Raw genomic sequence first — 56,955 nt, forward strand, 5'->3', positions numbered from 1 at the left:
TCGACGATGAAGTGGTGGCCGGTTCGGTCGAGATCGCCGATGGCGTGATCCGCGCCTTTGCCGAAAGCCAGAGCCGCCAGCCGGAAGCGATGGATGGCGAAGGCGGCTGGCTGCTGCCGGGGCTTATCGAACTGCATACCGATAACCTGGATAAATTCTTTACCCCACGGCCAAAGGTGGACTGGCCGGCGCATTCCGCCATGAGCAGCCACGATGCGCTGATGGTGGCGAGCGGCATCACCACCGTACTGGACGCCGTTGCCATTGGCGACGTCCGTGACGGCGGCGATCGGCTGGAAAATCTGGAAAAGATGATTAACGCCGTCGAAGAGACGCAAAAACGCGGCTTAAACCGCGCCGAACATCGCTTGCATTTGCGCTGCGAATTACCGCATCACACCACGCTTCCGCTGTTTGAAAAATTGGTAGGCCGCGAGCCGGTTTCGCTGGTATCCCTGATGGATCACTCCCCGGGTCAGCGTCAGTTCGCCAATATCGAGAAGTATCGTGAATATTACCAGGGCAAATACTCCCTCAGCGACGATGAGATGGCGCGCTACGAAGAAGAGCAGCTCCAGCTCGCCGCACAGTGGTCGCAGCCCAACCGTATGGCCATTGCTGCCCACTGCCGGGCGCGTAACATTGCGCTGGCGAGCCACGATGATGCCACTCACGAACATGTCGTCGAATCACATCAGCTTGGCAGCGTGATCGCCGAGTTTCCTACCACGTTTGCTGCCGCTGAGTCATCACGCCTGCACGGTATGAACGTACTGATGGGCGCACCAAACATCGTTCGCGGCGGCTCCCACTCCGGAAATGTGGCAGCAAGCTCGCTGGCGGCAGTTGGCCTGCTGGATATTCTCTCCTCCGATTACTACCCGGCGAGCCTGCTCGATGCGGCGTTCCGGGTCGCGGACGACGAACGCAACACCTTCACCCTGCCGCAGGCGATTCATCTTGTGACAAAAAACCCGGCGCGGGCGCTGAATCTGCACGACCGCGGCGTAATTGCCGAAGGTAAGCGCGCGGATCTGGTGCTGGCTCATCGCAAAGGCGAACATATTCATATCGACCATGTCTGGCGTCAGGGCCGGAGGGTATTCTGATGACGGGAAAGCTGGTGTGGTTAGTCGGGGCCTCCGGTTCCGGAAAAGACAGCCTGCTGGAGGCGCTGCGCGTCTTTGAACATCCGCGCATTCTGGTGGCTCATCGCTACATTACCCGCCCGTGGAACGCCGGGAGCGAGAACCATGTCGCCCTTAGCGAGCAGGAGTTCTTCACCCGTGCCGCGCAGCAGCTATTCGCCCTGAGCTGGCACGCCAACGGCTTTTACTACGGCGTCGGCGTAGAGGTGGACGTCTGGCTACACGCGGGTTTCGACGTGGTGGTCAACGGGTCACGGGCGCATTTGCCGCAGGCGAAAGCGCGTTATGGTGCCTCGCTACTGCCGGTGTGTCTGCAGGTGACGCCAGAGATCCTCCGCCAGCGCCTTGAAACGCGCGGCCGTGAGACACAGACGGAAATCACCCAGCGACTGGCACGCGCAGCACGTTACCAGCCCGAAGGTTGTCAGACGCTGAATAACGACGGAAGTCTGATACAGTCAGTAGATACTTTTCTGGCGCTGATCCGTCAGCCTGTGTTGTCAAAAGAGAGCCCTCATGCCTGTTTGTAAACTGCGTCCAGCCACCCCGGAAGATACCCCTGCCGTGTATCACCTGATAAGCGAGCTCAAACAGGTGCAGTACCCACGCGACGCCTTTGCGGCAGGATTTGCGGCGAATCTGCTCAACCCGACCCTGCACTATCAGGTGGCTGAAGTCGATAGTGAGGTGGTGGGCCTTATCGGCATGCAGCTACAGTTTCAGCTCCATCACAGCCACTGGATTGGCGAGATCCAGGAACTGGTGGTTTTGCCGAAGCAACGTGGTCTGAATATCGGCCAACGGCTGCTGCACTGGGCAGAAGCCGAGGCGCGAGCTCACGGCGCGGAAGGTATGGAGCTTTCCAGCGGCAAAGGACGTACCGAGGCGCATCGATTTTATCTGCGTGAAGGTTACCTGCAGAGCCATTATCGCTTTAAAAAGACCCTACAGGAGGGGTAATGAGCCTCACCATCCAGTTAACCGGCTCCGGCGGTGCGCAGCTGGTTCCGGCGTTCGGCTGCGACTGCGCGGCCTGCCACCGCGCCCGCAGGCATCCCCGTTTTCGCCGCCGCCCCTGCAGCGCGATGGTACGTTACAACGGCGCGGTGACCCTGCTCGACGCCGGTCTACCGGACATCATGGAGAGCTGGCCCGCGGGCAGTTTTCGGCAGTTTCTGCTCACGCATTATCATATGGATCACGTGCAGGGGCTGTTTCCCCTGCGCTGGGGCGTTGGCGCAAAAATTCCGGTGTATGGCCCGCCGGACGAACAGGGCTGTGATGACCTTTTCAAACACCCGGGGCTTCTCGATTTCAGCCATACCCTTGCGCCTTTCGTGATGTTCGAACTCCAGGGGCTTCGCGTAACGCCGCTACCGCTTAATCACTCAAAGCTCTGTTTTGGCTATTTGCTGGAGACCGCACGCAGCCGCGCGGCGTGGCTTGCCGATACCGCCGGACTTCCCGATAAAACGCTGACGTTTTTACGCAACAACGCGCCAGATATTATCATCATCGACTGTAGTCACCCGCCGAAGGCCGAAACACCGCGCAACCATAACGATCTCAACGCGGTACTGGCAATAAACGAGAGTCTGGGCTGCCCGCGAATGGTGCTGACGCACATCAGTCACCAGCTTGACGTCTGGATGATGCACAATCCGCTGCCTCCGGGGATCGAAGCGGGTTATGACGGCATGGAGATCGTGCTGGACTAGCGATCGTACTCGTCGTCGAGCCTGCGGCGATCGTCCTCAAGCTGCCGCCGATCCTGATCTAACTGACGCTGGCGTTCATCGAGCTGGCGGCGACGATCTTCGAGCTGCCGACTGCGATCGTCGTACTGTCGACTCCGATCGTCACGCTGCTGACGGCTGTTGTCATAGCGCCCGTCGTCGTCATTGTATGAACGGTCGCTCCCCGGGTTATAGGCATCGTTCACCGCCTGCTGAATATTGCTGATGGCATCATCAATGAGGTCCGCCTGAGCAAGCGAGCTTGTCAGTGACATGGTGCAGAAGAGTAAAGCGCAAGCGTAACGTTTCATAAAACCCATCTCATCAGGGAGCTGGCGTTACGGTAATCAAGGCGGAATTCGGCGGGTAGTGGACGAATCTCAAATATGCCGGGGGCGCCATTATCACTTTATCAATTGATATTATCATTGTGAGAACCTCCTTTCTCTGCCGTTCGACACGTCAAATCTGACGATGGTCTCCTTTTCGTCAGTCAATTATCCGCCAGGTCTGCGCAAGATCATGAAATGCCCACAATTTAACTATGGCATAGAAGATGCATAACTCAGTGGTGAGCAAGAATTGATTAACTGGAGCGAGACCGATGAAAAAAGTCGTCACGGTTTGCCCGTATTGCGCCTCAGGATGCAAAATCAACCTGGTGGTCGACAACGGCAAAATCGTCAAGGCTGAGGCTGCGCAAGGGAAAACCAACCAGGGGACGTTGTGCCTGAAAGGCTACTACGGTTGGGATTTCATCAACGATACGCAGATCCTCACCCCCCGTCTGAAAACCCCGATGATTCGCCGCGAGCGTGGCGGCAAACTGGAGTCCGTCTCCTGGAACGAAGCGCTGGATTATGTCGCCAGCCGCCTGAGCGCCATCAAAGAAAAATATGGCCCGGATTCGATTCAGACGACAGGCTCTTCACGCGGAACGGGTAACGAAACCAACTATGTGATGCAAAAATTTGCGCGCGCCGTTATTGGTACGAATAACGTCGACTGCTGCGCTCGCGTCTGACACGGCCCTTCGGTTGCAGGTCTGCACCAGTCGGTCGGTAATGGCGCCATGAGTAATGCCATCACAGAGATTGATAATACCGATCTCGTGTTTATCTTCGGGTACAACCCGGCAGATTCACACCCTATTGTGGCGAATCACGTGATTAACGCCAAACGCAATGGGGCGAAGATTATCGTCTGCGATCCACGCAAAATTGAAACTGCGCGCATCGCCGATATGCACATTGCGCTCAAAAACGGTTCGAACATCGCGCTGTTGAACGCTCTTGGGCATGTCATCATCGAGGAGAACCTGCACGATAAAGCCTTTATCGCCTCACGGGCGGAGGGTTTTGAAGAGTATCGCAAGATTGTCGAAGGCTATACGCCAGAATCCGTTGAAGCCATCACCGGCGTTAGCGCACAGGAAATTCGCCAGTGCGCGCGCATGTACGCTTCGGCGAAATCGGCTGCCATTCTGTGGGGCATGGGCGTTACCCAGTTCTACCAGGGTGTTGAAACCGTTCGTTCACTGACGAGCCTCGCTATCCTGACCGGTAATCTCGGCAAACCAAGCGTCGGGGTAAACCCGGTGCGTGGGCAGAACAACGTTCAGGGTGCCTGTGATATGGGCGCGTTGCCGGATACCTATCCAGGTTATCAGTACGTCAAAGAAGAAAAAAACCGCGAGAAATTCGCCAAAGCCTGGGGTGTGGAAAGCTTACCGGCCCACACCGGTTATCGCATCAGCGAGCTGCCGCACCGTGCGGCGCATGGCGAAGTGCGTGCAGCCTATATCATGGGCGAAGATCCGCTGCAGACGGATGCAGAGCTTTCTGCCGTGCGCAAAGGGTTTGAAGATCTCGAGCTGGTTATCGTCCAGGATATCTTTATGACGAAAACCGCAGCGGCGGCCGACGTTATTCTGCCATCCACCTCCTGGGGCGAGCATGAGGGCGTTTATACCGCAGCCGATCGCGGTTTCCAGCGCTTCTTCAAAGCCGTAGAGCCGCAGTGGGATCTGAAAACGGACTGGCAAATCATCAGTGAGATAGCCACCCGCATGGGTTACCCGATGCACTACAACAACACTCAGGAAATCTGGGATGAGTTGCGGCATCTGTGCCCGAGTTTCTACGGAGCGACGTACGAGAAAATGGGAGAGCTTGGCTACATCCAGTGGCCATGCACCGATGAGTCTGACACCGATCAGGGTACCAGCTACCTGTTTGAAGAGAAGTTTGATACCGATAACGGGCTCGCGAAATTCTTCACCTGCGACTGGGTGGCACCTATCGACAAGCTCACGGATGAGTATCCGATGGTGCTCTCTACGGTGCGTGAAGTTGGCCACTACTCTTGTCGTTCAATGACCGGGAACTGCGCGGCACTCGCAGCACTTGCCGATGAGCCTGGCTACGCTCAGATTAACACCGCTGATGCCGCCAGACTGGGTATTGCGGATGAGTCACTGGTGTGGGTGAACTCGCGTAAAGGTAGGGTGATTACCCGCGCGCAGGTTAGCGATCGTCCGAACAAAGGCGCGGTTTACATGACCTATCAGTGGTGGATTGGCGCATGTAACGAACTGGTAACGGAGAACCTGAGCCCAATTACCAAAACGCCGGAGTATAAGTATTGCGCCGTCCGCGTCGAGCCGATCGCCGATCAGCGCGCCGCCGAGCAATATGTGATTGATGAATATACTAAATTGAAATCCCGCCTGCGCGCCAGCGCGATGGGATAATATATTTATCATTGAAGTAAATAAAAGAGGTGGAATTATTCACCTCTTTTATATTTTAATTTCTGCGAACGCCATTCCATATTTCATGTAATTTATCATAAAATAAATTACATCTTCTCTTTGATAAAAATAAAGATACTATTTCTGCCGGGTGCTTAAGGCTTTCTGTCTTGAGCATTGGTGAGGGACAGAAAGTAATAAGCCTCGGGCAATGTTTCCATTAACCCGAGGCTACCCTCAACAGTATCCCTAGCAGGATGAGGGTAGCCTCTTACTTCACGTAACGCAAGGAGTAAAAGGCATGACGCCATTTAAATATTTGTTAGGTATTCTTTTAATTGTATGCCTGACGGTTCTGATATTCACCTTAATTAATCGTGGGAAGCTTTGCGAATTAAGAATAAGGAGTGGACATCAGGAGGTGGCGGCTAAATTAGCTTGTCAGAACGGCTAGCCCATCAGGCGGGGAAACCCGCCTGGCTTGCAGGGAGTCAGAGGTCTTAACGCGCCCATTTTATTTTTCTGCCGCCCCTTTATACTGCGCCACAGGTACATTGACGAAAACCAAAAATGAAATATTTCTCATTATTACTTCTTTTATTTACTTTACCGACTTACGCAGACAGCATTGGTAGCCAGTTCGAACAGCAGGCAGAAGCCGGAGACAGCCGCGCCCAGTATCTGCTGGCCGATACCTGGTTCAGCTCCGGCAACGAAGAAAAAGCCCATTACTGGGCTGAAAAAGCAGCACAAAACGGCAGCGCTGACGCCGTCGCCCTGCTCGCGCAGATGGCGCTGCGCAGCGATTACCGTGAAGCAAAGTCGCTGGCGGAACAGGCCAGCCGTGCGGGCAGTAAGGTCGGTGACGTCGTGCTCGCAAGGACGCTGGTCAACCATCAGGCCGGAACGCCGGATTACCCACGAGCCATTGCGTTACTGGAAAGTGTTGCCGAAGACGTGGAAAGCGATGCCGCGGTAGATGCCCAGATGCTGCTTGGTCTTATCTACGCCAACGGCGATACGATCCCGGAAGACGAGGAGAAAGCGACCTTCTATTTTAAACGCAGCTCTGCGCTTTCCAGAACGGGTTATGCCGAATACTGGGCGGGAATGATGTTCCTGCAGGGTGACAAAGGCTTTATCAGTCAGAACAAACAGAAGGCACTGCAGTGGCTGAACCTGAGCTGTATGGAGGGGTTTGATACCGGGTGCGAAGAGTTTGACAGACTCAGCAACGAGTAAGCACTCAGCAAAAATAAAGCCGGGTGTGTGTTAAGCACTCCCGGCTTCGGCGTTACGGATTCGCCTTCTTATCAAAATGACCTAATACTTCACGCTCATACGCCAGCGCTTTTTTACGGTCAAATTTGTGTTCCCACTTCGCGATAACCAGCACCGCCAGCGCATTACCGACCACGTTCAATGCGGTACGCGCCATGTCGAGGATACGGTCGACACCGGCGATAAATGCCAGGCCTTCCAGCGGAATACCCACGCTCCCAAGCGTCGCCAGCAGCACCACGAAGGAAACACCCGGTACGCCAGCAATCCCTTTAGAGGTCACCATCAGCGTTAGCACGAGGATAATTTCCTGGCCGAGCGACAGCTCAATACCGTACAGCTGAGCGATAAAGATTGCCGCAATACTCTGATACAGCGTCGAACCATCCAGGTTGAAGGAGTAACCGGTCGGCACCACGAAGCTGGTGATCGATGCCGGCGCACCATAGGCTTCCATCTTCTCAATAATACGCGGCAGCACGCTTTCGGAACTCGCCGTTGAGTAGGCCAGAATCAGCTCATCTTTCAGGATACGGATAAGGATCCAGATGCTGAGCCCGCACATTTTCGCTACCAGTCCCAGCACCACCAGCGCAAAGAACAGGATGGCGACATATACCAGGATAACCAGCTTAGCGAGCGGCCACAGCGAGGCAAAACCGAAGTTCGCCACCGTCACCGAAATCAGCGCAAACACCCCTACCGGCGCATAGCGCATCACCATGTGAGTCACTTTGAACATGGTTTCGGAGATAGAGCGGAATACGGTTACCAGCGGTTCACGATGGGTTGCAGGCAAGGATGACAGCCCAAGGCCAAACAGCACCGAGAAGAAGATGATCGGCAGCATTTCGCCTTTCGCCATCGACGAAACGATGTTGGTCGGCACCAGAGACAGGATAGTCCCCATCAGGCCATGCGCGTGGCTCTGAACTTCCGCCGTGGTGTTCTGATACTTCGAAATATCCGCCACCGCCAGCTGCGACATATCAATACCTGAGCCTGGCTGGAACACGTTCGCCAGCGTAATCCCCAGAATGATGGCAACGGTGGTGATGATTTCAAAATAGATGATGGTCTTGGCACCAATGCGCCCCAGCGATTTCGCATCACCGACGCCAGCAATACCGACCACCAGGGTCGAAATCACGATCGGCACGACAATCATTTTGATCAGGTGGATGAAGATATCCCCTGCCGGAGAGAGTAGATTAGCAATCAGCCATTCGCGGCTGTCGCTTTGATAATGCAGGTAGCTTCCGAGCAGGATCCCCAGAATCAGGGCCAGCAAAATTTGCCAGGCCAGGCTGACTTTCGTTTTTTCATGACTACAGACTTCCTCAATGAGAGACGTCATTCCAGGAAGGAATGGCATCTGCTGAAAGGGGTATGAATTGTGTTGCGTTTGTTAGTGAGTTTTTTTCACGCGCAGTATCAGTACCACTTGCATGGCATGCTGCGCAAGCCTTTCAGAATGGGGCTTTTATCTACTTTTACGCATAATATCGCTGGTTTTTACTATTTAGATTGCATAAGCATTTGTTATAAAAAACTTTTTAAACTCACTATTTCTATAAATTCAAATAAGTAATTATTTCACTTCAAAGATTCATTTGACGAATATTCATACAGTTCCAGTAATGCGTGATCTGTCGCCCAAATAGTAAACAAAGCTGTCAGCGCTCCTGCAGTTAACTTTTATTTGACATATCATTAACAAGTTAAAAGGAGAAAAAAAGCCATGAGCCAAATACACAAACACTCTATTCCCGCAAACATTGCGGAAAGCTGCCTGATTAACCCGGAACAGTACAAGGCGAAGTACCAGCAGTCAGTGACCGACCCGGATACCTTCTGGGGTGAACAGGGCAAGATCCTCGACTGGATGACCCCGTACACAAAGGTCAAGAACACCTCGTTTGCCCCCGGCAATGTCTCTATCAAATGGTATGAAGACGGTACGCTGAATCTGTCTGCCAACTGCCTCGACAGACATCTGGCCGAGCGCGGCGATCAAACCGCTATCATCTGGGAAGGCGATGACGCCTCCCAGAGCAAAAACATCACCTATCGCGAATTGCACCGCGATGTATGCCGTTTTGCCAACGTCCTGCTGGATCTGGGGGTGAAAAAAGGTGATGTTGTCGCTATCTACATGCCAATGGTGCCAGAAGCCGCGGTCGCTATGCTGGCCTGTGCCCGTATCGGCGCCATTCACTCGGTTATCTTTGGCGGATTCTCACCAGAAGCCGTTGCTGGCCGAATCATTGATTCCAGTTCACGTCTGGTTATCACCGCAGATGAAGGCGTGCGTGCCGGGCGCAACATCCCGCTGAAAAAGAACGTCGACGATGCGCTGAAAAACCCTAACGTGAAGAGCGTAGAGCACGTAGTGGTTCTGAAGCGTACCGGCGGCAAGATTGACTGGAAAGACGGTCGCGATCTGTGGTGGAGCGATCTCACGGCGAACGCCAGCGATAAACATGAACCGGTGGCAATGAACGCCGAAGATCCGCTGTTTATCCTCTACACCTCCGGCTCAACCGGCAAACCGAAAGGCGTGCTGCATACCACCGGCGGGTACCTGGTCTATGCGGCCAGCACGTTCAAATATGTGTTTGATTACCATCCAGGTGAAGTGTACTGGTGTACCGCCGACGTCGGCTGGGTCACCGGACACAGCTATCTGCTGTACGGGCCGCTGGCCTGCGGCGCTATTACCCTGATGTTTGAAGGCGTGCCAAACTGGCCGACCCCGGCGCGTATGTGTCAGGTGGTGGATAAGCATCAGGTCAACATTCTCTACACGGCCCCTACCGCCATTCGTGCCCTGATGGCCGAAGGCGATAAGGCCATTACCGGTACCAACCGCTCATCGCTGCGCATTCTGGGCTCCGTAGGGGAACCGATTAACCCGGAAGCGTGGGAGTGGTACTGGAAGAAAATCGGTAACGAAAAATGCCCGGTGATGGATACCTGGTGGCAGACCGAGACCGGTGGATTCATGATTACCCCGCTGCCGGGCGCTATCGAACTGAAAGCCGGTTCGGCCACCCGCCCGTTCTTCGGCGTGCAGCCTGCGCTGGTTGATAACGAAGGCCATCCGCTGGAAGGCGCTACCGAGGGTAACCTGGTGATCACCGACTCGTGGCCGGGTCAGGCGCGTACGCTGTTTGGCGATCATGAGCGCTTCGAGCAAACCTACTTCTCGACCTTCAAGAACATGTACTTCAGCGGCGACGGCGCGCGTCGTGATGAAGATGGCTACTACTGGATCACCGGACGCGTGGACGACGTGCTGAACGTGTCTGGTCACCGTCTGGGTACCGCCGAAATTGAATCTGCGCTGGTATCGCATCCGAAAATTGCCGAAGCCGCCGTGGTCGGTATTCCACACAACATCAAAGGTCAGGCAATTTACGCCTACGTGACGCTAAACCACGGCGAAGAACCGACTCCGGAGCTGTATACCGAAGTGCGAAACTGGGTGCGTAAAGAGATTGGCCCGCTGGCAACGCCGGACGTGCTACACTGGACCGATTCGCTGCCGAAAACCCGCTCCGGCAAAATCATGCGCCGTATTCTGCGCAAGATCGCCGCCGGTGATACCAGTAACCTCGGCGATACTTCAACGCTCGCCGATCCAGGTGTTGTGGAAAAACTGCTCGAAGAGAAGCAGTCCATCACCATGCCATCGTAACCCCCTCACCCTAACCCTCTCCCTCACGGGAGAGGGAAATAAAAACAAACCCACCCGACCTTACCTCTGGAGACTCTGTGATGAATGAAGAAATTTGTCAGCAGATAGAAAACAGTGCGCAATTCAGGGAGCTTGTGGAAAAAAGGCAACGGTTTGCCGCTATTTTGTCGCTCATCATGTTAGTGATTTACGTCGGCTTTATTCTGCTGATTGCTTTCGCCCCCGGATGGCTCGGCACTCCGCTACACGCAGGAACCAGCGTCACGCGCGGGATCCCTATCGGTATCGGGGTAATTATTATTTCGTTCCTCCTGACCGGTGTCTACGTCTGGCGGGCCAACGGCGAGTTCGACAGGCTTAATAAAGCGGTTCTGCGCGAGGTGAAAGCATCATGAAGAAAGTCCTGACGGCGCTTGCCGCCACGCTGCCTTTTGCGGCAAACGCTGCCGACGCCATTACCGGCGAGGTGCAGCGCCAGCCGACCAACTGGCAGGCGATTATCATGTTCCTGATCTTCGTCTTACTGACGCTTTACATCACTTACTGGGCTTCCCGCCGGGTGCGTTCACGCAGCGATTACTACACCGCTGGCGGCAACATTACCGGTTTCCAGAACGGGCTGGCGATTGCCGGTGACTTTATGTCTGCAGCCTCGTTCCTTGGGATCTCTGCGCTGGTTTACACCTCCGGCTACGACGGACTTATCTACTCCCTCGGTTTCCTCGTCGGCTGGCCAATCATCCTGTTCCTGATTGCCGAACGTCTGCGCAACCTCGGGCGCTTTACCTTTGCCGATGTCGCCTCTTCTCGCCTGAAACAGGGGCCAATTCGTGTGCTTGCCGCCTGCGGGTCACTGGTGGTGGTCGCGCTGTACCTGATTGCCCAGATGGTGGGTGCTGGTAAGCTGATTGAGCTGCTGTTTGGCCTCAACTACCACGTTGCCGTGGTCCTGGTTGGCGTGCTGATGGTGATGTATGTGCTGTTTGGCGGCATGCTTGCCACCACCTGGGTACAAATCATCAAAGCCGTCCTGCTGCTGTTTGGCGCAAGCTTCATGGCCTTTATGGTGATGAAACATGTCGGATTCAGCTTCAATAATCTGTTTGCTGAAGCGATGGCGGTGCACCCGAAAGGGGCAGCAATCATGAGCCCTGGCGGACTGGTGAAAGACCCTATCTCCGCGCTGTCACTCGGGCTTGGCCTGATGTTTGGTACCGCTGGCCTGCCGCATATTCTGATGCGCTTCTTCACCGTCAGCGACGCCCGTGAAGCGCGTAAGAGCGTATTCTACGCCACCGGCTTTATGGGGTACTTCTACATCCTGACCTTCATCATCGGCTTTGGCGCGATCATGCTGGTTGGCGCTAACCCGGCGTTTAAAGATGCGGCAGGCGCACTTATCGGCGGCAACAACATGGCGGCGGTTCACCTGGCGGATGCGGTCGGCGGCAACCTGTTCCTCGGCTTTATCTCTGCGGTAGCCTTTGCCACTATTCTGGCTGTGGTTGCCGGTTTAACCCTCGCGGGTGCCTCAGCGGTTTCTCATGATCTGTACGCCAACGTTTTCCGTAAAAACGCCACCGAACGTCAGGAGCTGAAGGTGTCAAAAATCACCGTGCTGATCCTGGGCGTGGTCGCGATTTTGTTGGGGATTTTGTTTGAGAAACAGAACATTGCCTTCATGGTAGGTCTGGCGTTCTCTATCGCCGCCAGCTGTAACTTCCCGATTATCCTGCTGTCGATGTACTGGTCGAAGCTGACCACCCGTGGGGCGATGATTGGCGGCTGGCTGGGGTTACTCACCGCCGTAGTGCTGATGATCCTTGGCCCGACCATCTGGGTGCAGATCCTTGGCCACGAGAAAGCGATTTTCCCTTATGAATATCCGGCGCTGTTCTCCATCGCCATTGCCTTTATCGGGATCTGGTTCTTCTCCACCACCGACAACTCGGCGGAAGGCGTTCGCGAACGCGAGCAGTTCCGCGCACAGTTTATTCGTTCACAAACCGGTATTGGTATCGCGCAGGGCCGCGCGCACTAGCCACATGACTCCCCGGCCAGACGGCCGGGGTTTCAGAACATCAGCAAGCCAACCAGGGGGGCTACCAGCACCGTCACCACGCCAGAAAGCATCATCACCAGACTTGCCACAACGCCTTCCTGTTGCCCAAGTTCATAAGAGCGTGCCGTCCCTGCCCCGTGTGAAGCAGCGCCAAATCCGGCCCCTTTCGCCATGCCCTCGCGAATCGACATACGCAGAAACAGCATGTCGCCAATCGCCATGCCGAATACCCCCGTGACCACCACGAACAGCGCCACCAGATCCGGCTGGCCGCCCAGCGGTTTTGCCGCCGCGAGCGCAAACGGTGTGGTGACCGAACGCACCGCCAGGCTACGCTGGATCTCTTCCGGCAACGTGAACAGGCGCGCCAGCCAGACAGAGCTGGTGACGGCAACCAGCGTGGCCGTCACTACGCCTGCAGAAAGCGACATCCAGTGGCGCTTAATCAGCGCCAGGTTATCGTACACCGGCACCGCGAAAGCAATCGTCGCGGGACCCAGCAGCCACAGCAGCCAATGGGCCTCGCCCATGTAGTTCTGGTATGAGATGTGGCCAAACACCAGTAACAGCACCAGCAGGATGGGCGTTAACACCAGCGGCATCAGCGGCAGTTTGCGAAAGCGGCGGTACAGTCGTTTATTGGCAAAGTAGAGCCCAAGGGTGATAACCAGGCACAGCACGCTCAGTTGAAAATTAGTCATGGCTCATCCTGCGCATCTCATAGCGGTATACTTTATCCACCACCCAGGCCGTCGCCGCCAGTACCAGACAGGTGCTTAATGCAATCACCAGGAAAATACGCCAGCCATCCACCATCAGCAATTGCGCATAATTGACCACCGCCACCACCGCCGGCACAAAAAACAGCAGCATTTCAGCCAATAGCCAGCGCGCCCCGGCCCTGACCCAGTTGAGCGGGATAACCCGGCAGGCAATCAGCGCCAGCAGCATGACCATCCCCACCAGGTTAGGCGGCAGAGGAAGATGCAGCCAGCTCACCACATACTCTGCGAAAACAAATAAACCGGCATACAGTACAACCTGTACCGGCACCTGGAGTTGTTGTAAAACCCGCGGCGCAATGCGTCCTGAGGCCACAGCCATGAAAGGAGTTCCTGCAAAAAATGAAGATGCTCAGTATAGAGAGCACGCGTCGATGACTGAAATGAATTAAAATCATTACAGGTATAGTTCCAGGGAATAGTCATGGACATAAGAACGCTACGCTATTTTGTCGAAGTGGTCCGTCAACAGAGTTTCACCCGCGCGGCGGAGAAGCTGTTCGTCACGCAACCCACCATCAGCAAGATGCTGAAAAATCTCGAAGATGAACTGAACTGCACATTGCTCATTCGCGATGGACGCAAACTATTGTTAACCGATACCGGACGGGTGGTTTTCGAACGGGGATTAGCTATTCTCGGCGAATTCCGCCAGCTGGAATCAGAGCTCAGCGATATTAATCACCTGCATAAGGGTCTGTTACGCCTCGGGATCCCACCGATGGTCGGGATGATGATGGCCGGGCCCATCAGCCTGTTTCGCCAACGTTATCCGGGCATTGAGCTGAAGGTCTCTGAATTCGGCGGCTTAACGGTCCAGCAGGCGGTGGTCAACGGTGAGCTCGATATCGCCGTCACCGCCCTGCCGGTAGACGAAGAGAGCGGGCTTTCAACGCTCCCGCTCTTCAACCATCCGTTGTGCGTGCTGGTACCGCGCACCGGTGACTGGATGAAGATTGATTCTGTTTCGCCGGAGCTGCTGGCCGCCCATCCGCTGCTTATCTACAACGAAGAGTTTTCTCTTAGCCGCCAGCTGATGCAAATGTTCAACCGCCATCACCTCAAGCCGCGTATTGCGGTGCGCAGCGGACAGTGGGATTTTCTGGCCGCCATGGTACAGGCAGGCGTTGGCGTCGCAATTCTGCCGCAGCCTATCTGTGAACGACTGGATAAAAACACGTTGCGCTGGATCCCGCTTGAGAGTGATTTGCGTTGGGAGCTGGGGTTAACCTGGCGGGAAGGCGTGTACCTGTCGCATAGCGCGCAGGCGTGGCTCACCTGCTGCAAGGGGTTCTGGACCCCGGCAGCCTGACTTCCCCTCTCCTGGGGGAGAGGGGAACATGCATTACTGATCTTCTATCAGCAGCGCTTCCAGCAGGTCGAGATCGTGCAGCAGTTTTTGCAGCGTCTCATTGCTAATCTGCCGGGTGGCACGCAGGTGATACAGCTCACCGCGCTCGGAACGCAGGGCCGCCAGGCGGAAGCGACGCTCAAGGCTCTCTTCCTGCATCGAAGTCTCAACGTCATTACGCCCGTCGGCGCGTCGGCGCAGGTTACCAATCACCCGCGAGCTCACCTCGGTGAGCAGCTGATTATCAATGTTTTCCTCGGTATCCGTTGCCAGGCGCTCTTCCATCTTCTGAATAGCGACAATCGCCACTTCCGCCGTCGCCGCCCGTGCCAGCCGCTCTTCCTTGTGCTGCTGGCTATGGTCAGCCGACTCAATGTGCTGTAGCAGAATAGGCAGCATCACCACCCCGACAAACAGCGAGAACAGGATCACGCCTGCGGCAAGGAAAATCAGTTCGTAACGCGCCGGGAAGACCTCGCCACTCGGCAGCAGCAGCGGGATGGAAAGCACACCGGCAAGCGTAATCGCCCCACGCACCCCGGCAAACGTTGCAATCAGCAGTTCACGGGTTGACCAGGAGCCAAACTCCATCGGCTTCTTCTTGAGGAAGCGCTGGCTGAAGCGCTGCATGGTCCACAGCCAGCCAAAGCGCACCAGCATCAGCGCGACATAGATGATGATGATATCGGCAAACAGCATCCAGGTTTCGACGTTAGGATCGGCCTCAGCAGCCACCAGCGAAGACTCCATAATGCCCGGCAACTGCAGGCCCAACAGCAGGAACACCATGCCGTTAAACACGAACTCCAGCATCGCCCAGGTGCTGTTCGCACGCAGACGCATCGCCAGCGGTGCCGTGCGCATCACCCCGGAACGAGTGATGGTCATCCCCGCAGCAACCGCGGCCAGAATGCCGGAGAAACCGATATGTTCGGCAATCAGGTAAGACGCAAACGGCAGCAGGAACAGCAGAACAATTTGAGTGGCAGGTTCATCTCCCCCCCAACGGCTGAGGAAGCGCAGCGAGCGCCCGTACAACCAGCTGACCACAAAGCCTGCGAAAATACCGCCTATCGCCACTTTGAAAAACTCGACCGTCGCACCGCCGATGGTGAACACCATGGTGCCCATCACTACGGCAACCGCAAATTTCAACGATACCAGGCCGGAAGCGTCGTTCATCAACGCTTCGCCCTGCAAAATACCCATGATTTTCTTCGGAATTCGCCCTTCTCCCACGATACCGGAAAGCGCCACGGCATCGGTTGGTGACAGCACCGCCGCCAGGGCGAACGCTGGTATGAGAGGAATACCCGGCACCGCCCAGTAGATAAGGAAGCCAATCCCGACCACCGTCACCAGCACCAGCGCCAGCGCGAGGCCGAGGATCTCTCGCCCGTGCTCAAGAAATTCGCGGGTCGGCGTTTTCCAGCCGTCGGCGAACAGCAGCGGTGGAATAAACAGTACCAGGAAGAGTTCAGGATCGAACTCGACGTGAAGTCCGAAGGTGGGCCACGCCAGCAGTGCCCCGATGGCAATCTGCATGAGAGGAAGTGGCAGCTGGAAGGGCAGAACGCGTGTTACTACCCCCGATAGTGAGACCACGAGGGTCATGATGAGTATTGTGAAGAAAATTTCCATGCTATCCCTGTTTGCGATGTTTTCTTATACCGAACCGGGAGGTCCATCTTTGATAATAAAACACGTTCGGCAACGTAAAGGAAACAGGATGTGCCCTAAAAACAAAAAGGGCGGCCGAAGCCACCCCTTGTCTGACAGCAAGCGCAATTAAATTGCCCAGCCGCCCGCGTAGAACACCACCAGCGCCAGCGCAATCACCACGGTGCCGATGTTCAGCTTACGCCATTCACCGGAAACCACGCGGCCAATCACCAGAGTCGCGAAGCCGATCATAATACCGGTAACGATGTTGCAGGTGAGGACGATAAACACGGCGGTAATCAGCCCGGACATGGCATCAACAAAATCGCCGAAGTCGATTTTCGCCACGTTGCTCAGCATCAGCAGACCAACGTACATCAGCGCCGGTGCGGTGGCGTATGCAGGCACCAGGTTAGAGAGCGGCGACAGGAACAGGATCAGCAGGAACAGCACGCCGACGGTAATCGCCGTCAGGCCGGTTTTACCGCCTGCCGCTGTCCCGGCGGCTGATTCGATATACACCGCTGCCGGTGCGGAACCGACCACCGCCGAGAAGACGCTGCTCAGGGAGTCAGTGGTCAGAGCCTTGCCACCGTTAATGATCTGGCCGTCTTTATCCAGCAGATTTGCCTGGCCGGCAACCGCGCGAATGGTACCGGTGGCATCAAACACCGCAGTCATCACCAGAGCCAGCACGCTCGGCAGCACGACCGGATTAAGTGCGCCCATAATGTCGAGAGTCCCAATCAGGGAATTCCCGTGCTCATCGCTCAGCGAAGGCATGGCAAAGAAGCCGGTGAAGTGCACGTTAGGGTCAAAAATCAGGCCGACAATCGAGATGCCGATGATGGTCAGCAGAATACCGCCTGGTACTTTGAGTTTTTCCAGACCGATAATCACCGCGAGGCCAATCAGCGACATCACCACCGGGAAGCTGGCGAAATGACCAAGCGCGACCGGCAGACCGTCCAGCGGGTTCTTGATAACCAGACCCACGCCGTTGGCAGCAATCAGCAGCAGGAACAGGCCGATACCAATCCCGGTGCCGTGCGCAATGCCCTGGGGGAGATTGCGCAGGATCCAGCTACGGATCCCGGTGGCGGAGATGATGGTGAACAGTACCCCCATCAGGAATACCGCACCCAGCGCCACAGGAATACTGATCTGTTGGCCCAGAACCAGGCTAAATGCCGTAAACGCAGTCAGAGAAATCGCGCAGCCAATCGCCAGCGGCAGGTTAGCCCACAGCCCCATTACTACGGAGCCAACGCCCGCGACCAGGCAGGTTGCCACAAACACAGCGGAAGGCGAAAAGCCTGCTTTACCCAGCATGCCGGGTACAACAACAACGGAATAGACCATTGCCAGGAAGGTCGTTAAACCAGCGACAATCTCCTGACGAACGGAGCTGCCACGGGCAGAAATATTAAACCAGGCGTCGAGTGAGCCGCCGGTACGCGCTGAAGGCGTAGACATAGAAAACATCCCCTGAGAATTTTTAGCATGGGTTTATCGACGTGGTGGAACATCCACTGCCTGCTAAACGTTATCTCCTTGTGCGACCATCCGGCAAAGGGGAGCCGGAAGGAAAGCAAACGTTTAACTCCGCGCCGACAAAACCGCGAGTCAAAAAAAAGCAAACGATTATCTGGCTTTTAGTTGGCCGTTTTCAACAGAAGTTTGCACCATTTTGCCAAATTTCGCCTTCAGTGATGAATAAATCGCCAGAGGATGCGCAAACGTTATCGTCAGTGCGCAAAATAACAACATTTTTGGTGCGTTCTGTTTTCTTTTTTTACCTGAGCGGATTACTCGCCAGGAATATCGAACGGTCCTCCCTGCTCAATAGCACGTTGCCAGGCGGGTCGAGTTTCCACACGCTTTTTCCACGCCGCGATGTTGGGCAACGTTTTGATGCCACCGCGCGAGAGCAGCGCAAAGAGCGGGAAGCTCATCTGGATATCGGCCATGCTCAGGTTCTCACCGGCGAACCATGGCCGCCCGGCGAGCTGGGATTCGATGTATCCGGCGTGGGTGGCTATCTGCTTATCAAGATAAGCCTTCTGGACACCCTGCCCGAGGACTTTCCCAAGCGAGCGCAGGCCAAAAGGCACCGGAGGTTTCCCGAGGCTGCTGAACACCAGCTTCATCAGAAGCAGCGGCATCAGCGATCCTTCGGCATAGTGCAGCCAGAAACGATACTGCAGCTTTTCAACCTCCTCCTGAGGGCGGAAGTGATTATCGCGATCGTAGCGCTCCTGCAAATACTCAAGAATGGCGCCAGATTCGGCGATGATATGCCCGTTATCTTCAAGTACCGGAGATTTCCCCAGAGGGTGCACCTTTTTGAGCGCGGGAGGCGCCAACATGTTGGGCTCGCGCTGGTAACGGATTATCTGGTAGGGCATCTGTAGCTCTTCCAGCGCCCAGAGCACGCGCTGCGACCGCGATTGGTTCAGGTGATGCACAATGAGCATCTTTTACTCCCATGACGATAGTTTGTTCAAATTAACTATAGAAAGAAGCGCTCATCGGCGTAAAAAATTCGGCGAAAAAATCACCTGTCACACTGGTGAAATCAGGGGGCCAGGGTAGACTTAAAGAGTCAGCACAACCCGGAACCTCCAACCCCTGATGAACCACTGAGGGGTGCTGATGTCGGGGGAAACCCTCCTGTGTACCAGCGGGATAGAGAGAAAGACAAAGACCGGAAAACAACTAAAGCGCCCTTGTGGCGCTTTAGTTTTTTATTCGTCTTCCAGAAAATGCGCCCCAGGGCCTTTTTCACCCAGTTTGTCCCCCGGGTTACGCAGCGGGCAGTCGGTGCGGGATAAACAACCACAGCCGATACAACCATCAAGCTGATCGCGCAGCGCCACCAGCGTGTGAATGCGGCTGTTTAGCTCTTCACGCCACTGGGAGGAGAGCGAGGCCCAGTCTTTGGGGCTGAGCTTATGTCCTTCCGGCAGCACGCCGAAGCCCTCACTGATGGTCGACAGCGGAATACCAATGCGCTGCGCAATCTTGATGATGGCCACATAGCGCAGCACGTCGCGCCGGTAACGCCGTTGGTTACCCGCATTACGTGTGCTTTTGATAAGTCCTTTGCTTTCATAAAAATGCAGTGCAGATACCGCAACACCGCTTCGTTTCGCCACTTCCCCTGGTGTCAGCAGCGTTTTCATGCGGGGAGATTTCTTTTCCATAAAGCGCTTTACCTCAAGTTAACTTGAGGAATTATACTCGCTCCCAGACAAAACGACGAATCGAGAATTGAGAAAAGAGGCCCTGTATGTCCCATCAGGAAATTATTCAAACGCTAGTCGAATGGATTGATGAACATATCGATCAACCACTTAACATTGATGTTGTCGCAAGAAAATCCGGCTATTCGAAATGGTATCTGCAGCGCATGTTCCGCACGGTAACGCATCAGACGCTGGGAGATTATATCCGCCAACGGCGGCTATTGATGGCGGCCGAAGCGCTGCGTACTACCCAGCGGCCAATTTTTGATATCGCCATGGATCTCGGGTATGTGTCGCAGCAGACCTTCTCCCGAGTGTTCCGCCGTGAGTTCGACAGAACGCCGAGCGATTACCGCCATCAGATTTCTGCCTGAGGTACCCGGCGGCTGACCTGGCAGTCTGCCTTATCCAGCCACTGCATAAACTCCTGGGGCGGCATCGCTTTCGCAAAATGCCATCCCTGACAGTACTGAACGCCGCGCTTGTGCAGCCAGTTCACCTGGTCCGCCGTTTCAACCCCTTCGGCAATCGTCTTGAGACGCAAACTCTGCGCCATCTCAATAATATGCTCAGCAATCAGGTGGCTGGTACTGTTGGTCGTGAGTGTATCAATAAAAGACTTGTCGATTTTCAGGATATCGACGTTCAGCGAGTACAGGTTATGCAGGTTGGAATAGCCTGTACCGAAGTCATCAATGGCAATTTCATAGCCCGCCTGGCGGAAGGCCTGAATCACTGGCGTGGTTTTAGGAACATCAATAAACCCACGTTCGGTCACTTCAATTTTAATTTGCCGTGCCTGTACGGAATAATGGCGTGCTTTCTCAGAGATTTGCGCAATCAACCGTGAAGAGTGAAAATCGGAAGCGGAGAGATTAATCGAAACATACAGCTCGGGATGCCGTGCCAGGAAATGGCCCATATCCGTAAACATTTCATTGACGACATAATCCGTTACCTGCTCAATAAGCCCCTCTTTCTCCGCCAACGGGATAAACTCACTTGGGCTCATCACCGGCCCATTATATCCAGGCCAACGCAGCAGAGACTCCGCCCCAACGCATCTGTGGTTTTTAATATCAATAATGGGTTGATAATGCAGGCGTAACTGCCGTTTATTTAATGCACGCTGCAGCTTCCGTCGCGGTGAATGATATTGCTGCCGACTGCGTGACCACACCAGTAAAATAAGCATGCTGCAAATCGCCCCCAGCGGAAGCGTTAGCGTTGCCTGATGATAAAGGTTTTGATAATAACGACCGGACTGGGTCGAAACGACAATGGCGATAGGGCGACGCTCGGACTGCACCACGGTATAAAAACGACCATCGCTCTGGAAAGAGATATTTTTATCAGAGATATGGGCTCTCAGTCTCGCCTGATCGGCCTTTGCGCTGACGGAGAAAAAAGCGTTAGTTTTGGTATCGAATACACCATAGGTTAACGATGCATCGTCAGAAATTACTTCACTGTAAGAGAGCGGATTAATCACCACGACATAATTATCCCGCTGCATGTAAGTCATCGCGTAGCCAGGAAAAAAAGGGGTGTCGCGATAATAATAAATAGAAACGTTGGGCTTACGCTTATAATTAGCCTCCGGCATGATATAGGGATGCTGAAGGTGCGTAGAGGTCGAACAGAAAAATCGGTTATCCTGGGCGTAGATGATATCTTCAACATAAAGCTGGCCACGGACGATGTTTAACAGGGCCTGCTGATGCCTGGGAGTGCACACTTCGCCGCGATATTTCTCCGCCGCATCACGTGCCTGATCCGCCTCCTGAATAACCACTTCGGTTTTATTGAGCGCCAGCAAACCGATAGAATGTAATTGCCCGGTGGTTTCTGAAGTGGCTCTCATTTGTGCAAACCAAAGCGCCAGCATCACGGGTAGCAGAACTACCATGATAACGCCAATGACGCTCAGTATCTTGTATTGCACATTCCGATTCATTTAGCCAAATATCCCTGTTTGCAGTGTGCCTGAGCATCTGACCTGTGGCTGTGATAACAGGTGATTAAGTTGCATGAATCATAAGACATTAGCAACCGACTTTTCGCGGCATAATCCTAATATTTAATGATGATGATATTATTTCACCATAAGCCAAACCTGAAGCGCAGGTTGCGTTTTTATTTAGTTATATAACAACAACAAATTTGCTGTAAAAACGCCAGTACATAATTCCTAAATGCAATCAGGTTAAGTCTGATTCTCTATTTCATCCGCCATCTGTTCAGTCCCCTCACGCCCTCCTGACGAAAAAAAAGCCGCATCATCTGGCGAATAAACCATCAATTGTGATACAGTTCACACATTAGAGTGTAACAAGAACACTGTTTCATTTCATTGAGGAAGGGCTCATGATCTCCATCACCACCGGCGTCACGCTTCTTCGTTGGCCGCTGGTCAGCGCGTTGCTGATGTTTTTTGCCAGTACGCTGAACATTCGACTGCGTAAATCTGACTACGTCGGGCTCGCGGTGATTTGTAGCGTGCTGGGCATCGCCTCAGCCTGTTGGTTCGCGACGGGGCTGCTCGGGATCACCCTTGTCGATTTAACGCTGGTCTGGAAAAACATTCAGGACGTGATGGTCGAAGTAATGAACCAGACACCGCCAGAATGGCCAATGATGCCGGTTTAAGGAAGCCTGCCGTTTCACTACGCGAGACCGACTGAATTTGACTAAAATGAAGTGATGCACCATTCGGAGCATCACTCCATGAACACTATCTTCTTACCCCGCTATCTTTTGGCCTGTTTTGCCAGTCTGCTGTTCATCAGCACCGTTTATGCCGCGCCGGCACAGGAAAAAACGGCCGATCCGCAGGACGAGAGCCCAACGCTTGCCATGAACGTAGACGACATGCTGCAACCCTGGAAAGGGGACCTGCCCGGCATGCTCGACAGACGCGTGATCCGCGTTCTGACGACCTACAGCAAGACCTTCTTTTTTATCGATAAAGGAACCCAGCGCGGTGCCACTCACGATATTTTCATGGAGTTTGAGCGCAATCTGAACGCCAGCCTTGCGAAGGAAAAAAAGCTTAAACAGCGCCATTTGAAAGTGCGCATTATTTTCGTTCCCGTTGCCCGCGATCAGCTATTTACCGCTCTGAATGAAGGAAAAGGTGATATTGCCGCCGCCAACCTGACCATCACCCCATCGCGTCTCACTCAGGTGACCTTCACCACGCCGCTGTACCCGAACGTCAAAGAATTACTGATCTCCGGCCCGGCTTCACCCAAAGTAGAAAATCTGGATGCGCTCTCCGGTAAAACCGTCTTTGTCCGCCGTTCATCGAGCTATTACGAAAGCCTGGTCGCGCTGAATGCACGTTTTGCCAAAGCCTCTCTCCCCCCCGTGAAGATCGAACTGGCCCCCGAAGCTCTGGAGGATGAAGATCTGATCGAGATGCTGAGTGCTGGGCTCATTCCGCTGATCATCGTCGATCAGCACAAAGCGGTTTTCTGGAAACAGGTGTTCCCAAAAATTCAAATACACGACAACATCGTGCTGCGTGATGATGCCGAGATTGCCTGGGCTGTGCGAAAAGATGATCCGCAGCTGCTCGCTCTCCTCAATCAGTTCGTTAAAGCGAACGGACAGGGCAGCAAACTGGGTAACACCATACTGCTGCGCTATTTAAAAAACGCGAAATACGTGAAAAACGCGGCAGCCGAAAGCGAACGGCGCAAAATGCTGGCCATGATTGATATCTTCCGCAAGTATGGCGATCGCTACAGCGTTGACTGGCTGTTGATGGCCGCCCAGGGGTACCAGGAATCGCGTCTTAACCAGTCGGTCCGCAGCCACGTTGGTGCTATTGGTGTAATGCAGGTCATGCCAAAAACGGGTAAAGAGCTGAAAGTAGGAGATATTCGCAATCTGGATCCGAACATTCATGCCGGGGTGAAATACATGCGCTGGATGATCGATCATTACTACGGCGACGAGCCAATGACGCCTATCGACAAAGCGCTGTTTTCGTTCGCTTCCTACAATGCCGGCCCAGCGCGTATTGCTCGCCTGCGGGTAGAGACCAAAAAACGCGGGTTTAACCCTAACGTCTGGTTTGGCAACGTGGAATACCTTGCCGCTGAAAAAATCGGTGCCGAGACGGTAACTTACGTCAGCAATATCTATAAATACTATATCGCCTACAAGCTCATCATGGAGGAACGGGAGAAAAAGCTGAAGGCAACGCAGGCTGCCTCCACGAGCGAGACCCAGGCTTCTACCAGCGAAAAAAAAGCCCCGTAATACGGGGCTTTCTCGTTTAACGCTGAGCAGAATGCGCTCAGGGTTAAGATCAGAACGGGATATCGTCGTCGAAATCCATCGGCGGTTCGTTAGATGGCGCCGGTGCAGACTGCTGCTGCGGGCGAGACTGCGCGCCGCCGCTGAACTGATTGCCACCCTGCGGCTGCTGAGGCTGACCCCAACCACCCTGCTGCTGACCGCCACCTGCTGGTGCGCCACCCTGCTGACGGCCACCAAGCATCTGCATGGTACCGCCAACGTTAACCACGATTTCGGTGGTGTATTTTTCCTGACCGGACTGATCGGTCCATTTGCGGGTACGCAGCTGGCCTTCGATATACACCTGGGAGCCTTTACGCAGGTATTCACCTGCCACTTCCGCCAGCTTGCCGAACAGCACTACACGGTGCCATTCGGTCTGCTCTTTCATTTCACCGGTCGCTTTATCACGCCAGGATTCGGAAGTAGCCAGCGTAATGTTGGCAACTGCGCCACCATTCGGCATGTAGCGTACTTCCGGGTCCTGGCCCAGATTACCGACGAGAATCACCTTGTTTACGCCTCTGCTGGCCATGATCGAGTCTCCTGATACGTTTCTTAATAGTGTAAACGCGCGATTGTACCATCACAAAGAGGCATTTTGATAGCTGCGAGGATGATTCCAGAAAACTCGCGCGCATAATCATTTTTGCACAGAATCGCGGAATTTGCATTCCAATACTGTATATTCATTCAGGTGAATTTGTGTCATAATTAGCCGTTTCTGACCGCCTGTTGTCCAGCAAAGCAAACAAGGCTCGCCGTGTATCTACCGGGAAAGGTGAATGGATAAGATCGAAGTTCGGGGCGCCCGCACCCATAATCTCAAGAACATCAACCTCGTGATCCCCCGCGACAAACTGATTGTCGTGACCGGGCTGTCGGGATCCGGAAAATCCTCGCTCGCTTTCGACACCCTGTATGCCGAAGGCCAGCGTCGCTATGTTGAATCTCTGTCCGCCTATGCGCGTCAGTTTTTGTCGTTGATGGAAAAGCCTGATGTCGATCATATCGAAGGGCTGTCCCCGGCAATTTCGATTGAACAGAAGTCGACCTCGCACAACCCGCGTTCTACCGTCGGTACTATCACTGAAATTCACGACTACCTGCGTCTGTTATATGCCCGCGTGGGTGAACCCCGCTGCCCGGATCACGACGTTCCGCTGGCGGCGCAGACGGTAAGCCAGATGGTCGATAACGTGCTGGCACTGCCGGAAGGCAAACGCCTGATGCTGCTGGCGCCGATCATTAAAGAACGTAAAGGCGAGCACACCAAAACGCTGGAAAACCTGGCAAGCCAGGGCTACATCCGCGCGCGTATCGACGGCGAAGTGTGCGATCTTTCAGATCCACCCAAGCTCGAACTGCAAAAGAAACACACCATTGAAGTGGTTGTCGACCGCTTTAAAGTCCGCGACGATCTTACGCAGCGTCTGGCTGAATCCTTTGAAACCGCGCTGGAGCTCTCTGGCGGTACCGCAGTCGTCGCCGATATGGACGATACCAAAGCCGAAGAGCTGCTGTTCTCCGCCAACTTTGCCTGTCCGATTTGCGGCTACAGCATGCGCGAGCTGGAACCACGCCTGTTCTCGTTCAACAACCCGGCAGGCGCTTGCCCGACCTGCGACGGCCTTGGCGTGCAGCAGTATTTCGATCCGGATCGCATCATTCAAAACCCGGAGCTGTCGCTGGCCGGTGGGGCCATTCGCGGCTGGGATCGCCGTAATTTCTATTACTTCCAGATGCTGAAATCCCTCGCCGATCATTACAAATTCGACGTCGAAGCCCCGTGGGCAAGCCTCGGTGCCAACGTACACAAAGTCGTGCTGTACGGCTCCGGCAAAGAATCAATCGAATTCAAATACATGAATGACCGCGGCGATACTTCCGTGCGTCGCCATCCGTTCGAAGGCGTGCTGCACAATATGGAGCGCCGCTATAAAGAGACGGAATCCAGCGCGGTACGCGAAGAACTGGCAAAATTTATCAGCAACCGCCCGTGCGCCACCTGTGACGGGACACGCCTGCGTCGTGAAGCGCGCCACGTGTTCGTCGAGAACACCCCGCTTCCGACCATTTCAGACATGAGCATCGGCCATGCGATGGACTTCTTCAACAACCTGAAGCTGTCCGGGCAGCGCGCGCAGATTGCCGAAAAAGTGCTGAAAGAGATCGGTGACCGCCTGAAGTTTCTGGTCAACGTTGGCCTGAACTACCTGACGCTTTCCCGCTCGGCGGAGACCCTCTCCGGCGGTGAAGCCCAGCGTATCCGCCTGGCAAGCCAGATTGGCGCAGGCCTGGTGGGCGTAATGTACGTGCTGGACGAACCGTCTATCGGTCTGCATCAGCGCGATAACGAGCGCCTACTCGGTACGCTTATCCATCTGCGTAACCTCGGCAACACGGTGATTGTGGTAGAGCACGACGAAGACGCCATCCGCGCCGCCGATCACGTGATTGATATCGGCCCGGGCGCCGGGGTTCACGGCGGGCAAGTGGTGGCTGAAGGTCCGCTGGAAGCCATCATGGCGGTACCAGAGTCTCTGACCGGCCAGTACATGAGCGGCAAACGTCAAATCGCGGTGCCGAAGCAGCGCGTTGCAGCTGACCCGGAAAAAGTGCTGAAACTCAGCGGCGCGCGCGGCAACAACCTGAAAGACGTCACGCTGACGTTGCCGGTGGGGCTTTTTACCTGCATCACCGGGGTCTCAGGCTCCGGCAAATCAACGCTGATTAACGACACCCTGTTCCCGATTGCGCAGACTCAGCTGAACGGCGCGACGCTGGCTGAACCAGCACCCTATCGTGATATTCAGGGCCTGGAGCATTTCGACAAGGTTATCGATATCGACCAGAGCCCGATCGGTCGTACTCCGCGTTCCAACCCGGCAACCTACACCGGCGTATTTACACCGGTCCGTGAACTGTTCGCCGGGGTGCCGGAAGCGCGCTCTCGCGGCTATACCCCTGGGCGTTTTAGCTTCAACGTTCGCGGCGGGCGCTGTGAAGCCTGCCAGGGCGACGGCGTGATTAAAGTTGAGATGCACTTCCTGCCGGATATCTACGTTCCTTGCGACCAGTGCAAAGGCAAACGCTATAACCGCGAAACGCTGGAGATTAAGTACAAAGGCAAAACTATCCACGAAGTGCTGGACATGACGATTGAAGAAGCCCGCGAGTTCTTCGATGCCGTTCCGGCGCTGGCGCGTAAGCTGCAAACCCTGATGGATGTTGGTCTGACCTACATTCGCCTTGGTCAGTCAGCGACCACGCTTTCCGGCGGTGAAGCCCAGCGCGTGAAGCTGGCGCGTGAGTTGTCGAAACGCGGTACCGGCCAGACGCTGTATATTCTCGACGAGCCGACCACCGGTCTGCACTTCGCCGATATCCAGCAACTGCTGGACGTACTGCACCAGCTCAGAGACCAGGGCAACACCATCGTGGTGATTGAGCACAACCTGGATGTGATTAAAACCGCAGACTGGATTGTCGACCTCGGTCCGGAAGGCGGCAGCGGCGGTGGGGAAATTCTTGTCTCCGGCACGCCGGAAACCGTTGCCGAATGCGAAGCATCGCATACGGCGCGCTTCCTGAAACCGCTTCTTAAGTAACGCCCCCTGCGCCTTGTTGATGTTCATCAAGGCGCATCTCTTTTCCTCTTTTTCGCACACTCTACTTTATTGACTTGCCTGAATCCGGGCAGCATGCTGAACTGAAAGCGTCTATCCTGCATAAGGTTCTGGTTATGTCAGCCGCTGTCCGTTTTTTAAGAATGGCGTTCCTCTTACCGATACTTCTCCTCACCGCCTGCTCGTTGACGGGAAACTACAACAGCGATGCCCATCGCCAGCTCGTGATGCTGCAGGCGCTGCATATGCAGTTTATTGATGACGCCACAGCGGATGATGAAAAGAGCATCCGGCAGGACAACCGCGACTACCGCCTGCAATATCGGGCTGCGACGCTATTTGCCGAGGATCTCGGGGACCCGTTACGGCTCAGCAATTTACGCTCGTTGAATACTATCTATCAGGCCCAATACCAACGACGGGAACAGCAGCAGCGTCCTTTCAACGCCGCGCAGGAAAAACTTTTCGGTCGCCAGGCGGCAAGCGCTTATCAACAGGCGATACGCGGTGAGTGCCTGCGCCCACGCTCGGTGTGCTATCAGGGGAACACGAATGTCGATATTCAGTGATCTACAGGCCGCCTTCTCCGCGCCCGCTTTTCGCCAGCAGGCAGGAGCGGACATTGGCAATGAGTGTCTGGCGCTGCTGAAGGAGGGTTTTGCCGATAACAACGCCTTCATCCGTGAAACCTGTGCTCAGCTCGCGGAAGCCTTTCGCGACAAAGCGCGCGGCGAGCTGGAGGCGGCCGATATGGAAGTGATGCTGATTGGTCTACAGGAGCAACTGAACATAGAGATAACCAACGCGCAAATAGCTCTCCGCACCCGTTTGCAAAATATCATCGAGCGGTTGCTTGATTTGTCGCTGTCGGTACTACTGAAAGCGCTGTAGTTATTCGCCAAGAATCGTTTTGCGGGTCTCTTCCGGGATCAGCGCCAGCGCCTGCTGCCAGGAGGCATCTACCAGATAGTAAATCTGTGAATCCGGAAGCGAGCCATCGAGGTAGACCGTGCTCCAGTGCGCTTTGTTGAGGTGTTTACTTGGACGCACATCGCTGTGCTGCTGGCGCAGCAGCTCAGCAAGCTCAGGGCTGGTTTTCAGCGAGGTGGCAGGACGACCTTCCACTTCCTTCACCATGGCAAAAAGAACGTCAGCTACTTTTATCTGCGTAGCCTTCCAGTCGCTGTGCACGCTCTGCTCAGCGCCCGGCTTGTTCATGCAATACTGTAGTAACTCCGAGATAGTCATCTGTGTACTCCCTGCCGCTTTCGGCAACTCGAGGGAAAGGGATATTTTCAGTGTGCAACAAGACGAGAAAAGGTAAAACCCGACACAGCAGAATTGCATAAAAAAACGGCAACCGAAAGGTTGCCGTTTAGCGATTTAGTACTCAGAGTTGACGATAACTTCTTCGCCGAACGCCCCCGCCATTGGCAATGGACGATACGTTGAGTTTGAGGCCCGCAGAATGCGGATACCACGAATGCCCACTTCACGTGCTGCGGTAATATCGTTATCCGAATCGCCGTAGAACATTTTCATGTTCTTCTCCTGCAGCCACTGGGTTTTCGTGTTCTGACCTTCTTTATCACCGGCGAAAATCACCGGGTTCATATTGACTGCCGGGATAAGAAAATCATCCTGCAGCGTTTTCGATACCGTTTCGGTTTTCGTCTGGCTGCGGCCAGTGACGAAATAAATGCTGTCGCCGCGCTTCACGTGCATGGTGATAAGCGCTTTTGCCACTTCTTTCGGAATGCTGAAAGCATCCCAACCGTTATTCATTTTTTCCCAGAACGCGGGATCTTTCAGATAAGCCTGCGAATCTGGCGAAAAGGTCTTCTGTCCGCGCCAGAACCCTGGGCTTGAGAACAACACGGTGTCATCAATGTCGAACCCTACCGCCATCGGCGGGCGTCCCAGCAGACTGTTTTCAATTTGCGCCACGGAAACCCAGTGAATCGGTGCCTGCTCGGCGAGGCGAGCAACGTTGGTACCCGGGTAGATAGGTGATGGCGTAGAGGCGCGTGCAACAACGGAGCTATTTAGCGTGAACAATAAGCAGGCGGCGCTGAGCGCCAATGTGATCTTGCGCATATTTTTCCCTAAACTATCAGATCGTTATTGTAATTAATTGCGTGGGTGATCAAAAAATCACCCTGACCATACTCCCGACAATGGATGAAGGAAAGGAATATCGCCTGGATTTATCATAGAAAAAGGTGATGATCACACTAATCACAACGGAGGGAAAATTATCACTCCCGGAGCGAGAGTGATAATTTGTTAGTGAGCACTTACATTACAGCGGCAAACGCCTGCGCCACGCGCTGTACGTTACGTGAGTTCAGCCCGGCCACGCACATCCGTCCGCTGGCTATCAGATAAACACCAAACTCTTCACGCAGACGATCGACCTGAGCTGCGCTCAGCCCGGTGTAGCTGAACATCCCACGCTGTTTCAACAGGTAATCGAAATTACGCCCCGGCATTGCCTCTTTCAGCACCTTCACCAGCTCCTGGCGCATCGCCAGAATACGCACCCGCATCTCCTCAACCTCACTCAGCCATGAGGCTTTCAGCTCCGGAGTGTTCAGCACGGCGGCGACCAGCTGCGCACCAAAGTTCGGCGGGCTGGAGTAGTTGCGACGCACGGTCGCTTTCAGCTGTCCCAGCACGCGGGAAGCGGCATCGGTGTCTTCACAAACCACCGACAGTCCGCCAACACGTTCGCCATACAGCGAGAAAATCTTCGAGAATGAGTTGCTGACCAGCAGCGGCAGCCCGGAGTCGGCAAAGGCGCGAATCGCATACGCGTCCTCTTCCATCCCGGCACCGAAGCCCTGATAAGCAATATCAAGGAATGGGATCAGGTTGCGTGCTTTGGCGACTTCAATCACCGCATCCCACTGGGCGTCGTTCAGATCAGCACCGGTCGGGTTATGGCAGCACGGGTGCAGCAGCACAATGCTCTGTTCCGGCAGCGTGCTGAGGGTCTCCAGCAGCGCGTTAAAGCGCACGCCGTTGCTCTCGGCGTCATACCACGGATAGGTGCGAACCTTGAATCCGGCGCCCTCAAAAATAGCCACATGGTTTTCCCACGTCGGGTCGCTGACCCATACGCCAGAATCCGGGAAGTAGCGTTTCAGGAAATCAGCACCAATTTTCAACGCTCCTGACCCCCCCAGCGTCTGCACGGTAGCAACACGCTTTTGGGTGATAACCGGGTGTTGTGCGCCAAACAGCAGCGGTGCAACGGCGCTACGGTAAGTATTCAGCCCTTCCATCGGCAGATAGAGCGAGGCGCCGTGCGGCTGCGCATTCAGCTGAGCTTCCGCTTTACCAACGGCCTGAAGCTGCGGGACTATCCCGTCTTCGTTGTAATACAGGCCAATGCTGAGATTGACTTTGTCGCTCCGGGGGTCTTCTTTGAAACGCTCCATTAAGGAGAGAATGGGGTCGCCAGCATAGGCGTCAACTTTCTGAAACACGCGATGGTTCTCCAGATTTACGAGTGCAGGTCTATTCACAATAAACCGGATACCGGAGAAGATCGAGGATATGTTTCCCTCCCCCAAAGGGAGAGGGAAAACGGCAGGAAGGTCAGTCGATGTATTTCATCGCAACCCTTGAAGTCAGGCGCGTGATAAGTTCGTAAGCACTCACTTTTGTTATCTCAGCAATCCGTTCAACCGGCAACGAATCGCCCCACATCACCACCGGGTCACCCGCTTTATCTTTTGCCTGCGGTCCCAGGTCGACGCACACCATGTCCATCGCCACACGGCCAACGATGGGCACTTCGCGGCCGTTTACCAGCACCGGTGTACCGGAAGGAGCGGCGCGCGGGTAGCCGTCGCCGTAGCCCATCGCCACGACCCCAAGGCGCGTATCGCGCTCACTAAGCCAGGTACCGCCGTAGCCCACAGGCTCACCGGCTTTGTGCTCACGCACGGCAATCAGGCTTGAGGTCAACGACATCACCGGCTGGAAGCCAAACTCCGGCCCCCAGGGCTTCTGCTCCAGCGGCGATACACCATAGAGAATAATCCCCGGACGTACCCAGTCGAAATGCGACTGCGGCCAGAGCAGGATCCCGCCGGAAGCGGCAATGGAGCGTTGTCCTGGTTTACCTGCGGTGAAAGTTTCGAACGTATCCAGCTGCTGCTCGGTTGCACCGCACTCCGGCTCGTCGGCACGGGCGAAATGGCTGACGATATTGACCGGCTGATTCACGTTCTTGCAGGCGCACAGACGCTGATAGAAGGCATCGGCCTCTTCCGGACGCACCCCGAGACGGTGCATACCGGTGTCGAGCTTCATCCAAACCGTCACCGGCTCAGGCAGCTCGGCCTGCTCGAGTGCTTCCAGCTGCTCCAGGTTATGCACCGCGGTATGCAGATGCTGACGAGAAATCATCGGCAGATCGTCGGGATTAAAGAACCCTTCCAGCAGTAAAATCGGTTGGGTAATGCCGCCTTCCCGCAGTCTCAGCGCCTCTTCGAGGCGAGCGACGCCGAAAGCGTCGGCATCAGGGAGCGTTCGCGCAGTCTCAAGAAGACCGTGGCCGTAAGCGTTCGCTTTCACGACTGCAACCAGCTTGCTGGCAGGCGCCAGTTCACGGAGTCGTTGCAGGTTGTGTCGCAGAGCGCGGCGGTTAATGACAACAGTTGCCGCTTGCATTTGAATTCCTTGGGAAATGTATTCTTTGATTACCTAATCAATCCGTTATTCATCATCGTACTGCGGGCCCGCGTAGTTATCAAAGCGGGACCACTGGCCGTTGAAGGTGAGGCGCACCGTACCGATCGGGCCGTTACGCTGCTTACCAATAATGATTTCGGCGATGCCTTTTAAGTCGCTGTTTTCGTGATAAACCTCATCACGATAGATGAACATGATGAGGTCAGCATCCTGTTCGATGGAGCCAGATTCACGCAGATCCGAGTTCACCGGGCGCTTGTCGGCGCGCTGTTCCAGGGAGCGGTTAAGCTGCGAGAGCGCCACCACCGGCACCTGCAACTCTTTTGCCAGCGCTTTTAATGAACGCGAAATTTCCGCGATTTCGAGGGTTCGGTTGTCCGACAGAGACGGTACCCGCATCAGCTGCAGGTAGTCGATCATGATGAGCCCTAATCCGCCGTGCTCACGGGCAATACGCCGCGCACGTGAACGGACTTCCGTCGGCGTCAGGCCGGAGGAGTCATCAATATAGATATTCCGTTTTTCCAGCAGAATGCCCATGGTGCCGGAGATGCGCGCCCAGTCTTCATCATCAAGCTGGCCGGTACGAATACGGGTCTGATCAACGCGGGAAAGCGAGGCCAGAGAACGCATCATAATCTGTTCGGATGGCATCTCGAGACTGAAGATAAGTACAGGCTTATCCTGCAACATTGCCGCGTTTTCAACGAGGTTCATCGCAAATGTCGTTTTACCCATCGACGGACGCGCCGCCACGATGATGAGATCCGATGGCTGCAGACCTGCGGTTTTTTTATTCAGGTCGTCATAACCGGTGTTCACCCCGGTGACGCCATCATGCGGCTGCTGGAAGAGCTTTTCGATACGCGCGACGGTGGCATCCAGCACGTCGGCGATATTTTTCGGACCTTCGTCTTTGTTGGCACGGCTTTCAGCGATTTTGAATACGCGGGATTCAGCAAGATCGAGCAGGTCTTCGCTGGTGCGGCCCTGTGGATCAAAACCGGCTTCGGCGATTTCATTCGCTACCGAGATCATCTCACGAACAACAGCACGTTCACGCACGATGTCAGCATAAGCGCTGATATTCGCTGCACTTGGTGTGTTTTTTGACAGTTCTGCAAGATAGGCGAAGCCGCCGACGCTATCAAGCTGCCCCTGGCGCTCCAGCGATTCCGCGAGCGTAATCAGGTCGATTGGGCTGCCCGTTTCCTGTAAACGCGCCATCTCCGTGAAGATATGGCGGTGCGGACGGGTGTAGAAATCGTCGGATACCACGCGCTCGGCAACATCGTCCCAGCGCTCGTTATCCAGCATTAAACCGCCCAACACCGACTGTTCCGCTTCAATCGAGTGCGGCGGTACTTTCAGCCCGGCAACCTGGAAATCACGGTCACGGGGTTCAGTCTGTTGTTTGTTGAAGGGTTTATTTCCTGCCATAGTGAACGGAGTTACCAAAAAAGAGAGAGACAGCGCAGTATAACGCACGGTGTCTGGAAATGAATCAACAAAGGAGTTCAAATGGCAACGCGTATTGAATTTCACAAGCATGGCGGCCCTGAAGTGCTGAAAGCCGTTGAGTTCACTCCCCATGCTCCCGCAGAACACGACATCCAGGTAGAAAACAAAGCTATCGGTATCAACTACATCGATACCTATATTCGCAGCGGTCTGTACCCACCGCCGTCGCTCCCAAGCGGACTTGGCACCGAGGCGGCCGGGATTGTGCGCCAGGTCGGCTCTGCCGTCACGCATATCAAGGTTGGCGATCGGGTGGTCTACGCCCAGTCGGCGCTCGGTGCTTACAGCACTATCCACAACGTTCCGGCCAATAAGGCAGCCCTGCTTCCGGACGCTATCTCCTTTGAACAGGCCGCCGCCTCCTTCCTGAAGGGGTTGACCGTCTTTTATCTGCTACGAAAAACTTACGAGCTAGCTCCCGGCGAACCGTTTTTATTCCACGCGGCCTCGGGTGGCGTTGGCCTTATCGCCTGCCAGTGGGCAAAAGCGCTGGGTGCTAAGTTGATTGGTACCGTTGGCAGCGCCGAGAAAGCCCAACGCGCGCTGCAGGCCGGAGCATGGCAGGTCATCAACTACCGTGAAGAGAACATCGCCGAACGGGTGAAAGAAATCACCGAGGGTAAAAAAGTCCGAGTGGTATACGACTCCGTTGGCAAAGACACCTGGGAAGCCTCCCTTGACAGCCTGCAGCGCCGTGGGTTGATGGTCAGTTTTGGCAACGCCTCCGGTCCGGTAACCGGCGTAAACCTGGGCATTCTTAATCAGAAAGGCTCGCTGTACGTCACCCGTCCTTCTCTTCAGGGATACATCACCACCCGTGAGGAACTCGCAGAGGCCAGCAATGAGCTGTTTTCGCTGATTGCCAGCGGGGTGATTAACGTTGATGTGGCAGCCAGTCAGAGGTATGCCCTGCATGACGCGCAAAAAGCGCATGAGGTACTGGAGAGTCGGGTAACCCAGGGCTCAAGCCTGCTTATCCCGTAACGGTCGTCAGAAAGAATTAGGGCTTCTCAGAGAGAAGCCCATTCTTTTTTTTAGTTCGGCTGTATGTAGGGTACAGCGCGATGAATTCAGTACCGCGCGATAGTGACAGATTTATGACGCTAATCCTATGTGCCCACGGGCAAAATTTTTCAGGTTGTGATCCCTGACACTTTTAGTAACGCCAGCGGTCGTCGCGACGATAACGTTCCATCTTTGGCGCTTTCAGTGCACGAATAATCCACACCACCGCAATCGCCAGCAGCAGCCACGGTAGCAACTTCACCACCAGCGCGAACAGCCCACCAACAAACATCAGCGCAGTCGCTACGATCACCGCCGCCAGGATCCCCAGCAGCGATATCCCCGTCACCAGCAACATGACGAAAAATCCAATGATAAATAACAGTTCCAGCATGGTTTCTTCCCTCAATTCGTAAAAACATCACTACCTGAGTTATTACAAAAAGCATGCCAAAATTAACACATTGAATTATAACAAAAACGCCCTGAACTCAATGTCAGGGCGTGGTGAATTTGACGAAATAGTAGTGAAAAATTAACGTTTATTCGCTACCAGCTGCAGCGCTTGTTCCAGAACTTCAACATCCGCTCCAGCTTTGTGGGCGTTCTCACTCAGGTAACGACGCCACTGACGCGCGCCCGGAATGCCCTGGAACAGGCCAAGCATATGGCGAGTCATGTGGCCCAGATACGTGCCGTTGCTGAGCTCGCGCTCAATGTATGGATACATTGCCCGCACCACCGCAACCGGGTCAGGATCTGCGGCACTGCCAGCAAAAATCTCACGGTCAACCGCCGTCAGGATCCCCGGGTTCTGGTAGGCTTCGCGCCCTACCATTACACCGTCCATATGCTGAAGATGTATTTTTGCCTCTTCGAGTGACTTAATGCCACCGTTAATCGCCATGGTCAGATGTGGGAAATCACGCTTCAGCTGATACACGCGCGGGTAGTCAAGCGGTGGGATCTCCCGGTTCTCTTTCGGGCTGAGGCCTGAGAGCCACGCTTTGCGGGCGTGGATGATGAACATCTCGCACTCGCCGTGTCCGGAAACGGTATTGATAAAATCGCAGAGGAATTCATAGCTGTCCTGGTCGTCGATACCGATACGGGTTTTCACGGTCACCGGAATCGACACCACATCACGCATCGCTTTCACGCAGTCGGCCACCAGCTGCGCGTTGCCCATCAGACAGGCACCAAACATGCCGTTCTGCACACGATCGGACGGACAGCCAACGTTGAGGTTAATCTCGTCGTAGCCGCGCGTTTCGGCAAGCTTTGCGCAGTGGGCCAGCGCCGCCGGGTCGCTGCCGCCCAGCTGCAGGGCCAGCGGATGCTCTTCTTCGCTATATGCCAGATAGTCGCCCTTACCGTGAATAATGGCGCCGGTGGTCACCATCTCTGTATACAGCAGTGTCTGGCGCGACAGCAGGCGCAGAAAATAGCGGCAGTGTCTGTCCGTCCAGTCGAGCATGGGCGCAATAGAGAAGCGGTGAGCAGGGAAAACAGGTGTCGGCGTGTCTTGCAGCATGGCGAATATTTAAGCATCCGGGTAAAAAGGGGCGCTACTATAGCACAAAGACAGCGCGGAGGCGTGAACCTCCGCGCGTCCTCAGAAGGTCAGGCTGAGCTGTGCCCCTGCCCCCCAGGTTTCATCCTCACCGTAAAGACCCATCAGGTCGACGTGAACCGTATTCAGCGGCGCGAAGCCAACACCGGCGGTGAACACGTTGCTGTCGTTGTTTTTCACATCCGCACGATAACCGGCGCGCAGCGCCAGCCACTGCAGCGGCTTCACTTCAGCGCCCACGCCCACGTACTGGGAGTTATCTTCGCTTTTGAAACCCTTCGTTTCCGTCAGATCGCCATCTGCGGTCAGGGTCAGCAACTCGTTGTGCCAGGCGACGCCTGCCGTCACCAGCGGGCGGATCTGGTAGGTATCACGCACGCCATCAACCTCTTTGGTATCAATGTCGCGGGACATCAGGTTCTGCCCGCTCAGACCCACCGTCCAGCTTTCACCAAAATCGGCCGCCATCCCGGCATCGACGTTAAAACCGGTATCACTGTTGCGGTAACGACTGTTGTTGAGATCGCCGCTGTGATAGTTGTAAATCGAGACGGTGTAGTTGTAGAGCCATGTTTGCTGCAGCTTCGGCGTAACGCCGAGCGACACTGGAACGCCGCCAATATCAAACTGGCGCGCAATGGCTACCCCGTAGTCCGATACGATAGCCGCCCGGCCAAACCCTTTCGACTGTAGCGAGTTGGGATCCACCGTCAACGCACGGGCAGGCACCGACTGGATACTCCGCAGCAGGTCGATATCACCCTGATCGATGTACGAACTCACCCGGGCATTGGCGTACGCTTTCGCCATAAACGCCACCGAAAGTGCATCGCTCGGCAGGCTCACCGCAATGCCGCCTGCCGCCTTGCCATTGGCGGTTTTACCTTTCAGGGAATCGAGCTGGTCGGCGAGATCGCCCGCCGCAGAAGAGACCTGCTTGTATCCCGGAGAGCCAGGACGGAACAGATCGAAGATATTGATATTCTTGAGAGAGTTACGATAGTTATCGACATCATCGCTGATGTCGTCGATTTGATCGCGCAGATTGTCTTTATCGCTTATCTGCGCACCAAGCGCCGGACCGACAACCGCAATACCATCAGAGGATTTCGCTTTTGCCAGCAGCGCGGGGTTGATGAAAATGGCGCTACCGTAGCTCGCGGAAGCCACCCCCGTTCCCCCCATTGCGTCACCGCGCGCTTCCGACCACGTATTTGCCGCTACCGCCTGATTTGCCATAAAAAGTGAAACTGCCAGCGATAATGCTGAATATTTGACGTTATATTTCACAATACTCTCGTTATTTGCAGTTAAGTGTTTATCCCTTTCTGTTATCTCCTGGAAAGGGGTGAACTATTGCTGTGAATAACGATGGAAAAAGCGTCTAAACCCAGAGTTCAATTGCAGTGGCCATCACTGATTTGGTTATAGTTTGTGATGGCCCTCAATATTTATAGTCAAGGATGCTATTTTGCGGAAGGTTTGCCGTTATGTGGGCCAAAAAATTGCGGCGGGTGATCCACCCATCGATCCTCCCGGGTTGCGGCGTAATCCGGGTTTAACGGGTAGTAAATCCGGTTATGTTTCTTATTTGCCTCTCCGACCACTAATAAACAGACGTCCTCTTCCGAGTCATTAATGAAGGTATGACACACCCCGGTTCCTGCCGGGAAACCTACGCTATCACCGGGCGACAGCGGCCAGAGATAACCGTTGATCCATACATGCGGATGCCCCTCCAGCACATAGATAAACTCCTCCTCATCGCTTTCTGCGTGTGGATAAGAGGTTCTGCGGCCAGGCGGCAGACGCTCGTGGTGAATACCCATACGAGTGAGCCCTAAACGACGCGCCAGCGGCGCACCAATCGAAAACAGCTCCTTGCTACCGGAATAAGTCGAGTCATCCGGACCTTCCACTTCACGCCAGTGGCGAATGCAATCTGGTCTTTTCATTATCTTTTATCCTGAACGTGAGATGCATCAGGTATAGCACACCCGCCGGGATCTCGGTGTTTTAGACTTAATGTGATAAAGTAACGAAATACATTTCGCACCCTGAGGATGCTCATGGATAAGACAACTTCGCAAAAGCTGTTAGCACACGCCGAAAAAATGTGTGCGCAACGCGGTGTGCGCCTGACTCCGCAGCGCCTTGAGGTATTACGCCTGATGAGCCTGCAGCCGGGTGCTATCAGCGCTTATGACCTGCTCGACCTGCTACGGGAAGCCGAGCCGCAGGCCAAACCCCCTACCGTCTATCGCGCCCTCGAGTTTCTGCTTGAGCAGGGGTTTGTGCATAAAGTGGAGTCCACCAACAGCTACGTGCTGTGCCACATGTTCGATAAGCCTACGCATACTTCCGCGATGTTTATCTGCGATCGCTGTGGCGTGGTGAAAGAAGAGAGCGCTGAAGGGGTTGAGGACATCATGCATACGCTGGCGGCGAGAATGGGTTTTGCCCTGCGCCACAACGTGATTGAAGCCCATGGCCTGTGCTCTGCCTGCGTGGAAGTGGAAGCCTGCCGCCATCCTGATGATTGTGGTCATGACCACTCTATTCAGGTGAAGAAAAAGCCCCGTTAACAAAAAAGGGCGGTCAATGACCGCCCTTTCTGCATCACGCAAACCAGGTCCCACGCTGCCAGTGTCGCCGCCAGATCCATGCAAGTGACAGACCGCGCAACGCCAGAAACACCGCCAGCGACAGCCACAATCCGTGATTCCCCAGCAGCGGTACCGTCAGTAAGGTCAGGGCGAAACCTGCCGCTGCAACTGCCATGCTGTTACGCATTTCAGCGCCGCGCGTCGCCCCGATGAACATACCGTCGAGCAGATAGCACCAGACGCCGATAAGCGGTAACACCACCTGCCAGATAACATAGCGATCTGCCAGTTGCTGCAGCTCGGGGAGCGAAGTCAGAAGTGCGATAATCCCTTTTCCGGCCAGCAGATAAACCAGCGCAAAAGCCAGCGCCACGAGGCCCGACTGCCGACATGCGGCGTGCCAGACGTGGCGCAATTTGCTGCCATCCCGTGCGCCGTATGCCTGCCCGGAATGCGCCTCCACGGCATAGGCAAAACCATCCAGGGCATAGGCGGTAAAGGTGAGCATCGTCATCAGCACCGCGTTCACCGCCACAACGTCGCCGCCAAGTCGCGCACCTAAAACGGTGATCGCACCAAAACACAGCTGTAGCAACAGCGAGCGCAGCATGATGTCCCGGTTAAGCGCCAGCAGCCGCCGGAGGTTACCCCGCCAGGCGTTTTTCAGCATCTCTCGGGTGATACCGCGCAGCCGCAGCACCCGCCGCACCATCAGCAGGCCGATGAAAAAGGTCGCGTATTCAGCGATAGCCGTCGCCAGCGCCGCGCCCTGCACATCCATATGCAGTCCCATAACCAGCCAGAGGTCGAGGGTGATATTCAGAATATTGCCGACTACCAGCAGGATGACCGGCGCACGGGCATACTGCACGCCAAGCAGCCAGCCCAGCAGCACCAGGTTTGCCAGCGACGCCGGAGCGCTGAGCCAGCGAATCTCCAGGAAGCGCCGCGCCTGCTCCAGCACAGCCTCACTGCCACCAACCACCTGCAGCGCCAGATTGATAATGGGCTCCCGCAGCAGGACTATCAGCACTCCGGCGCCTAACGCCAGCAGCAGCGGCTGAACCAGTGCCCTTGCCAGGGCCTGGGGATCTCTCGCCCCAAACGCCTGGGCGGTAAACCCGGTCGTACTCATGCGCAAAAAGAGCAGCAGCATAAACAGGAAGCTGGTTGCCGTAGCACCTACCGCCACACCGCCGAGATACACGGGGCTGTCGAGATGACCAATCACAGCGGTATCCACCAGACCCAAAAGCGGTACGGTGATGTTGGAGAAAATCATCGGCAACGCCAGACGCCACAGCGCCTTATCGGCTGCGTTGAAAAGCTGCATAGAAAAATGCCTGAAGAGAGATCAAGAGAGGAACAGACTGCGGCAAGCGTTGTACCGCAGTCGTTGAGGAAGGGTTACAGCCACTCACCGTTGCGGATTACGCCTACTGCCAACCCTTCGATAGAGAAGCTCTGCTGACGCAGATCGACCACAATCGGGGTGAACTCGGTGTTTTCCGGCAACAGTTCGACGGTGTTACCCTGCTTTTTAAGGCGTTTTACGGTTACTTCGTCGTCAATACGCGCGACGACCACCTGGCCGTTACGCACATCCTGAGTTTTATGCACCGCCAGCAGGTCGCCGTCCAGAATACCGATATCCTTCATCGACATACCGCTGACGCGCAGCAGGAAATCCGCGCTCGGTTTGAACATGGCTGGGTCAACCTGATAGTGACCTTCAATGTGCTGCTGTGCCAGCAGCGGTTCACCGGCGGCAACACGGCCTACTAACGGTAAACCCTCTTCTTCTTCCACCAGCAGGCGGATACCGCGCGACGCGCCAGACACAATTTCGATGGCGCCTTTACGCGCCAGCGCTTTCAGGTGTTCTTCTGCCGCATTCGGGGAACGGAACCCCAGCTGCTTGGCGATCTCCGCACGTGTTGGCGGCATACCGGTCTGGCCGATATGTTCCCGAATGAGATCAAACACCTCTTGCTGCCTGGTCGTTAACGCTTTCATCCCGCCCCCTGGGTGTATATACAGTTATGCTGTGAGTATATACAGTTAACGGCGATTTTGGAACCACAAAAAGCACAAAAAACAAGTGTCTTAATCAATTCTGGAAGCATTATCGAAAATGCGACCACAACAGCGTGCCCCAGGTGATTAATGCGATAAAAATAGACAGCAGCACCGCGGCGCTGCCCATATCTTTCGCACGACCGGAGAGCTCGTGGTGCTCCGGGCCAATTCTGTCGACCACCGCTTCGATCGCACTGTTGAGAATTTCCACTATCATCACCAACAGGACCGAGCCAATCAGCAGAACGCGGGTTATCGCATCGACATCCAGCCAACAGGCAATGATGACGGCCAGAATCGCGACGGTCCCCTCCTGGCGGAAGGCGGCTTCGTTACGCCAGGCGGCGCGGAATCCTTTCCAGGAGTAGCCAGCGGCTTTGATGATGCGGGTTATCCCAGTGGTATCATTGGCCATTAAATGAACCTTTTTCGATTTTATATGTTAATCACAGTGTAGACGCACAGCACACGCGCAGAAATTCTGTACGCTTTCTGGTATTCTTGCCGCGCAATTGCATTATTAACCAGAGGCTTTACATCGTTTATGTCTGGCTGGCCAAGAATTTACTACAAATTACTGAATTTACCATTAAGCATCCTGGTAAAAAGCAAGTCTATTCCGGCAGAACCTGCGCAGGAGTTAGGGCTCGATACGTCACGCCCGATTATGTACGTGCTGCCCTACAACTCTAAGGCAGACCTGCTGACTTTGCGCGCCCAATGCCTGGCGCACGACTTACCCGATCCGCTGGAACCGCTGGAGATAGACGGCACGCTGCTGCCGCGCTACGTCTTCATTCACGGTGGCCCGCGTGTCTTCACGTATTACACCCCGAAAGAAGAGTCCATCAAGCTGTTCCACGACTATCTGGATCTGCACCGCAGCAATCCCGATCTGGACGTGCAGATGGTACCGGTATCGGTGATGTTCGGTCGCTCCCCGGGGCGCGAGAAAGGGGAAGAGAACCCGCCGCTGCGCATGCTGAACGGCATTCAGAAGTTCTTCGCCGTCACCTGGCTTGGCCGCGACAGCTTTGTGCGCTTCTCGCCGTCGGTGTCGCTGCGCTGGATGGCAACCGAGCACGGTACCGACAAAACCATCGCTCAGAAACTGGCGCGAGTGGCACGCATGCACTTTGCTCGTCAGCGTCTGGCCGCGGTTGGGCCGCGTCTGCCGGCGCGTCAGGACCTGTTCAACAAGCTGCTGGCCTCAAAGGCTATCGCCCGTGCCGTTGAAGATGAAGCGCGCAGCAAGAAAATTTCCCACGAGAAGGCGCAACAGAACGCTATTGCGCTGATGGAAGAGATTGCGGCCAACTTCTCCTACGAGATGATCCGCCTGACTGACCGTATTCTCGGCTTTACCTGGAACCGTCTGTACCAGGGCATTAACGTGCACAACGCCGAGCGCGTTCGCCAGTTAGCTCACGACGGTCATGAGATTGTGTATGTGCCCTGCCACCGCAGCCACATGGACTACCTGCTGCTTTCCTACGTGCTGTATCACCAGGGTCTGGTGCCGCCGCATATTGCTGCCGGTATCAACCTGAACTTCTGGCCCGCAGGGCCGGTGTTCCGCCGCCTTGGTGCGTTCTTTATTCGTCGTACCTTCAAGGGTAACAAGCTCTATTCCACCGTATTTCGCGAATATCTGGGTGAGCTGTTCAGCCGTGGCTACTCTGTTGAGTACTTTGTGGAGGGCGGTCGTTCCCGTACTGGTCGTCTGCTGGATCCGAAAACCGGTACCCTGTCGATGACCATTCAGGCGATGCTGCGCGGCGGTACCCGTCCTATCACCCTGGTACCGATTTACATCGGCTACGAACACGTGATGGAAGTGGGGACTTACGCCAAAGAGCTACGCGGGGCGACCAAAGAGAAAGAGAGCCTGCCGCAGATGCTGCGCGGTCTTAGCAAGTTACGCAATCTGGGCCAGGGCTATGTGAACTTCGGCGAACCGATGCCGCTCACGACCTACCTGAACCAGCACGTCCCGACCTGGCGCGAAGCTATCGATCCTATCGAAGCGATACGTCCGGCCTGGCTGACGCCGACGGTGAACAACATTGCAGCAGACCTGATGGTGCGCATCAACAATGCCGGTGCGGCAAACGCCATGAACCTGTGCTGTACCGCGCTGTTGGCCTCGCGCCAGCGTTCGCTCACCCGTGAGCAACTGACCCAGCAGCTGGAGTGCTATCTCGAGCTGATGCGTAATGTGCCGTATTCACCAGATTCGACCGTACCGTCAATGTCTGCCAGCGCGCTTATCGATCACGCGTTGCAGATGAACAAGTTCGAAGTCGAGAAGGATACCATCGGCGATATCATCATTCTGCCGCGCGAGCAGGCGGTGCTGATGACCTACTATCGCAACAACATCACCCACATGCTGATGATGCCGTCGCTGCTGGCCGCAATTATCACTCAGCACCGTCACATCTCGCGTAGCGAGGTTCAGCGCCACATCGACACGCTCTACCCGCTGCTGAAGGCCGAGCTGTTCCTGCGCTGGGAAAAAGACGAGTTGGCGGGTGTTATCGATGCACTGATCGCAGAAATGCAGCGTCAGGAGCTGGTCACACTGGAAGAGGGTGAGCTGCGCATTAACGCTTCACACTCCCGTACATTGCAACTGCTGGCAGCGGGCGCACGTGAAACGCTGCAGCGTTACGCCATCACCTTCTGGCTGCTGAGCGCGAACCCGTCCATCAACCGCAGTACGCTTGAGAAAGAGAGCCGTACCGTGGCGCAGCGTCTGTCGGTGCTGCACGGGATCAACGCACCAGAGTTCTTTGATAAAGCCGTGTTCAGTACTCTGGTACTGACGCTACGCGATGAAGGATTCATCAGTGATACCGGTGATGCGGACACGAATGAAACGATGAAGGTCTATCAGATGCTGGCGGAGTTAATTACCTCCGACGTGCGCTTGACGATTGAGAGTGCAAGCCAGGACGCTTAAATGAAAAAGGCCCTCTGTGAGGGCCTTTTTATTAACCAAGAAAGCTTATTGCCAGACCGATAAACAGCACCAGTCCAACGTAGTTATTGTTCATAAACGCTTTAAAACAGGCGTCACGTTCGCGGTCTTTAATCAGCTTCTGCTGATAAACGAACAGCGCCCCGGCAATCGCCACCGCCCAGTAAAACTCCCAGTTCAGCTGATTCAGCCAGCCAATTGTCACCATCAACGCCAGCACGCCGGCCTGCAAAATGCCGATAATCAGTTTGTCGTTTTTCCCAAACAGGATGGCGGTCGATTTAATGCCGATTTTCAGGTCGTCGTCGCGGTCAACCATTGCATACTGGGTGTCGTACGCCACCGCCCACAAAATGTTAGCGAGGAACATTAACCAGCAACTTAATGGTAAGTGCTCACTAACTGCGGCAAAGGCCATGGGAATTGACCAGCCAAATGCCGCCCCCAGCACCACCTGCGGCAAATGGGTATAGCGCTTCATGAACGGGTATACCCAGGCGAGCGCCAGGCCTGCCACCGACAGCAAAATCGTCATGGTATTCAGCGTCAACACCAGGACGAATGAACACAGCACCAGCGCCACAAACAGCACTCGCGCCTCTTTCTCGGTGACATCTCCGCTTGGCAATGGCCGATGGGCAGTGCGTTTCACATGGCCGTCGAACTTTCGATCGGCGTAGTCATTCACCACGCAGCCCGCCGCGCGCATCAGCCAGACGCCCGCCACAAACACCGCCAGGATCCACAGCGGAGGAACTCCAGGTTCGGCGAGCCACAGCGCCCATAGTGTCGGCCACAGCAGCAGCAGCGTGCCTATCGGTTTGTCGGTACGCATCAGGCGGTTATACGCCAACAACTTATGCTGCGTCAGACTCCACTCCATTTCTTCTACCTCTTAATACAACGGCGATGCAGGCAAAAACAGCTCTGTCAGCAGCAGCGGTTTTCCACTCAGGCGAAGGCGGGAACGACGCCCCCACAGGTCTGCATGGCGTCCAATTTCAATAAAGTCACGGGTGAGCTGCGAGGACGTAAACAGATAGCGCCCCAGCGGCGTCTTCCCGAGTTGTTGCAATGCCAGCTCCGGGCCACTCAGCGTCGACTCCGGCACGACGGTACGGCCGGCAAGCCACGGCTCACCGTCAGCGCACAGCAGTATCTCGCGCAGCCAGTAACGCGGTTCTTCGGGTAACAGACTCCGTTCTTCGGCTATCTCATCGCCCGTGACGAAGTCTTCACGGATCATGGTGACCGTTATCTGCTTGCCCTGCTGCTCAAAACGTTTAGTCATGGAATCTTCCAGCAACAGCCAGTCGAGCTGCTCCGGTTCCAGAGGGGGAATTGCGTCAAAATAGCGCAGCGCACGCAGCTGCGTGAGCGCAGGATGTGTCATGCCTGACTTCTCCAATACCTGATTTATCGGCATTGTATCGCAGAAAATCAATTTCGTGGGGGCTCAAACGTCAATATACGATCATCGGCGCAACAGCTATGCAACAGCAGAGGCAGGTCACAAAAAAAGGAACGCCCAGAAAGGGCGCTCCGAAAGGCTTAGCCTAAAACATCAGCACTGCGGGGAGACGGTCACCCCTTGCCTTTTACACTGCTGATAAAGGTGGAACGCGCTGAGGTGGAGCCAAGGCGCTCTGCCTCGTCCAGAAGCTTCAGCGCTTTATCAACATCACCCTTCGCAACCGCTTGTTTGATTGCGTTATTAAAATAGCTTTCGGTATCGGTCAGCACGGGCTCGCTTTTCTTCGCCGGTGCCGGAGCTGGCGCGGCGGCAACCGGCGCGGCATAAACCGGTGCTGCCGTATTGCCTACCGTCACCGGGCCAGTCGTAGAGGAGCCAAACAACGGGCCAACCAGCACGCTGGAGCCTGACGAGGTTTTCACCTTCAGTTTCACGGTGCCATCGGTGACGTGGCGGGCAATCGGGTCAGGAATATCCGGAATCGCATTACCGGTACCTTTGGCATAGGCTTTCGCCGGATCCAGCAGCGTGGTGGTCTTCTGCAGGTCCTGCGGCGTGGTGAACACCAGAACATAAATTTTCTGCTGACCCAGCGCAGGTGTCAGGCGCATTTCACCTTCCAGACGGTCCGCGCTCATCACGCCCGGCTCCTGGTAAGTGAAATAACTGCTCGGGAAGAACGCCGAAGGCGTCATGTTCTGATCAAGAATCAGCACGTTCGGTGCAAACACTTGGGTTCTTTTATCTACTTCGCTGGTGAGCGTCAGGTACAGTTCACCGATATTTGCCGGTACGCTGTACGCCGCAACCGGGCCAGAAATCCCCGGTACGTTGAGCTGCTGACCACCGGCGGCAAGCGAGGTGCTTTGAATTTTAGATTGATCAACTGGGGTCCAGACCAGTTTCTGCAGAGCATCAGCAGGGATCGCCGGTGCAGCGGCGGTGTTCTGCGGAACAATGTTCACCTCAGCAAACGTCAACGCAGGGGCACTTGCCAGCAGACCCGCACAGAGACTCAGTGCGACGAGACTTTTTTTCATTTTCATTGTTATTACCTCAGACAATGGCCAAGCGGTAGCCAGGCAATAGCGCGCTGGGCCGAAGGACAGAGGGGCTTTCGCCCCTCATCAGGTCATTACAGGGGGTTAACGGGCCATTACCACCAGATTTCCATCTGGGCGCCGAAGGTCCACTCGTCGCTGTCACCGCGGCCGAAGGAACCACCGTTGAAGCCATTGCTGGTCGCCTTGCCGTAGTTAGGGTTGGTCGCGGAGTTACCGTTGTAGTCGTAGCCCCACTTCTCATCCCACTTGGCGTAGGTAGCGAACAGACGAATCGCCGGACGAGACCAGATGCTGTCACCGGCCTGCCATTGCTGTGCAAGGGTAATTTTGTACTGGTTGTTGGTGTCGCCGGTATTCTGCGACTTCACGTTGTCGTAGCCCACTTCCAGCAGGGTGCTCATGATAGGCGTCCACTTGTACATTGGGCGCACACCGACGGTCCACCATTGGGTCCCGTTGTTGTTATCCCAGCTGATGTCCTGATACATACCGACGTACATCAGATCCCAGCTGTCGCCGAGGGAGATGGCGCCGTGGTCGAGAACGCGCAGCAGGTGGCCGTTGTTGTTAATCGCGTAGGCATATTTGTCGTTATCGATACCAACACCAGAACCCTGTGCCTGACCTTTACCCTGCGAAGTCATGGCATCGGTCGCGTACTGTATAACAAACTTGTTGTAGCCCTTCAGCATGCTCTGAGTATGTTCTGCAGTAAGCATCCAGCCATCTTTAGAGGCACCGTCAACCAGATAGTAATTGTCACGTTCGTTGGCACGACCGTAGTCAACACCAAACTCCAGAGTACCGCCCGGGTTCACTTCCATCTGTGCTAAACGCACGTCGAACACGTCATTGGCAGTACGGCTGGTGTAGTCATAGATACTGTTGCTGGCGAAGGAAGAAGAACCGCCTGCTTCAGAAGAACGCGTCGCTGCGAGAGAAAGTTTACCGAAGCCGACGTCGATGTTTTCCAGACCTGCGCCCGGGCCGGAGATATCCCAGTAGTAGAAGTCGATCATGTGGACGTCATGACGCTGATAGAAACGCTTACCGGCCCAGATGGTGGAGCCAGGCAGCCAGTCGATCAGGTTTTTACCCTGCACGTTGGCTTCACGGAATGCCGGGTCAGTCGCTTCCCAGTCATTCTGCTGTGCTACGGAGTATGCAACGTTGGTATCGAAGTAGAAGCTCTTATCACCTTCTTTCCACACTTCCTGGCCCAGTTTCAGCTCAGCGTAGGTTTCACATTCGTTACCAAGACGGTACTTACTTTGGGCACCGGTCGCCTGGAAGCATTGCTGCTCGCCGCCGCTGCCTGTCCAGCCGATACCGGAACGGGCATACCCGTGGAAATCAACGGCCATCGCCTGGGCGGACAACACGCCCGCCGCAACGGCAACTGCCAGTGGAAGTTTGCGCAGAGTAATCATCATTCTATCTCCTGAGATCATTGCTTTTCTCTTGTTTTTTATGGGATTTAAACGCCAGGCTCTTGATGCAGCCGACGACAAGCTGTGCCATCTTCACGGAACAGATGACAGCGCTCTGGCGGCAAACCAATGGCGAATGTGGCTCCCTCTTCTACCAACACCACATCAGCCTGGCGGTAGACCAGGTTCTGACGAATGGCGGGGATCTGGATATGAATTTGCGTTTCGTGGCCCAGCTGTTCGACGACCTGCACTTCCCCTTCGAGAGTGACGTCGGCGATATCGCTCGGCAGCAGATGTTCCGGGCGAATACCCAGCGACATGTTGGCGCCAACTTGTACACCGTTGCTTTCCACCGGCAGCCAGATGCGCTGGCGATTTGGCAGTTCTACCTGAACCTGTTCAATCGCGGTGGCGGTGACTTTCACCGGCAGGAAGTTCATTTTTGGCGAACCGATAAAGCCCGCGACGAAGCGATCCGCCGGGTAGTGATACAGCTCCAGCGGTTTACCGGTTTGCGCGACGCGGCCGGCGTCCAGCACCACGATTTTGTCGGCAAGCGTCATGGCTTCTACCTGATCGTGGGTGACGTAAATCATCGTGCGGCCAAGGCGTTTGTGCAGGCGCGAGATCTCAATGCGCATCTGCACGCGCAGCGCGGCATCGAGGTTGGAAAGCGGTTCATCGAGCAGGAAGACGCGCGGCTCTGCCACCAGCGTACGGCCAATTGCCACGCGCTGGCGCTGGCCGCCGGATAACGCCTTCGGCTTGCGCTCAAGCAGGTGCGCCAGTTGCAGCACTTCCGCCACCTGGTTCACGCGTTGGGCGATAACCTCTTTCTTGGCTCCGGCAAGCTTCAGGCCAAAGGACATGTTTTCGGCAACGGAGAGATGCGGGTAAAGCGCATAGGACTGGAACACCATCCCAACGCCGCGCTCGGCGGGTGGAATGTCGTTCATGCGAATATCGCCAATCAGCAGATCCCCGCTGGTAATCGTCTCCAGCCCGGCAATCATGCGCAGCAGCGTCGACTTACCACAACCTGACGGCCCGACAAACACCACGAACTCCCCTTCGTGAATGTCGAGGTTAATGTCTTTCGACACCACCACATCGCCCCAGGCTTTCGTTACATTTCGCAGCTGTACGCTCGCCATCCCCTTCTCCCTTCGTTACAACCTGTCACTAACGGAAATACTCAAGATGGCCTGACTATGCGGCATTGATAACGTGGGTGAATCCTCCACCCCCGGGGTTTTTAATGGGGGAGGAGACGGGAGGATGAGACGGCGGGCTCTGCCACCCGATGTTGCGCGGAGGGGGGATTTTCGTGATGGGAGCGGCAAATTCAGGTGCGGTTTTATGTGCGCCAACGCTCATAACGGCTATTTATGCAATGCAGATCACATAACGCGGGGGTGGGGCGTAGCTTCAGGGAGGATGGAAAGAGGATCCCATATAAAGAAACTAAGCAGCGTAAAAGCCACTGAAGTGTATCCACGAGCACATACTAGAAAGGACGGGATATATGAATATCAAAACTGGCGCTCGCATCCTCGCGCTGTCTGCATTAACCACGATGATGTTTTCCGCCTCTGCCCTCGCCAAAATTGAAGAAGGAAAGCTGGTTATCTGGATTAACGGCGATAAAGGCTATAACGGCCTCGCCGAAGTGGGTAAGAAATTCGAAAAAGACACCGGTATTAAAGTCACGGTTGAACACCCGGACAAGCTGGAAGAGAAATTCCCGCAGGTTGCGGCGACCGGCGACGGCCCGGACATTATCTTCTGGGCACACGACCGCTTCGGGGGCTACGCGCAGTCTGGCCTGCTCGCTGAAGTAACGCCGGATAAAGCTTTCCAGGACAAACTCTATCCGTTCACCTGGGACGCGGTACGTTACAACGGCAAACTGATTGCTTACCCGATCGCGGTTGAAGCGCTGTCGCTGATTTATAACAAAGATCTGGTTCCGAACCCGCCGAAGACCTGGGAAGAAATTCCAGCCCTGGATAAATCGCTGAAAGCGAAAGGCAAATCAGCCCTGATGTTCAACCTGCAGGAGCCGTACTTCACCTGGCCGCTGATTGCCGCCGACGGTGGTTATGCGTTCAAGTTTGAGAACGGCAAATACGATGTGAAAGACGTAGGAGTGGACAACGCCGGGGCGAAAGCTGGCCTGACCTTCCTGGTTGATCTCATCAAGAACAAACACATGAACGCCGATACCGACTATTCCATCGCGGAAGCCGCATTCAACAAAGGCGAAACCGCGATGACCATCAACGGTCCGTGGGCGTGGTCCAACATCGACAAGAGCAAAATCAACTACGGCGTCACGCTGCTGCCTACCTTCAAGGGCAAGCCGTCTAAACCGTTCGTTGGCGTGCTGAGTGCGGGTATTAACGCCGCCAGCCCGAACAAAGAGCTCGCGAAAGAGTTCCTCGAAAACTACCTGCTGACCGATCAGGGTCTGGAAGATGTGAACAAGGACAAACCGCTCGGCGCCGTCGCGCTGAAATCCTTCCAGGATAAGTTAGCCAAGGATCCGCGTATCGCGGCCACCATGGATAACGCCCAGAAAGGTGAAATCATGCCGAACATCCCGCAGATGGCGGCCTTCTGGTATGCCACTCGCACTGCGGTGATCAACGCTGCCAGCGGTCGTCAGACAGTAGATGCCGCGCTGAAGGATGCGCAGGGTCGTATTACCAAGTAATACTTTTATCCCCTCTCCCCCAGGGAGAGGGAGAAAAGCTCAAACGCAGTAGAGGAAGATCCCCATGGATGTCGTTAAAAAGAGTCACTGGTGGCAAAGCGATACGCTGAAATGGTCCGTTATCGGACTGTTGTGCCTGCTGGTGGGTTACCTTGTCGTTTTAATGTACGCCCAGGGGGAGTACCTGTTCGCCATTATGACGCTGATTTTAAGCTCAACTGGCCTCTATATTTTTGCTAACCGTAAGGCCTACGCCTGGCGTTACGTCTACCCAGGCATGGCCGGGATGGGGCTGTTCGTCCTGTTCCCGCTTATCTGCACCATCGCCATTGCGTTCACTAACTACAGCAGTACCAACCAGCTTACCTTCGAACGCGCCCAGCAGGTGCTGTTAGACCGCTCTTATCAGGCAGGAAAATCATTTAACTTTGCGCTCTACCCTGAAAGTAGCGAATGGCAACTGGCGCTGACCGACGGCGAAAGCGGGAAGCACTATCTCTCCAGCCCTTTCGCCTTTGGTGGTTTTCAAAAGCTGACGCTCAAAGAGACAACCTCACTGCCGGAAGGTGAACGCGCCAACCTGCGGGTGATCACCCAGAACCGTCAGGCCCTGAACCAGCTGACCGCGATTTTGCCGGATGACAGCAAAGTGGTGATGAGCTCGCTGCGTCAGTTCTCCGGTACTCAACCGCTGTATACCCTCGCAAGCGACGGGACGCTGACCAATAATCAGAGCGGCGTAAAGTATCGTCCGAATAACGATATCGGCTATTACCAGGCCGTGGGCGGAGAGGAAAAACTGAGCCCAGGATATACCGTCACCATCGGCTGGGATAACTTCATGCGCGTGTTTACCGATGAGGGCATCCAGAAGCCGTTTTTCGCCATTTTTGTCTGGACGGTAGTGTTTTCCATATTAACCGTGGTGCTGACCGTGGCGGTTGGAATGGTGCTGGCCTGCGTGGTGCAGTGGGAATCCCTGAAGGGCAAAGCCATTTACCGGGTACTGCTGATCCTGCCCTACGCGGTACCGTCGTTTATCTCAATTCTTATCTTCAAGGGGTTGTTCAACCAAAGCTTTGGCGAGATAAACATGATGCTGAGCGCGCTGTTTGGCATAAAACCAGCCTGGTTCAGCGACCCTACCACCGCCCGAACGATGATCATCATCGTCAACACCTGGCTCGGCTATCCGTACATGATGATCCTGTGCATGGGGCTTTTAAAAGCGATTCCGGACGACTTATACGAAGCGTCGGCAATGGATGGCGCTGGCCCGATGCAGAATTTCTTTAAGATTACCTTCCCGCTGCTGATTAAGCCGTTAACGCCGCTGATGATCGCCAGTTTTGCGTTTAACTTTAACAATTTTGTACTGATCCAGCTCTTAACCAACGGTGGGCCGGACCGTCTGGGCACCACCACTCCGGCAGGCTATACCGACCTGCTGGTGAGCTACACCTACCGTATCGCCTTCGAAGGCGGCGGCGGACAAGACTTCGGCCTCGCGGCGGCTATCGCCACGATTATCTTCCTGCTGGTTGGCGCTCTGGCGATTGTGAACCTGAAAGCCACACGCATGAAATTTGACTAAGGAGGGCTGAAGAATGGCCATGGTACAACCGAAATCCCAGAAGCTGCGCCTCTTTATCACGCACCTGCTGTTGCTCATTTTTATTGCGGCGATCATGTTCCCGCTGCTGATGGTTATCACTATCTCACTGCGCGAAGGTAACTTCGCTACCGGCAGTCTTATCCCGGAGAAAATTTCGTGGGAACACTGGAAACTGGCGCTGGGCTTTAGCGTAGAGCACGCCGACGGCCGCATCACGCCACCGCCCTTCCCGGTGCTGCTGTGGCTGTGGAACTCGATAAAAATTGCCGGGATCACCGCGATTGGCATCGTCGCCCTCTCCACCACCTGCGCCTATGCCTTCGCCCGTATGCGTTTCCCGGGGAAAGCGACGCTGCTGAAAGGGATGCTGATTTTCCAGATGTTCCCGGCGGTACTGTCGCTGGTGGCGTTATACGCCCTGTTTGACCGTCTCGGTCAGTATCTGCCGTTTATCGGTCTGAACACGCATGGTGGGGTGATCTTTGCCTACATGGGCGGCATTGCGCTGCACGTCTGGACTATCAAAGGTTATTTCGAAACCATCGATGGCTCTCTGGAAGAAGCTGCAGCACTGGATGGCGCTACGCCGTGGCAGGCGTTCCGCCTGGTGCTGCTGCCGCTGTCGGTACCGATTCTGGCGGTGGTATTCATCCTGTCATTCATCGCCGCAATTACCGAAGTGCCGGTCGCTTCACTGCTGCTGCGTGATGTGAACAGCTACACCCTGGCGGTGGGAATGCAGCAATACCTTAACCCGCAGAACTATCTGTGGGGAGACTTTGCGGCTGCGGCGGTGCTGTCCGCCATTCCAATTACTGTTGTCTTCCTGCTGGCACAGCGCTGGCTGGTCAGCGGCCTGACCTCGGGCGGCGTCAAAGGTTAAGTTTCATTATGTAATGCCACTGTAACCCTCAACTTGTGACTTGTGACTGTTGTCAGGCGCTCCCCGGAGCGCCTTTTTTTTTATTCCCGCTTGAGTCGAGTGGAATTACACAGCCACAGGGTGATCACAAGAATTAAGATCGCCCCCGAATAGATCAGCACATCGAGAGGCGAAGTGTGATCGACGATGATCAGCCGCACGATAGCGGTGATCCCGATATACACAAAGTAGCGCAGCGGAAAATGGTATCCGGACTGGAAATACTTCACGATCAGCGCAATAAACTCAAAGTAGAGGAAGTACACCACCAACCCCTCTACCAGGTCGTATTTGCTCGTTTTTTCCGGCGAGAAGAGTACGTCCGCCAGATGCAATGTCTCTTTACCCAGAAAGACAACGAGAATGAGCCCAAGGCTCAGCAAACCAAGATTAAGTACACCCTGCAAAATGGTCGAGACCAGCTCGATACGTAGACGTGGATTCGGCGTCATGACAGCACCTGTGTTGTTGTCGTAATGTTGTAACTTACCTCCTGTATAGCGCAAAAATGTGACGGCGATCTATCTTTTTTTTGTGTCGATTGCGACGTTTTCCGGCGCTCTGGCACCATCGTTTGCCCCCCAAAATAATGACCACCAGCGCGATTATTTACACCAGAAATAGTGGAATAATGTTCCAGTTATTAAGCAAAACATTTTTATTCACACTCACCGCAATGAAAGGATAATATCTTAATCTCAATATAAGGAAGATCCTAAAAATCAACATGAGATATTTTCAAGAGACTTCTCATTTACAATTTTAATATAAGGATTGTCTCATAAGGGTAATTTATAATTCAGTCATTTCATAAGGTTAGTGGAATTATTGATATCAGCTTTTTGATTTTCCGTATTAATCACTTCACAAAATAAAACTGAGTTATTATTATCAAAAGCCACAAGAGATGGAGGGCTTTATATAATTAATAATGTCAATGACTGTACTGGACGATGTTTAGCCAATGCATATACTGCAAGGATCGTGTTATCAATGATTAGGGTGATCGATGTTTACTTAAAAGCCAATACGCGCTGGGTGTTTATCGCAATACTTATCTTTGGGATCGGACTGGGGATGCTGTTGAATATAGCATTAAATCTCCATGGTGAACAAAAATACGATGGATATCTGATTGGCAATGGTGCTTTCTTTTTACTTTGCGCCTATGCCTGTTTACGTATGCACGTAATTTCAAGACCACAGGAAGAATCAGAATAAGTCACTTAAATGCTTGGGCAACGATAGCACCATTTCCCGGTCGAACTCGCACCCTGGGCTTTGCTCAAGCATAAAATTTTTGTACACTGCTACTTTGGTTAATAGCATCCAGGTGGACACGAGTGCGATACTCGAAGATAACGCTTCATATACTTGAACTTTACATCACCCCATTAATCTATCTGGTTTTGATTGTGTTTGGCGTGTACAAATCCTGCATTTCCAGCATAGATGAACCGGATGTAACAATTCCCATATTTAGTCACTATCCATTTACATTCAGCCTTATTGGTATTGTTGGTCTCGCAATATGGTTTATCACCACGGTACCTCCAGAAAAGAATAGCGAAAACATTCAACCTTCCATCATCAATAATAGCAACACAGAACATCCTCGCTCCTGACACACTATAAAAATTAACATTTCACGTGAGGTTTGTCCGATTATTGATAATGCAACAGGATATTGTCTGGATCGTACCGGTATGACCAGGTAGTATCTTTTACCGAAATACCCCGCACAGTTTAGATGATTAGTCTTCAGTTTTTGAACCAGGTTGTCCTGAAATAGTTTCGTTCTGGTTGCCGGGGGGCGGCGTCCGACCACCCCCTCTATTTTTATTTCCTCAATGTTTATTTCATGATATTCCAGTAGCGTTTTTTTAATACGTAATATTAACAACTACTCAACGGAAGTTAATATTCCGATCGTTCGTCATGTCATATAGCTGGAATTTACGCCCAAGACTCTGACCACCATCACGCGTTAGCGGCGTCCAGCCTATACCGGCGCGGCTACGGGTTGGACTTGATGTGAACAGATCCAGCGGAATAGATACGTAAACGCCTTTGGTGAAGTCCCCTTCGCCATACTCTTCCGGAGAGGCGTTGGTTATCGTGGCATAGGCGCCGACGGCAATGCCGCTGTCGAACCATTTGATAATTTCCATGGTGCCGCCCTTATCACCGGCCAGGTATTGCCCGACGCTGGCTTTGAGCACCACGTCCTGCGCAAACCACGGGGTCCAGTAGGCTGTCAGGTGCCCGGTCTTCACGCTGTAATCGGTGAATTTCATCATGTCCTGCGCGCTATGCCAGTCACGCTGCTTCACGTAGTTGGCGTCGATACCAAACGCCCAGTTGCTGTCGAGCGGGCGATAAAGCACTTCAGCCCCGACGCCGCCGAACATCGTTTCCAGATAGCCACCGTAAACCTGGCCGTAGAACCCGTTGCCCAGGTACTGGAAGTAGTTAGCCTGCAGGTTGTTCACATAGATATCATTACCCACATAGTCACGCACGTGAGTACGAACACGCGGCAGCGTGGAATCCTGTGGTGGGTTGGTGTAATTGAACTTATCGTAGTTATTCGCCAGGTTAGCAAACAGACTGCCGGTGGTCAGCAGGTGGTCGGTGACCCACCAGTCGGCGGTCCCCATCACCCCGAGCTGGTACATATAGAAGTTTTCTGGCCCGCCAATAGACTGGTTAAGCACCGGATCGATATGGAAATCAACGCGAGGTTTCTCCATATACCACCCCTGCTCCGGCTTCTGCGGCACCACCGGTTCAATACGTTTTTGCGCCAGCGGCGTTTCATAGCCCAGCGGCTCACCTTCCAGATGATGACGCAGGCTGGCAACATCCGTTTCAACCGTCACCTGCGGCAGATGAAGGCGGTTTTCGGTGATGTTAATGGTGCGGATCCCTTCCGGCAGATCGTTCATGACAATCCGGTTTGCGCGCTCAATACCTTCGCGTGAATCTCGGTATTTCACCTGCTCTCCGGAAACATACAGCGTATCGCCCTGCACCTGGATTGCCGGATCGGCAAGCCCGGCGTTGTATTTCAGCTGAGTGAGCTGGTTTGCTACCACGCTGTGCTGAAGAATGGCGTCCTGCGGCTCCGGCTGGTACTTCGGTCGCAGGTTGTCGTTGTACGACGGGCGTAGATCGTTGAAATTACTACGCAGCGTAAAGCCAAACATGAACGTGTTGCCGCGTTCGTAGCTCAGGTTAACGTCGGCCCAGTCTGTGATGCGATAAATAGCGCCGACGTTAAACTTGCTCTTCTGCTCTATTTTCCCCGCGAAGTCACGGGAGTAATCGTTACCTTCATATTCGAGTTTCAGACGCAGCGGGTGCCAGGGCGTCTGGTATTCCACACCACCGAACAGTGCCGCCGGGCCGCGGAACATCTGGCTGCTGTCAACAGAACCCGCTTTGCGATAGCTGTTATCACGGTAGCAATAAGCATCGTCATACACGCAGAACGGGTTTTTCACGTTACCGCTGGTGCCAAGGTAGCCCCAGCCTAGCCCAAGCGTAAAATCAAAGGGACCCCAGGCTTTGCTTGCCACCACGTATTCCGCATCAAAGA

General features: G+C 54.6%; 53 protein-coding genes (2 of these 53 running past the window's edge). 24 read left to right on the forward strand and 29 right to left on the reverse strand.

The annotated features are described in order from the left end of the window. The 4 genes in view from phnM to phnP are tightly spaced (each overlapping or abutting the next) and all read left to right on the forward strand, a layout consistent with a single transcriptional unit that may run on beyond the window. Nucleotides 1-1,109, forward strand: partial view of an alpha-D-ribose 1-methylphosphonate 5-triphosphate diphosphatase gene (phnM, locus tag GYRE_RS02635; RefSeq protein ID WP_006816731.1) — the 3' portion only. Its footprint begins 28 nt before the window's first position; the window shows 1,109 of its 1,137 coding nt (coding positions 29-1,137); the start codon falls outside the window, past its left edge; the stop codon is at nucleotides 1,107-1,109. Next, nucleotides 1,109-1,678: a ribose 1,5-bisphosphokinase gene (gene phnN, locus GYRE_RS02640; protein WP_038252768.1), complete on the forward strand. Its 570-nt coding sequence runs from the start codon at nucleotides 1,109-1,111 to the stop codon at nucleotides 1,676-1,678. The genes phnM and phnN overlap by 1 nt, the downstream gene beginning before the upstream one ends. Beyond that, a complete protein-coding gene (gene phnO, locus GYRE_RS02645) occupies nucleotides 1,665-2,108 on the forward strand; it encodes an aminoalkylphosphonate N-acetyltransferase (protein WP_038252771.1) in 444 nt (147 codons plus the stop codon). The genes phnN and phnO overlap by 14 nt, the downstream gene beginning before the upstream one ends. Further along, a complete protein-coding gene (gene phnP / locus GYRE_RS02650) occupies nucleotides 2,108-2,866 on the forward strand; it encodes a phosphonate metabolism protein PhnP (protein ID WP_038252773.1) in 759 nt (252 codons plus the stop codon). Before phnO ends, phnP begins: the two co-directional genes overlap by 1 nt. Here phnP and yjdP read toward each other — a convergent pair. Further along, nucleotides 2,863-3,195, reverse strand: coding sequence for a DDRRRQL repeat protein YjdP (gene yjdP / locus GYRE_RS02655; RefSeq protein WP_038252775.1), 333 nt, complete (start codon nucleotides 3,193-3,195; stop codon nucleotides 2,863-2,865). The two genes, phnP and yjdP, sit on opposite strands and share 4 nt — an antisense overlap. Before the next feature lie 293 nt (nucleotides 3,196-3,488). On the opposite strand from yjdP, the gene fdhF reads away from it, so the two are divergent. The 3 genes from fdhF to GYRE_RS02670 all read left to right on the forward strand — a co-directional run bounded on the left by fdhF (nucleotide 3,489) and on the right by GYRE_RS02670 (nucleotide 6,878). After that, nucleotides 3,489-5,636 (forward strand): formate dehydrogenase subunit alpha, encoded by a 2,148-nt coding sequence (gene fdhF, locus GYRE_RS02665; protein ID WP_081874617.1) that lies wholly within the window; start codon nucleotides 3,489-3,491, stop codon nucleotides 5,634-5,636. A 301-nt stretch (nucleotides 5,637-5,937) separates the two neighbouring features. Further along, nucleotides 5,938-6,090: a Hok/Gef family protein gene (locus tag GYRE_RS23380; RefSeq protein WP_072009028.1), complete on the forward strand. Its 153-nt coding sequence runs from the start codon at nucleotides 5,938-5,940 to the stop codon at nucleotides 6,088-6,090. Between the two features lie 116 nt (nucleotides 6,091-6,206). After that, nucleotides 6,207-6,878 (forward strand): tetratricopeptide repeat protein, encoded by a 672-nt coding sequence (locus tag GYRE_RS02670; protein WP_006816724.1) that lies wholly within the window; start codon nucleotides 6,207-6,209, stop codon nucleotides 6,876-6,878. 52 nt (nucleotides 6,879-6,930) lie between these two features. Here GYRE_RS02670 and gltP read toward each other — a convergent pair whose 3' ends face one another. Then, the gene (gltP, locus tag GYRE_RS02675; RefSeq protein WP_038252780.1) at nucleotides 6,931-8,274 is read right to left on the reverse strand and encodes a glutamate/aspartate:proton symporter GltP; all 1,344 of its coding nucleotides are present in this window, start codon (nucleotides 8,272-8,274) and stop codon (nucleotides 6,931-6,933) included. Nucleotides 8,275-8,658: 384 nt separating this feature from the next. On the opposite strand from gltP, the gene acs reads away from it, so the two are divergent. The 3 genes from acs (at nucleotide 8,659) to actP (ending at nucleotide 12,658) form a co-directional block, all read left to right on the forward strand. After that, a complete protein-coding gene (gene acs / locus GYRE_RS02680) occupies nucleotides 8,659-10,617 on the forward strand; it encodes an acetate--CoA ligase (RefSeq protein ID WP_038252782.1) in 1,959 nt (652 codons plus the stop codon). An 80-nt stretch (nucleotides 10,618-10,697) separates the two neighbouring features. Beyond that, nucleotides 10,698-11,012 (forward strand): DUF485 domain-containing protein, encoded by a 315-nt coding sequence (locus GYRE_RS02685; protein WP_006816720.1) that lies wholly within the window; start codon nucleotides 10,698-10,700, stop codon nucleotides 11,010-11,012. Next, a complete protein-coding gene (gene actP / locus GYRE_RS02690; protein ID WP_038252785.1) occupies nucleotides 11,009-12,658 on the forward strand; it encodes a cation/acetate symporter ActP in 1,650 nt (549 codons plus the stop codon). Before GYRE_RS02685 ends, actP begins: the two co-directional genes overlap by 4 nt. Before the next feature lie 32 nt (nucleotides 12,659-12,690). On the opposite strand, the gene GYRE_RS02695 is transcribed toward actP, so the two are convergent. Further along, a complete protein-coding gene (locus GYRE_RS02695) occupies nucleotides 12,691-13,380 on the reverse strand; it encodes an LrgB family protein (RefSeq protein ID WP_038252787.1) in 690 nt (229 codons plus the stop codon). Beyond that, nucleotides 13,373-13,783: a CidA/LrgA family protein gene (locus GYRE_RS02700; RefSeq protein ID WP_006816717.1), complete on the reverse strand. Its 411-nt coding sequence runs from the start codon at nucleotides 13,781-13,783 to the stop codon at nucleotides 13,373-13,375. The genes GYRE_RS02695 and GYRE_RS02700 overlap by 8 nt, the downstream gene beginning before the upstream one ends. Before the next feature lie 102 nt (nucleotides 13,784-13,885). Here GYRE_RS02700 and GYRE_RS02705 point away from each other — a divergent pair, with 102 nt between their 5' ends. Further along, on the forward strand, nucleotides 13,886-14,773 hold the full coding sequence (locus GYRE_RS02705) for a LysR family transcriptional regulator (protein WP_006816716.1): 888 nt from the start codon (nucleotides 13,886-13,888) through the stop codon (nucleotides 14,771-14,773). Between the two features lie 33 nt (nucleotides 14,774-14,806). Here the strand turns inward: GYRE_RS02705 and GYRE_RS02710 are convergent, their stop codons facing one another. The 4 genes from GYRE_RS02710 to soxR all read right to left on the reverse strand — a co-directional run bounded on the left by GYRE_RS02710 (nucleotide 14,807) and on the right by soxR (nucleotide 19,680). Beyond that, nucleotides 14,807-16,453 (reverse strand): Na+/H+ antiporter, encoded by a 1,647-nt coding sequence (locus tag GYRE_RS02710; protein WP_006816715.1) that lies wholly within the window; start codon nucleotides 16,451-16,453, stop codon nucleotides 14,807-14,809. A 147-nt stretch (nucleotides 16,454-16,600) separates the two neighbouring features. Further along, the gene (locus tag GYRE_RS02715; protein ID WP_038252789.1) at nucleotides 16,601-17,950 is read right to left on the reverse strand and encodes an NCS2 family permease; all 1,350 of its coding nucleotides are present in this window, start codon (nucleotides 17,948-17,950) and stop codon (nucleotides 16,601-16,603) included. A gap of 332 nt (nucleotides 17,951-18,282) precedes the next feature. Further along, nucleotides 18,283-18,951, reverse strand: a complete 669-nt coding sequence (locus GYRE_RS02720) for a glutathione S-transferase family protein (RefSeq protein WP_006816712.1) — start codon at nucleotides 18,949-18,951, stop codon at nucleotides 18,283-18,285. 270 nt (nucleotides 18,952-19,221) lie between these two features. Next, on the reverse strand, nucleotides 19,222-19,680 hold the full coding sequence (gene soxR / locus GYRE_RS02725; RefSeq protein WP_006816710.1) for a redox-sensitive transcriptional activator SoxR: 459 nt from the start codon (nucleotides 19,678-19,680) through the stop codon (nucleotides 19,222-19,224). An 86-nt stretch (nucleotides 19,681-19,766) separates the two neighbouring features. Between soxR and soxS the strand changes: the two genes are divergently transcribed. Beyond that, complete coding sequence (gene soxS, locus GYRE_RS02730) at nucleotides 19,767-20,096, forward strand: superoxide response transcriptional regulator SoxS (protein ID WP_006816709.1); 330 nt, start codon at nucleotides 19,767-19,769, stop codon at nucleotides 20,094-20,096. Here the strand turns inward: soxS and GYRE_RS02735 are convergent. Continuing rightward, nucleotides 20,081-21,679 (reverse strand): EAL domain-containing protein, encoded by a 1,599-nt coding sequence (locus GYRE_RS02735; protein WP_006816708.1) that lies wholly within the window; start codon nucleotides 21,677-21,679, stop codon nucleotides 20,081-20,083. The two genes, soxS and GYRE_RS02735, sit on opposite strands and share 16 nt — an antisense overlap. A 410-nt stretch (nucleotides 21,680-22,089) precedes the next feature. On the opposite strand from GYRE_RS02735, the gene GYRE_RS02740 reads away from it, so the two are divergent. Further along, nucleotides 22,090-22,371 carry a YjcB family protein gene (locus GYRE_RS02740; protein WP_038252791.1) on the forward strand — a complete coding sequence of 94 codons (282 nt, stop codon included), beginning with the start codon at nucleotides 22,090-22,092 and terminating at the stop codon, nucleotides 22,369-22,371. 78 nt (nucleotides 22,372-22,449) lie between these two features. Then, entirely contained in the window at nucleotides 22,450-23,991 is a 1,542-nt protein-coding gene (locus GYRE_RS02745; protein WP_006816706.1) for an MltF family protein, read from the forward strand. Between the two features lie 49 nt (nucleotides 23,992-24,040). On the opposite strand, the gene ssb1 is transcribed toward GYRE_RS02745, so the two are convergent. After that, the gene (gene ssb1 / locus GYRE_RS02750; protein ID WP_006816705.1) at nucleotides 24,041-24,565 is read right to left on the reverse strand and encodes a single-stranded DNA-binding protein SSB1; all 525 of its coding nucleotides are present in this window, start codon (nucleotides 24,563-24,565) and stop codon (nucleotides 24,041-24,043) included. A gap of 250 nt (nucleotides 24,566-24,815) precedes the next feature. Here ssb1 and uvrA point away from each other — a divergent pair, with 250 nt between their 5' ends. The 3 genes from uvrA to GYRE_RS02765 all read left to right on the forward strand — a co-directional run bounded on the left by uvrA (nucleotide 24,816) and on the right by GYRE_RS02765 (nucleotide 28,550). Then, nucleotides 24,816-27,641, forward strand: coding sequence for an excinuclease ABC subunit UvrA (gene uvrA / locus GYRE_RS02755; protein WP_038252793.1), 2,826 nt, complete (start codon nucleotides 24,816-24,818; stop codon nucleotides 27,639-27,641). Nucleotides 27,642-27,775: 134 nt separating this feature from the next. Beyond that, complete coding sequence (locus tag GYRE_RS02760; RefSeq protein ID WP_072009029.1) at nucleotides 27,776-28,228, forward strand: hypothetical protein; 453 nt, start codon at nucleotides 27,776-27,778, stop codon at nucleotides 28,226-28,228. After that, entirely contained in the window at nucleotides 28,212-28,550 is a 339-nt protein-coding gene (locus GYRE_RS02765) for a hypothetical protein (RefSeq protein WP_006816702.1), read from the forward strand. The genes GYRE_RS02760 and GYRE_RS02765 overlap by 17 nt, the downstream gene beginning before the upstream one ends. Here GYRE_RS02765 and GYRE_RS02770 read toward each other — a convergent pair whose 3' ends face one another. From GYRE_RS02770 to dnaB, 5 genes are all read right to left on the reverse strand, one after another. Further along, entirely contained in the window at nucleotides 28,551-28,907 is a 357-nt protein-coding gene (locus GYRE_RS02770; protein WP_006816701.1) for an MmcQ/YjbR family DNA-binding protein, read from the reverse strand. A gap of 135 nt (nucleotides 28,908-29,042) precedes the next feature. Beyond that, nucleotides 29,043-29,756, reverse strand: a complete 714-nt coding sequence (aphA, locus tag GYRE_RS02775) for an acid phosphatase AphA (protein ID WP_038252798.1) — start codon at nucleotides 29,754-29,756, stop codon at nucleotides 29,043-29,045. A 200-nt stretch (nucleotides 29,757-29,956) separates the two neighbouring features. Then, complete coding sequence (gene tyrB, locus GYRE_RS02780; protein ID WP_038252801.1) at nucleotides 29,957-31,150, reverse strand: aromatic amino acid transaminase; 1,194 nt, start codon at nucleotides 31,148-31,150, stop codon at nucleotides 29,957-29,959. A 112-nt stretch (nucleotides 31,151-31,262) separates the two neighbouring features. Continuing rightward, the gene (alr, locus tag GYRE_RS02785; RefSeq protein WP_038252803.1) at nucleotides 31,263-32,342 is read right to left on the reverse strand and encodes an alanine racemase; all 1,080 of its coding nucleotides are present in this window, start codon (nucleotides 32,340-32,342) and stop codon (nucleotides 31,263-31,265) included. A gap of 45 nt (nucleotides 32,343-32,387) precedes the next feature. After that, entirely contained in the window at nucleotides 32,388-33,803 is a 1,416-nt protein-coding gene (gene dnaB / locus GYRE_RS02790) for a replicative DNA helicase (protein WP_006816689.1), read from the reverse strand. An 81-nt stretch (nucleotides 33,804-33,884) separates the two neighbouring features. Here dnaB and GYRE_RS02795 point away from each other — a divergent pair, with 81 nt between their 5' ends. Further along, entirely contained in the window at nucleotides 33,885-34,868 is a 984-nt protein-coding gene (locus tag GYRE_RS02795) for a quinone oxidoreductase (RefSeq protein ID WP_038252806.1), read from the forward strand. A 172-nt stretch (nucleotides 34,869-35,040) separates the two neighbouring features. Here the strand turns inward: GYRE_RS02795 and pspG are convergent, their stop codons facing one another. From pspG to GYRE_RS02815, 4 genes are all read right to left on the reverse strand, one after another. Continuing rightward, nucleotides 35,041-35,283 (reverse strand): envelope stress response protein PspG, encoded by a 243-nt coding sequence (gene pspG / locus GYRE_RS02800; RefSeq protein WP_038252808.1) that lies wholly within the window; start codon nucleotides 35,281-35,283, stop codon nucleotides 35,041-35,043. Nucleotides 35,284-35,424: 141 nt separating this feature from the next. Beyond that, entirely contained in the window at nucleotides 35,425-36,423 is a 999-nt protein-coding gene (gene dusA / locus GYRE_RS02805; protein ID WP_038252810.1) for a tRNA dihydrouridine(20/20a) synthase DusA, read from the reverse strand. Nucleotides 36,424-36,504: 81 nt separating this feature from the next. Further along, nucleotides 36,505-37,701, reverse strand: coding sequence for a conjugal transfer protein TraF (locus GYRE_RS02810; RefSeq protein WP_373896531.1), 1,197 nt, complete (start codon nucleotides 37,699-37,701; stop codon nucleotides 36,505-36,507). Nucleotides 37,702-37,928: 227 nt separating this feature from the next. Further along, nucleotides 37,929-38,417 (reverse strand): cupin domain-containing protein, encoded by a 489-nt coding sequence (locus tag GYRE_RS02815; protein WP_038252815.1) that lies wholly within the window; start codon nucleotides 38,415-38,417, stop codon nucleotides 37,929-37,931. A gap of 114 nt (nucleotides 38,418-38,531) precedes the next feature. Between GYRE_RS02815 and zur the strand changes: the two genes are divergently transcribed. Next, the gene (gene zur / locus GYRE_RS02820; protein WP_038252817.1) at nucleotides 38,532-39,047 is read left to right on the forward strand and encodes a zinc uptake transcriptional repressor Zur; all 516 of its coding nucleotides are present in this window, start codon (nucleotides 38,532-38,534) and stop codon (nucleotides 39,045-39,047) included. A gap of 34 nt (nucleotides 39,048-39,081) precedes the next feature. Here the strand turns inward: zur and dinF are convergent, their stop codons facing one another. The 3 genes from dinF to GYRE_RS02835 form a co-directional block, all read right to left on the reverse strand. Further along, nucleotides 39,082-40,401 (reverse strand): MATE family efflux transporter DinF, encoded by a 1,320-nt coding sequence (gene dinF, locus GYRE_RS02825; protein WP_038252819.1) that lies wholly within the window; start codon nucleotides 40,399-40,401, stop codon nucleotides 39,082-39,084. Nucleotides 40,402-40,475: 74 nt separating this feature from the next. Next, nucleotides 40,476-41,084, reverse strand: a complete 609-nt coding sequence (gene lexA / locus GYRE_RS02830; RefSeq protein WP_006816681.1) for a transcriptional repressor LexA — start codon at nucleotides 41,082-41,084, stop codon at nucleotides 40,476-40,478. Between the two features lie 109 nt (nucleotides 41,085-41,193). Further along, nucleotides 41,194-41,562 carry a diacylglycerol kinase gene (locus GYRE_RS02835; RefSeq protein ID WP_006816680.1) on the reverse strand — a complete coding sequence of 123 codons (369 nt, stop codon included), beginning with the start codon at nucleotides 41,560-41,562 and terminating at the stop codon, nucleotides 41,194-41,196. 129 nt (nucleotides 41,563-41,691) lie between these two features. Here GYRE_RS02835 and plsB point away from each other — a divergent pair, with 129 nt between their 5' ends. Continuing rightward, nucleotides 41,692-44,112, forward strand: coding sequence for a glycerol-3-phosphate 1-O-acyltransferase PlsB (gene plsB / locus GYRE_RS02840; RefSeq protein WP_006816679.1), 2,421 nt, complete (start codon nucleotides 41,692-41,694; stop codon nucleotides 44,110-44,112). 31 nt (nucleotides 44,113-44,143) lie between these two features. Here the strand turns inward: plsB and ubiA are convergent, their stop codons facing one another. From ubiA to malK, 5 genes are all read right to left on the reverse strand, one after another. Beyond that, nucleotides 44,144-45,013, reverse strand: a complete 870-nt coding sequence (gene ubiA / locus GYRE_RS02845; RefSeq protein WP_038252821.1) for a 4-hydroxybenzoate octaprenyltransferase — start codon at nucleotides 45,011-45,013, stop codon at nucleotides 44,144-44,146. Nucleotides 45,014-45,025: 12 nt separating this feature from the next. Beyond that, nucleotides 45,026-45,523: a chorismate lyase gene (gene ubiC, locus GYRE_RS02850; RefSeq protein WP_038252824.1), complete on the reverse strand. Its 498-nt coding sequence runs from the start codon at nucleotides 45,521-45,523 to the stop codon at nucleotides 45,026-45,028. Between the two features lie 191 nt (nucleotides 45,524-45,714). After that, a complete protein-coding gene (gene malM / locus GYRE_RS02855) occupies nucleotides 45,715-46,650 on the reverse strand; it encodes a maltose operon protein MalM (RefSeq protein ID WP_038252826.1) in 936 nt (311 codons plus the stop codon). Between the two features lie 110 nt (nucleotides 46,651-46,760). After that, entirely contained in the window at nucleotides 46,761-48,101 is a 1,341-nt protein-coding gene (locus tag GYRE_RS02860) for a maltoporin (protein ID WP_038252829.1), read from the reverse strand. Between the two features lie 44 nt (nucleotides 48,102-48,145). Then, nucleotides 48,146-49,255 carry a maltose/maltodextrin ABC transporter ATP-binding protein MalK gene (gene malK, locus GYRE_RS02865; protein WP_006816674.1) on the reverse strand — a complete coding sequence of 370 codons (1,110 nt, stop codon included), beginning with the start codon at nucleotides 49,253-49,255 and terminating at the stop codon, nucleotides 48,146-48,148. A 371-nt stretch (nucleotides 49,256-49,626) separates the two neighbouring features. Here malK and malE point away from each other — a divergent pair, with 371 nt between their 5' ends. The 3 genes from malE (at nucleotide 49,627) to malG (ending at nucleotide 53,315) form a co-directional block, all read left to right on the forward strand. Further along, nucleotides 49,627-50,817 carry a maltose/maltodextrin ABC transporter substrate-binding protein MalE gene (gene malE / locus GYRE_RS02870; protein ID WP_006816672.1) on the forward strand — a complete coding sequence of 397 codons (1,191 nt, stop codon included), beginning with the start codon at nucleotides 49,627-49,629 and terminating at the stop codon, nucleotides 50,815-50,817. Between the two features lie 64 nt (nucleotides 50,818-50,881). Further along, the gene (gene malF / locus GYRE_RS02875; protein WP_038252831.1) at nucleotides 50,882-52,411 is read left to right on the forward strand and encodes a maltose ABC transporter permease MalF; all 1,530 of its coding nucleotides are present in this window, start codon (nucleotides 50,882-50,884) and stop codon (nucleotides 52,409-52,411) included. A gap of 13 nt (nucleotides 52,412-52,424) precedes the next feature. Beyond that, nucleotides 52,425-53,315 (forward strand): maltose ABC transporter permease MalG, encoded by an 891-nt coding sequence (gene malG, locus GYRE_RS02880; protein WP_006816670.1) that lies wholly within the window; start codon nucleotides 52,425-52,427, stop codon nucleotides 53,313-53,315. A gap of 80 nt (nucleotides 53,316-53,395) precedes the next feature. On the opposite strand, the gene psiE is transcribed toward malG, so the two are convergent. Beyond that, nucleotides 53,396-53,806 (reverse strand): phosphate-starvation-inducible protein PsiE, encoded by a 411-nt coding sequence (gene psiE, locus GYRE_RS02885; RefSeq protein WP_006816669.1) that lies wholly within the window; start codon nucleotides 53,804-53,806, stop codon nucleotides 53,396-53,398. Between the two features lie 541 nt (nucleotides 53,807-54,347). Here psiE and GYRE_RS02890 point away from each other — a divergent pair. Beyond that, nucleotides 54,348-54,575, forward strand: coding sequence for a hypothetical protein (locus GYRE_RS02890; RefSeq protein ID WP_006816667.1), 228 nt, complete (start codon nucleotides 54,348-54,350; stop codon nucleotides 54,573-54,575). Between the two features lie 686 nt (nucleotides 54,576-55,261). On the opposite strand, the gene GYRE_RS02900 is transcribed toward GYRE_RS02890, so the two are convergent. Continuing rightward, nucleotides 55,262-56,955: the 3' portion of a YjbH domain-containing protein gene (locus tag GYRE_RS02900; protein WP_006816664.1), read on the reverse strand. Its footprint extends 403 nt past the window's final position; 1,694 of the gene's 2,097 nt are visible here — the last part of the coding sequence; the start codon falls outside the window, past its right edge; the stop codon is at nucleotides 55,262-55,264.

Origin of the sequence: Yokenella regensburgei ATCC 49455 (assembly GCF_000735455.1) — a bacterium.
Lineage (GTDB): Bacteria > Pseudomonadota > Gammaproteobacteria > Enterobacterales > Enterobacteriaceae > Yokenella > Yokenella regensburgei.

Bases quoted from the DNA above. Each gene is read 5' to 3' on its own strand.
- GYRE_RS02670 (WP_006816724.1), top strand. From the start codon at position 6,207: ATGAAATATTTCTCATTATTACTTCTTTTATTTACTTTACCGACTTAC.
- dnaB (WP_006816689.1), bottom strand. From the start codon at position 33,803: ATGGCAGGAAATAAACCCTTCAACAAACAACAGACTGAACCCCGTGAC.
- soxS (WP_006816709.1), top strand. From the start codon at position 19,767: ATGTCCCATCAGGAAATTATTCAAACGCTAGTCGAATGGATTGATGAA.
- GYRE_RS02740 (WP_038252791.1), top strand. From the start codon at position 22,090: ATGATCTCCATCACCACCGGCGTCACGCTTCTTCGTTGGCCGCTGGTC.
- malF (WP_038252831.1), top strand. From the start codon at position 50,882: ATGGATGTCGTTAAAAAGAGTCACTGGTGGCAAAGCGATACGCTGAAA.
- GYRE_RS02735 (WP_006816708.1), bottom strand. From the start codon at position 21,679: ATGAATCGGAATGTGCAATACAAGATACTGAGCGTCATTGGCGTTATC.
- GYRE_RS02720 (WP_006816712.1), bottom strand. From the start codon at position 18,951: ATGCTCATTGTGCATCACCTGAACCAATCGCGGTCGCAGCGCGTGCTC.
- GYRE_RS02700 (WP_006816717.1), bottom strand. From the start codon at position 13,783: ATGGCTGTGGCCTCAGGACGCATTGCGCCGCGGGTTTTACAACAACTC.
- GYRE_RS02770 (WP_006816701.1), bottom strand. From the start codon at position 28,907: ATGACTATCTCGGAGTTACTACAGTATTGCATGAACAAGCCGGGCGCT.
- GYRE_RS02795 (WP_038252806.1), top strand. From the start codon at position 33,885: ATGGCAACGCGTATTGAATTTCACAAGCATGGCGGCCCTGAAGTGCTG.
- GYRE_RS02835 (WP_006816680.1), bottom strand. From the start codon at position 41,562: ATGGCCAATGATACCACTGGGATAACCCGCATCATCAAAGCCGCTGGC.
- GYRE_RS02715 (WP_038252789.1), bottom strand. From the start codon at position 17,950: ATGTCTACGCCTTCAGCGCGTACCGGCGGCTCACTCGACGCCTGGTTT.
- soxR (WP_006816710.1), bottom strand. From the start codon at position 19,680: ATGGAAAAGAAATCTCCCCGCATGAAAACGCTGCTGACACCAGGGGAA.
- GYRE_RS02765 (WP_006816702.1), top strand. From the start codon at position 28,212: ATGTCGATATTCAGTGATCTACAGGCCGCCTTCTCCGCGCCCGCTTTT.
- ssb1 (WP_006816705.1), bottom strand. From the start codon at position 24,565: ATGGCCAGCAGAGGCGTAAACAAGGTGATTCTCGTCGGTAATCTGGGC.
- zur (WP_038252817.1), top strand. From the start codon at position 38,532: ATGGATAAGACAACTTCGCAAAAGCTGTTAGCACACGCCGAAAAAATG.
- malM (WP_038252826.1), bottom strand. From the start codon at position 46,650: ATGAAAATGAAAAAAAGTCTCGTCGCACTGAGTCTCTGTGCGGGTCTG.
- gltP (WP_038252780.1), bottom strand. From the start codon at position 8,274: ATGACGTCTCTCATTGAGGAAGTCTGTAGTCATGAAAAAACGAAAGTC.
- malK (WP_006816674.1), bottom strand. From the start codon at position 49,255: ATGGCGAGCGTACAGCTGCGAAATGTAACGAAAGCCTGGGGCGATGTG.
- GYRE_RS02710 (WP_006816715.1), bottom strand. From the start codon at position 16,453: ATGGAAATTTTCTTCACAATACTCATCATGACCCTCGTGGTCTCACTA.
- yjdP (WP_038252775.1), bottom strand. From the start codon at position 3,195: ATGAAACGTTACGCTTGCGCTTTACTCTTCTGCACCATGTCACTGACA.
- aphA (WP_038252798.1), bottom strand. From the start codon at position 29,756: ATGCGCAAGATCACATTGGCGCTCAGCGCCGCCTGCTTATTGTTCACG.
- GYRE_RS02705 (WP_006816716.1), top strand. From the start codon at position 13,886: ATGGACATAAGAACGCTACGCTATTTTGTCGAAGTGGTCCGTCAACAG.
- phnO (WP_038252771.1), top strand. From the start codon at position 1,665: ATGCCTGTTTGTAAACTGCGTCCAGCCACCCCGGAAGATACCCCTGCC.
- uvrA (WP_038252793.1), top strand. From the start codon at position 24,816: ATGGATAAGATCGAAGTTCGGGGCGCCCGCACCCATAATCTCAAGAAC.
- malG (WP_006816670.1), top strand. From the start codon at position 52,425: ATGGCCATGGTACAACCGAAATCCCAGAAGCTGCGCCTCTTTATCACG.
- alr (WP_038252803.1), bottom strand. From the start codon at position 32,342: ATGCAAGCGGCAACTGTTGTCATTAACCGCCGCGCTCTGCGACACAAC.
- dusA (WP_038252810.1), bottom strand. From the start codon at position 36,423: ATGCTGCAAGACACGCCGACACCTGTTTTCCCTGCTCACCGCTTCTCT.
- GYRE_RS02815 (WP_038252815.1), bottom strand. From the start codon at position 38,417: ATGAAAAGACCAGATTGCATTCGCCACTGGCGTGAAGTGGAAGGTCCG.
- plsB (WP_006816679.1), top strand. From the start codon at position 41,692: ATGTCTGGCTGGCCAAGAATTTACTACAAATTACTGAATTTACCATTA.
- psiE (WP_006816669.1), bottom strand. From the start codon at position 53,806: ATGACGCCGAATCCACGTCTACGTATCGAGCTGGTCTCGACCATTTTG.
- malE (WP_006816672.1), top strand. From the start codon at position 49,627: ATGAATATCAAAACTGGCGCTCGCATCCTCGCGCTGTCTGCATTAACC.
- GYRE_RS02860 (WP_038252829.1), bottom strand. From the start codon at position 48,101: ATGATGATTACTCTGCGCAAACTTCCACTGGCAGTTGCCGTTGCGGCG.
- GYRE_RS02890 (WP_006816667.1), top strand. From the start codon at position 54,348: ATGATTAGGGTGATCGATGTTTACTTAAAAGCCAATACGCGCTGGGTG.
- actP (WP_038252785.1), top strand. From the start codon at position 11,009: ATGAAGAAAGTCCTGACGGCGCTTGCCGCCACGCTGCCTTTTGCGGCA.
- phnN (WP_038252768.1), top strand. From the start codon at position 1,109: ATGACGGGAAAGCTGGTGTGGTTAGTCGGGGCCTCCGGTTCCGGAAAA.
- GYRE_RS02810 (WP_373896531.1), bottom strand. From the start codon at position 37,701: ATGGCAAATCAGGCGGTAGCGGCAAATACGTGGTCGGAAGCGCGCGGT.
- ubiC (WP_038252824.1), bottom strand. From the start codon at position 45,523: ATGACACATCCTGCGCTCACGCAGCTGCGTGCGCTGCGCTATTTTGAC.
- acs (WP_038252782.1), top strand. From the start codon at position 8,659: ATGAGCCAAATACACAAACACTCTATTCCCGCAAACATTGCGGAAAGC.
- GYRE_RS02685 (WP_006816720.1), top strand. From the start codon at position 10,698: ATGAATGAAGAAATTTGTCAGCAGATAGAAAACAGTGCGCAATTCAGG.
- ubiA (WP_038252821.1), bottom strand. From the start codon at position 45,013: ATGGAGTGGAGTCTGACGCAGCATAAGTTGTTGGCGTATAACCGCCTG.
- phnP (WP_038252773.1), top strand. From the start codon at position 2,108: ATGAGCCTCACCATCCAGTTAACCGGCTCCGGCGGTGCGCAGCTGGTT.
- GYRE_RS23380 (WP_072009028.1), top strand. From the start codon at position 5,938: ATGACGCCATTTAAATATTTGTTAGGTATTCTTTTAATTGTATGCCTG.
- GYRE_RS02695 (WP_038252787.1), bottom strand. From the start codon at position 13,380: ATGACTAATTTTCAACTGAGCGTGCTGTGCCTGGTTATCACCCTTGGG.
- lexA (WP_006816681.1), bottom strand. From the start codon at position 41,084: ATGAAAGCGTTAACGACCAGGCAGCAAGAGGTGTTTGATCTCATTCGG.
- GYRE_RS02745 (WP_006816706.1), top strand. From the start codon at position 22,450: ATGAACACTATCTTCTTACCCCGCTATCTTTTGGCCTGTTTTGCCAGT.
- GYRE_RS02760 (WP_072009029.1), top strand. From the start codon at position 27,776: ATGTCAGCCGCTGTCCGTTTTTTAAGAATGGCGTTCCTCTTACCGATA.
- pspG (WP_038252808.1), bottom strand. From the start codon at position 35,283: ATGCTGGAACTGTTATTTATCATTGGATTTTTCGTCATGTTGCTGGTG.
- dinF (WP_038252819.1), bottom strand. From the start codon at position 40,401: ATGCAGCTTTTCAACGCAGCCGATAAGGCGCTGTGGCGTCTGGCGTTG.